Genomic DNA, 57,671 nt, shown 5'->3' on the forward strand with positions numbered 1-57,671 from the left:
CAGTGCAGGGCAGGCCGGCGCCCTGCAGCAGCTGGCGCCAGCGCGCGCTGTCCCAGGCCTGCAGCTGGTTTGCGATATCACGTGCCGCGGCAGCACCGCGCGAATAGCCGAACAGATCCAGCTGCACGCCACGCAGCGGTCGCTGCCAGCGCGCGGACAGCTCGGCCAGTGCCGCCGGCAGCAGCACCTGCAGCGCGCGCTGCACTTTCGCGCGAACGCCACTGGCACCGATGCCGAAGGCCAGTCCGATCAGATCGTCATCGGCATCATCGCGGGTCCCCACGCCCTCGACATAGATCGACAGCGAAGGCGCGGCCATCGCATCGCGGCGGCTGTCCGGATACAGCTGCTGCAGGCGCGCGATGTTGGTCAGGCCGTTGTCGTAGCTGCTGGTCAGCCGGCTCTGGTAGGTCGAATCATCATCCGCGCGCAGCTGCGCCGGGCGTGGCTGCGGAACCTGTGGGCGACCGCGTGCCAGGTTGTGTGCGTTGTTGCGGGTGCCATCGAAGAACAGGCCGATCCGCAGCAAGCCGACATCTTCGTCCGTGTCCTGCGATGGTGCCATGTGCATTCCCCGTCGTGGCTGCGTCACGGTAGCGCGAAAGCGGTGTATTGGCGAAGTGTAGTGACGCTTTTGACCTTACTTAACGCAGATGCGGTCGATCACAGTTCCTGATTTTCATTCCCATCTTCTATTGAATTCACACGACCCGCGCAGGCCAGATGGCCAGACCCGGTAGATCCGGGCGTGCTGCATCAACGCTGTTCACATCATTCAAGGAGCGACGCAATGTTGTCCAGATCGATTGGCAAAGCGGCAGGTGGCCTGGTGTTGGGTTTGTCGGTGGCAGCGGCCGCGCATGCGGCACCGTTGTTCGAGCCGGTGACGGTCATCAGCCGCGCATCGGCAAACAGCGAGCCCGCGCTGGGCAAGCTGCTGGCCACCCCGTCCACCGCGACGGTACAGGAAGTGCGTGTCGACGCTGCTGCCACTGCGCAGCCGCAGCTGGAGTTCGAACTGCTTGGCCAGCGCGTGCAGGCGGTGCGCAGCAAGATGGAAGCCCTGCCCGATGGCGGCAGCATCTGGTACGGCCAGTTGCGCTCGCCGTCCGATCGGCTGACTGCCGCCACTTCGAATGGCCAGGATGATCCTGGTAATTCAGTGATCCTGGTGCGTTCGGGCAACACCCTCACCGGTTCGATCCGCAAGGACGGCAAGTTGTATCGCCTGCGCCCACTGGGCAACCGGCATGTACTGGTGGAAGTGGATGAATCGCGGATGCCGGCCGACCATCCGGCCGACTACAACCAGCTGCCGAAAATCCCGATGGGCAACAATGACCGCATCGGCATCGCGCAGGCCTCGTCCGGTACCCCGGCCACCATCCGCGTGCTGGTGGTGGCAACCAATGCAGCGGTAACGGCCTATGGCGGCAACATGCAGTCGCTGGTGCAGCTGGCGGTGGCCGAATCCAACCAGGGCTACGTCAACAGCAACGTGGGCATCACCCTGCAGCTGGCCGGCTATGAAACCACCAGCTACACCGAATCCGGCAACTTCACCACCGACCTGACCCGCTTCCGCAACACCAGCGACGGCTACATGGACAGCATCCACACCAGCCGCAACAACACTGCGGCCGATGTCGGCGTGCTGCTGATCAACAACACGAGCTACTGCGGGTTGGCCTCGGGCATCGGTTCGACGGCACCGACGGCGTTCGCGGCGGTGTACTGGGATTGCGCGACCGGCTATTACTCCTTCGCGCATGAGATCGGCCACCTGCAGAGTGCGCGGCACGATATCGCCAGTGATCCCAGCACGTCGCCCTATGCCTATGGGCACGGCTATCGCTACGAGCCGTCCTCCGGTTCGCGCTGGCGCACGATCATGGCTTATGACTGCTCGGCCGGCTGCCCGCGCCTGAACTACTGGTCCAACCCGAACATCAACTACAACGGCATCCCGATGGGCAATGCCAGCACCGCCGACAACCAGCGCGTGCTGGTCAATACCAAGGCCACCATCGCGGCCTTCCGCTGAGGCCAACCGCCGACCGAGGCCGGCGTCTACCCGGGTGCGTTCACCTGCCCTGGTAGATGCCAACCTTGGTTGGCACCCCGCGATCCATCATTCGCGCGCGAGCGTATCCAGCGACCAGCCGCCGGCATCCACGCGCAGCACCGATCCCTGTTCGTACCAGTCACCCAGCACGATGCGGTTGCAGGCGCGGCCACCGGCCTGCAGCGTGTGCACCGCCGGGCGATGGGTGTGGCCGTGGATCATGGTGTCCACGCCATGGCGCACGAAGGTGGCATCGACTTCGGCGGGTGACACGTCGGTTACCGACTCGAACTGCGCACGATCATCCTGCTTCATTTCCGACTGGCGGGCCTGGCTGGTTTCCCGGGCCTTCTGCGCGAAGGCGATGCGTGCGGCCAGCGGCTGCGACAGGAACTGCGCTTGGAACACCGGGTCGCGCGTCTGTGCACGGAACTGCTGGTAGGGGATGTCGTCCGTGCACAGCAGGTCGCCGTGCTGCAGCAGCACCGGGCGGCCGTACAGCTCGATCACGCACGGGTCGGGCAGGATGCGCAGGCCGGCACGGCGCGCATAGTCTTCGCCGAGCAGGAAGTCGCGGTTGCCGCGGATGAAGTACACCGGTACGCCGCTGTCGGAAAGTACCTTCAGCGCGTCGGCCACCGCATCGGCAGCAGGCGAGGGCGTGTCGTCGCCGATCCAGGCTTCGAACAGGTCGCCGAGGATGTACAGCGCATCGGCGCCGGGCGCCTGCTCGCGCAGGAAGCGCAGGAACAGGTCGGTGATCTCCGGACGGCTGGGGTCCAGGTGCAGGTCGGAAATGAACAACGTGGTCATGCAGGCATTCTAGGGCATCCACCGCCGGGCATGGCCCGGCGCTACCGAAGGGATCTGACCCCGGGGGCTACACCGGCAGCGGCAACCAAGCCAGGCTGGCCGATGCCAGCAGGATGGCAATGCCGGTGGCGGCCAGTACATCGGACGGGTAGTGCAGGCCCAGCACCACCCGCGACAGCGCGACGCCGAAGGTGAACGGCACCAGCAGCGGCGCCAGCCACGGGTAGTAGGCCAGCGCGACGATGGTGAACGACACTGCGTGCAGGGTGTGCCCGGAGGGGAAGCTGAACTCGTCCAGCGGCGCCACCCAGGCACGGATGCGCAGATCGGCCGCATACGGGCGGGGGCGCCGTGTCCAGCGCTTGAGGCCCTTGTAGAGCAGCAGGGCGGCCAGGCCGGTGGCGGCCATGTGCACCGATGCACGCAGTCCGTCGAAGCCGTCCACCGCCACCAGCGCGCCCATCAGCACGTACCAGAACACGCCATCGCCGAGCCGGCTGATGACCGAGAACAGGCGACGCACGCGGCGACGCCGGCAGTAGTGGTTGGCCCGGCGGCAGAGCCGCGCCTCGCGGCCGGCCAGCAGCTCAAGCGGCGTGGTGCGCATGGCCGCTCCTCCGCGACTGGGCCAGCTCGGCCAGCAGGGCATCGAATTCGGCAACCACCTGCTGTGGATGCAGGCGCTTCATCGCACGCGCGGCGCTGCTGCCGAATTCGCGGCGCCGTGCATCATCGGCGGCCAGCTGCACCGCTGCCTCGATGAACTGCTCATCGTTTTCCACGGCCGCACCGTTCTCGCCATCACGCAGGTATTCGCGGGCCGCACCGTAGTCGAAAGCGACGGTGGCCAGGCCGCTGGCCATGCTTTCCAGGGTCACGTTGCCAAAGGTCTCGCTGCGGCTGGGGAACAGGAACAGGTCACCGCTGGCGAAATGCCGTGCCAGGGCTTCGCCGCGCTGGATGCCGCAGAAAATGAAATCGGGGTTTTCATGTGCCAGTTTTTCGCGGGCCGGACCATCACCCACCCAGACGAAGCGGGCTTTGGGCCGGATCTGCTGCAGGCGGCGGAAGGCTTTCACTGCCAGGCCAAGGTTTTTTTCCGCAGCGATGCGGCCGACATGGATCGCGACCAGGCCGTTGCCGTCCACGCCCCATTCCTCGCGCAGCGCAGGATCGCGCCGGCCCGGATCGAACTGCTGGCTGTCGACCGCCCGTGCCAGCAGGCGTACGCGTTCGAAGCCCTGTTCACCGAGGAACTGCTGCAGCTCGCGGGTGGGCACCAGGGTTGCATCGGCCTGGTTGTGGAAGCGGCGCATCCAGCGCATCGCGGCAGCCTGCAGCCAGGCCACGCCGTAGTCGGGCAGGTACTCGTCGAAGCGGGTATGGAAACCACTGGCGACCGGAATGCCAAGGCGGCGCGCGGTGCGCAGCGCCGACCAGCCCAGCGGGCCTTCGGTGGCGATGTAGACCGCATCGGGACGCTGCTGCTGCCAGTGACGGTTGAGCCGGATCGGTGCAGGCAGGCCGAAGCGCAGGCCGGGGTAGCGCGGCAGTGCGGCGCCCGGCACCAGCAGCGTGCCCGGTGCCGAGTCCAGTGCTTCGCTGGTCTGGCGTGGCCGGATCAGGTCGATGTCATGGCCGGAATTGCGCAGTCCCTGCTCCAGGCCCTGCACGGTGAGGGCAACGCCGTTCACTTCCGGCGGGTAGGTCTCGGTGACGATGGCATAGCGCATGGCGGGCCTCCGGGTTTCCGGCATGCTCGGGCCTGGCGATGTAGCCGATATGACCGCTTTGCGACCACGGGATGACGGTGGTCAGGTCCCTGTACGAAGCCACGGCCCCGAAGGGCCGTGGCGGTCGTGCAGGGGGCGCGGTGGATCAGAAGCGCTGCTGGTATTTCATGTAGATGAAACGACCAATGTCGAAGCCACCGTAGTAGGAGAAGTTGGCGCTCGGCTGGCTGTACATGGCCGGTCCCTGGCGGCCGAACACATTGTTGGCACCGATCGAGACGGTCGCATCCCATGGCAGGTTGTAGCGCGCCTGCACGTCGTGGAAGGTGACCGATCCGCGACGGTTGTAGTCACGGCTGCCACTGAACCACGGCGCGCGCTGGCCCGGGTGCGAGCACTCACCCGGATACGTGGCTGCATCCAGGCAACGCTCCTTGACCGCGGAGAAATAGCGCAGGCCCCAGTTAAGGCCGAGGTTGCCACGCTCCCAGCCCAACGATGCGTTGGAGCGCACACGGAAGCCGATGCCGCCGTTGCTGGCGATGCCATTGCTGGGAATGGGCGGCGCATCCGCCTCGTTGGTGGTCCGTTCTTCCGCGGCGACCACATAGGTGGTCTTCCAGTCGGCGCTCAGCGTGCCCCAGGACGTTTCGATCTTGTGGCCGATCTCCAGGTCATAGCCTTCGGCCTGGCGGAACCCGCTGTTGCGGCTGCCATAGTTGAGCGTGTTGACGATGCCCAGTTCCGGGTCGCGGGTGAAACTGCCGCAGCGCTCGGCGATGCCCAGTTCGTAGCAGTCGCGGAGGATGTCGTTGGGATGGTCGGCGACGATGGTGTTGTCGATGCGGATCTTCCACCAGTCCAACGCAATGTTCAGTCCTTCGGCAAACGTCGGGCTCCAGACCAGCCCCAGCGTGCGGCTGGTCGAGGTTTCCGGCTTCAGGTCGGGATTGGAGCCGTTGGTGAAGGGCAGGGGCGTCTGCCCACTGCTGCCGGTGATCGGCTCGTTGCCCTGGCCGAGCTGGCGGTAGCTGTCCGCGTTGGCGATGTCGGCGGCGCAACGTGCACGTACCTCCGGGCTGCTGGCGGCGGCGCCATAGACCGTATCGCAGGGGTCACGGAAGCCGGTGGTGAAGGTCTGCGAGCCGCCGCCGTACAGATTCGAGATGGTCGGCGCACGGAAACCCTGGGCCCAGGTGCCACGGACCAGCAGCTGGTCGATCGGCTTCCACGAGATGCCGAACTTGCTGTTGAGGGTTCCGCCGAAGGTGGTGTAGTCCGAGTAGCGCGTTGCCATGTCCAGGGTCAGCTGGCGTGCACCGGGGAGGTCGCTCAGCACCGGCACGCTCAGCTCCAGATAGGCCTCGTCGACACGGTAGCCACCGCCGGTGGGGCCCGCCGCCAGGTTGGTGGTGGCGCCGGTCTGGGCCAGCGCGTCGGGAATGAAGCGACCCTCCTCGCGGCGGCTCTCCACACCCAGGGCGAAGCCCAGTTCCCCGGCGGGCAGCGTGGCAAGGCCGCCACTGAGGCTGGCGAACAGGTTGCGGGTGGTGTTGCGGCCACGGGTGAGTTCCTCGGGGAACAGCCAGTCCTGCAGTTCGCCATTGCCGGTCAGGCCGTACGGGTCCTCCTGGCCATACGGCACCAGTGGATTCCAGGGCTTGCAGCCGGCAATCGGTGCATCCGGTGTACCGCATTCCACCTTGCCGGTGGCCGGGTTGTAGAACGAAGGACCGGTGGAATCGGCAACGCGCTGCTTGTGCAGGTCGCCGGTGGCACGCTGCTCCAGCTCGCTGCGGTTGTACTGGTAGCCGGCTTCCCAATCGAAGTCGCGACCGGCGAACTGGAAGCTGCCTTCAAACGCTGCAATACCCTGCCAGGTGGTCAGTTCGCTGGTGCTGATGCGTGGAATCTCCCAGGTGCGGCGGTTCCAGTGCACGTCGCTTGGGCGTTCATAGCCGTGGTGGCGGCCGAACGGATTGAACCAGCTGTCGGCGGACATCGGCGTGATGCCGGCCGCACCGGACTGGAACGGATAGCCGGCAATCTGGCGCGTGGTGGTGCGTCGGTTGTAGGCCAGCTGGGTGTTGAAGCGGATCTGGTCGTTCAGATCCATGCGTGCATCGACGAAGAGCGAATCGCGCTTGATCGGCGTCTGCACGTGCATCTGTTCATTGCTGTTGCTGACATCACCGGTGAACGGTGTGTTGTCACTGAGGTGGAAGCTGTCCGGCCCGCCCGGCTGGCTGCCGCGATCGAGCGAATAGCTGCAGCCACGGGCGCTGCTGCAGCCCGGGCCCTTGAAGCCGACGATGCGCCCCCACTGCCCGACCGTGGTCCAGCCATCGTCCGGATGACGATCGGTATAGGTGTAGGCGCTGAAGCCGCGGTCCTTCGCCCAAACGCCCTTTTCTTCGACATGCTCGGCGGCGACACTGATCGAAGCGCGGTCATTCGACCAGCCGGCAACCACGTCGTACTGGGTGCGGGCACCATCGCCTTCGCTGAACTGCCCGTGGTAGACGTTGGCGGTCACGCCCTGGACGTTGCGCCGGGTGATGATGTTGACCACGCCGGCCATCGCGTCGGAACCGTAGATGGCCGAGGCGCCGTCCTTCAGCACTTCCATGCGTTCCACGGCAGCGGCGGGAATACTGGATATATCCTGGTAACCCGAAGTGGTCATGCCCAGGCGCTTGCCGTTGACCAGCACCAGGGTGCGCTGTGCACCGAGGCCGCGCATGTCCACGTAGCTGCCGCCTGCGGCCTCGCCCGCACTGAGCGGGCTGGCACGGCTCAAGGCCGGGCTGCCGGTTGCGGTCAGGTTCTGCAGGATGTCGGCAACGGAATTGAAGCCCTGCCGCTCGATGTCGGCGCGGCTGATGGTCAGCACCGGCTGCGCGGTTTCCAGGTCGACCTGGCGGATGCGCGAACCGGTGATCTCGATACGGTCCAGCGTGGTGGCTTCCGGTGCGTGCTGGGCGAATGCGGGGGCGGCCAGTGCGGTGGTGGCCGTCATCGCCAGTGCACGACGGATCGCCAACCCGAGCTCGGGAATACGGATGGTCATGGGTCTCTCTCTCAGTCTTCGAAGTCTTCGGAACACAGCCAAGCGGGGCTGCGTCAACTCCACCGCGGCGGTGGATGTTCGAACCTAGTGAAGATGGATGGGGAGACGTATGGGCAAGCGACGAAAGCGCTGCAGACGGCCGTGACGCTTCTGCACAAAGCGGAAGCAAATCAATCGATTGCTCCAACCTGTGGCATCGCGGCGGACGCAGCGCAGAGGACCGTGTCCCTGATTGAACGCATCACGGTCAATGTGGAAAGCGACAGTCTGCGCGGAGGCAGAAAAAAACCACGGCCCCGAAGGGCCGTGGTCGTCGAGCTTCAACAGCGCGGATGGATCAGAAGCGCTGCTGGTACTTCATGTACATGAAACGACCGATGTCGTAGCCACCGTAGTAGGAGAACGACGAGTTCGGCTTGCTGTACATCACCGGCGCTTCCTTGCCGAACACATTGTTCGCGCCCACCGAAACGGTGGCATCCCACGGCAGGTTGTAGCGGAACTGCACGTCGTGGAAGGTCACGGCACCGCGCTCGTTGTACGCGGTCGGCGACTTCAGCCACGGAGCCAGGAAGGTCGGATCGGAGCATTCGTCCGCATAACGCGAGGCGTTGAGGCAGCGCTCCTTCACACCGGAGTAGTAGCGTGCCGTCCAGCTGACGCCGAAGTCACCCACATCCCAGCCCAGCACCAGGTTCGAGCGCACGCGGAACGCAAGGCTGGTGGCGGTGCCGATGGTGTTGGCAACGCCGTTGATCGGCGTGATCGCTTCGCGGACATCGTTGGTGGAGCGGTAGACGTTCTTGCTCACATAGGTGCTGGTCCAGCCTGCGCTCAGCTTGCCGTAGCTGGTGTCGACGCGGTAGCTGACATCCAGGTCGTAACCTTCGGTCTCGGCAAAGCCGGCATTGCGGTTGCCGAACTTCAGGCCGGTGACGATGCCGTTGGACGGGTCACGGCTGAAGCGGCTGCAGCGCGATTCGATGCCCTGCTCGTAGCAGTCCCTCAGGATCTGGTTCGGGCTGTCACCGACGATGGTGTTGTCGATGCGGATCTTCCACCAGTCCAGTGCCACGTTGAGGTTGCTGAGGAAGGTCGGGCTCCACACCAGGCCCAGCGTCTTGCTGGTCGAGGTTTCCGGAACCAGCAGCGGGTTCGAACCGGACACGAACGGCGTTGGGGTCGCATCCTGCGCCGTGGTCACCGGGGTGTTGCCCTGCTTCAGCTGGCGGAAGTTGCCGGCATCGGCGATGTCACGTGCGCATCGCGCGCGGACTTCAGCACTGCCCTTGGCCGAGCCGAACACGGTGTCGCACGGATCGCTGAACTGCGCGAAGGTCTCCGAACCACCACCGTACAGGTCGTTGATGGTCGGGGCGCGGAAGCCTTCTGCCCAGGTACCACGGACCAGCAGCTGGTCGATCGGCTTCCACTTGAAGCCGAACTTGCTGTTGAGCGTGTTGCCGAAGGTGTTGTACTTGGAGTAACGGGTGGCGGCACTGAAGCTCAGCTCACGCGCACCGGGCAGGTCGGCCAGCACCGGCACGCTGAGCTCCAGGTAGGCTTCCTTCACGTTGTAGCTGCCACCGGTCGGGCCTGCGGCCAGGTTGGTGGTGGCGCCGGTCTGGGCCAGGGCATCGGGGGTGTAGCGGCCATCTTCCTTGCGGCTTTCCACGCCGAAAGCGAAGCCCAGGTCGCCGGCCGGCAGGGTCATGATGCTGCCGGACAGGTTGGCGAACGCGTTCTTGGTGGTGGTGCGGCCGGTGGTGCGTTCCGCAGGGAACAGCCAGGCCATCAGTTCTTCATTGCCGGTCAGCCCGTTCGGATCGTTCTTGCCGTAGGGCACCAGCGGGTTCCACGGCGTGCAGCCGCTGATCACCGCGCCCGGACGGCCACACATCACCTTGCCGGTGGCCGGATCCAGGAACGACGGACCCACAGCATCGCGCACGCGCTTCTTGTGCAGGTTGCCGGTGGCGGTAGCGGTCAGCTCGTTGCGGTTGTACTGGTAGCCCACGTCCCAGTCGAAGTAGCGCTGGCCGATCTCGAAGCTGCCATCCAGCGACACTACCGCACGGTAGGTCTTCAGTTCGCTGGTGCTCACACGCGGGATTTCCCAGGTGCGGCGGTTCCAGGCCACGTCGGTAGGCTTGGCATAGCCGTGCTGGTTGCCGAACGGATTGAAGTAGCTGTCCTTGGACATCAGGCCGGTGGCGGTCGGGTCGCCCGAGATGGACACCGAGCTGGACTGCAGGGGGTAGCCTGCAATCTGGCGCTCGGCCGAACGCTTGTTGTAGCCGAATTCGGTGCGCAGGTTGACCTGGTCGGTGATCTTGAAGCGACCGTCGAAGTACACCGAATCACGCTTGAGCGGATACATGACGTGCATCTGTTCGTTGGCGTTGCTGACGTCGCCGGTGAACGGGGTCGCATCGGTCAGGTGGTAGTTGGCCGGGTTGGTCGGGTCAGCACCACGGTTGAGCGAGTAGCCGCAGCCGTCCTTGGTGTTGGTGCAGCCCGGGCCGCCCTTCAGGCCGGTGACCTGGCCCCACTGGCTCAGCGTGGTCCAGTTGGAGGCATCGTTCGGGTGGCGGTCGCTCACGCCGTACTTGCTGAACCAGCGGTCCTTGGCCCAGACGCTCTTTTCTTCGGAGTGTTCCAGTGCCAGGGTCAGCGACACGCGGTCATTGCTCCAGCCACCCACCACGTCGAAGCGGTCGCGCGCGCCGTCACCTTCGCTGTACTGGCCGTGGTAGACGTTGGCGGTCACACCGTTGACGTTGGAACGGGTGATGATGTTGACCACGCCGGCCATCGCATCGGAACCGTAGATGGCCGACGCGCCATCCTTCAGCACTTCGATACGCTCCACCGCCGACACCGGCAGCGAGGACACGTCCTGCAGGCCCGAGGTGCTGATGCCCAGGCGCTTGCCGTTGACCAGCACCAGGGTGCGCTGCGCGCCCAGGTTGCGCATGTCGATGTAGGTGCCGCCGGTGTTTTCGCCCGAGCTCAGTGCGTTTGCACGGCTGATCGCCGGGCTGCCCATGGCGGTCACGTTCTGCAGGATGTCGGCCACCGAGCTGAAGCCCTGGCGCTCGATGTCCAACCGGCTCAGTGCCAGGACCGGCTGAGCGGTCTCCACGTCCACCTGGCGGATGCGCGAGCCAGTGATCTCGATGCGATCCAGGGTGGTCGGCGCGGCGGTGCTGCCACTCTGGGCGAACGCAGGCAGGGCGGCCAGCGTCGCAGTGGTTGCCAGGGCGTAGCGGATGGCCTGCCCCAGGGGGGTGGTACGTGAAGTCATGACGAGCTCTCTCTCTCTCAGGTCGTGCAGGGACGCCAAAAGGGGCGTCGAAGAAATCGGCCGCCCACAAGCGGACCGATGACCCGATAGTAGTCTCGTTGGTTAATGCTCTGTAAAGAGGTCGTGTCGATTTGTACCAGGCTTCATCGTCAGATTTCACGAAAGCTCAACAAAAGCAGTCGCTTAGCTGTAACGCTGAATGCGCTCCCCCGACTTGATCTGCTGCGTCGCAGCAGGTCAACCGGGGGCGCATGCGCGAACCGTAACGGTGTGTGACCTTCTTTCCCTCGCGGGAAAGTGTGAGCCTCAGGCTACGAAGGGCCGGAACTGGATGCCCAGCCCGGCGATGCCGTCGGTCTCGCCGATCAGATCGGCGCGCAGCAGTGGCCGGGCATCAATGAAGGCCTGCGGCACGATCAACGACAGGCGGTTGTCGTCGGCGGTCAGTTCCAACGCCGGCAGTGGATCGTCCTCATGGGCACGATTGAGCAGCACCGCCAGGCGCAGCAGGGCGGCCAGCCGGCGAGCGGTCAGCAGCAGGCGCTCGGGCAGGGCGTCGAAGGCGGCCTTGGTCACGCTGCGGCGATGGCTGCGCACCAGCGCGGCCAGCATCTGCTGTTCCTGCCGCGAGAAGCCGGCGATATCTGAGTGTTCCAGCACGTAGCTGCCATGCACGTGGTAGCCGCTGTGCGCGATCATCAGGCCCAGCTCGTGCAGGCGCGCGGCCCAGCCGAGCATGCGCGCGTCGTCGGCATCGAGCCGCCAGCGTTCCTGCACCTGTTCCAGCAGTGACAGCGCGGTGTCCTGCACACGGTCGGCCTGCACGGTATCGATGCCGTAGCGCTGGCTGAGCGCGGACACCGATTCATCGCGCAGATCGTTCTCGCCAGCGCGGCCGACGATGTCGTAGAGGATGCCTTCGCGCATCGCGGCCTTGCTGACCAGCAGCTTCTGCAGGCCCAGTGCCTGGAAGGCGGCCTCCAGCACCAGGATGCCGCCGGCAATGATCGGGCGGCGGTCGCTGGACAGTCCCGGCAACTGGATGTCGTCGATCTTCTTGGCCTTCAGCAGTTCGTCGCGCAGTTGCGGCAGGGCCTCGGCGGTAATCGCGCCCTTGCTCAGCTTCATCGTCGCGCAGATCTCGCTGATCGCCTTGTGCGTGCCCGAAGAACCCAGCGCTTCCTGCCAGCCCAGCGCGCGGTACTTGCTGGCGAAGGGCTGGAACTCGCGACCGATCTCGGCCAGCGCGTCCTTCCAGCGCTTCTTGCTCAGCTTGCCGCCGGGGAAGAAACGCCGGGTGCTGGCAATGCAGCCGGCCTGCAGGCTTTCGCGCTCCAGGGTCTGCATGCCCATGCCGATGATGAATTCGGTGGAGCCGCCGCCGATGTCGATGACCAGCCGGCGCTGGCCGGGCTTGGGCGGTTGTGCATGGGCCACGCCCAGGTAGATCAGGCGCGCTTCTTCGCGGCCGCTGACCACTTCGATGGCGTGCCCGAGCGCGGTTTCGGCGGGAACCAGGAACGACTGCGGTGAACGCAGCTGGCGCACGGTGTTGGTGGCCAGTGCGCGCACCCGGTGCGGCGGTACATTGCGGATGCGCTGGCCGAAGCGGGCCAGGCATTCCAGCGCGCGCTGCCGGGCAGCGGAGGAGAGTCCCCCTTTGCCATCCAGGCCGTCGGCCATGCGCACCGTCTCGCGCAGGCGGTCGATTACCCGCAGCTGGCCGAGCGTGTAGCGCGCGATGACCATGTGGAAACTATTGGAGCCAAGGTCGATGGCGGCCAGCAGGTCGCCATCCTGCAATGCGGGCGGAGTCGTGGTGGTGTGCGGCATGGACGAATGTTAGCCGAAGGGGCGGTGTGCTCGTCACCGCGCGACCTTCACATTTTGGAAGAGGGGAGTGCGGCTGGGCTGCGCCCTGCACCTGCAGAGGCAACGTCAACGTCAAGAGCTGGCTATCCGTGGGATGGCGGGGTAGGTCCGGTCGAGGGGGACGCTGCAAGTCCCCCTCCGGGGCCCGGCCCAGCCGCTGGCGGCTGGGCGTTCGGGCGCTTGCGAAGCGGTGCTTCGCAAACAAAGCGCCCTCACCCATGTAGCTTCGGTCGCGCCATCCATGGCGCTCACGCCCCCTCAACCGGACCCACCCCGCCTTCGACAGATTTCTGCGATCTGATGGTGGGTGCCGACCGTTGGTCGGCACTGATCCTATCCAGCCCCAAATCGGTGCCTACCGCTCCTGGTAGGTGTCGACCTTGGTCGACACACCGGGTTACAGACCCTGCATCAGTGCCATCTGTGCAGAATGCGGTGCCTCGTCGTGGGCGGGCGCACGCTTGTGGTAGATGCCGTCGGCATCCAGTTCCCAGGCGTTGAGGTTGTCGTCCAGGTAGTTCTGCAGGACCTCGCGGTAGACCCGCTTGGCCAGCTCCGGGTCGAGGATCGGAAAGCAGGTCTCGACCCGGCGCAGCAGGTTGCGTTCCAGCCAGTCGGCGCTGGCGCAGTACATCTCCGGTGCGCCGTCGTTGCCGAACCAGTAGACGCGGCTGTGCTCCAGGAAGCGGCCGACGATCGAGCGCACGCGGATGTTGTCCGAGATGCCCGGCACACCCGGGCGCAGGGTGCAGGCGCCGCGGATGATCAGGTCGATCTGCACGCCGGCCTGCGAGGCGGCGTACAGCGCGCGCACCACCTGCGGTTCGTTCAGGGCGTTCATCTTGGCGATGATCCGCGCCGGGCGGCCGGCGGCGGCGATGCGCGTCTCGCGCTCGATGCGGCCGAGGATGCCGGTGTGCAGGGTGAAGGGCGACTGCAGCAGGCGCTTGAGCTTCATCTTCGAGGCCAGCCCGGACAGCTGCTGGAACAGCAGGTGCACATCGTTGCCGATGTCCGCATCGGCGGTGATCAGGCTGATGTCGGTGTACGCACGGGCGGTACCGCTGTGGTAGTTGCCGGTACCAAGGTGCACATAGCGGCGCAGCTTGCGGCCCTCGCGGCGCACGATCAGCAGCATCTTGGCGTGGGTCTTGTAGCCGACCACGCCATACACCACCTGCACGCCGGCCTCCTGCAGGCGATCAGCCAGGCCGAGGTTGGCTTCCTCGTCGAAGCGGGCGCGCAGTTCGACCACCACGGTCACGTCCTTGCCGTTGCGTGCGGCCTGGATCAGTGCATCGACAATCAGCGAATCCTTGCCGGTGCGGTACAGGGTCTGCTTGATCGCCAGCACGTTGGGATCGACCGCCGCCTGCCGGATCAGGTCCAGCACGGCGGTGAAGGCATCGAACGGGTGATGCAGCAGCAGGTCGTGGCGCGCCACTGTCTCGAAGATGCCGTCGCTGTCGCGCAGCGTGCGCGGGGTCATCGGCGGGTACTTCAGGTCCGGCTGCGCGATCAGGTCGTACAGCTGGATGATGCGGTTGAGGTTGACCGGGCCGTCGATGCGGTACACCGCGTTCTCGGTCAGGCCGAAGTTCTGCAGCAGGGTCCGCACGATGTCGCGCGGCATGTCCTGCGCGATTTCCAGGCGCACTGCCGGCCGGTAGCCGCGGTCGACCAGTTCGTCGCGCAGTGCCAGCGCCAGGTTCTCCACTTCCTCCTCGTCCACCACCAGCTCGGAGTTGCGGGTAACGCGGAACTGGTAGGCACCCTGGACTTCCATGCCGGGGAACAGTTCATCGACGAACGTGGACAGCACCGAGGACAGGAACACGAAGTTCTGCGGACCGCCGAGTTTCTCCGGCAGCTGGATGATGCGCGGCAGCGAGCGCGGCGCACGCACGATGGCCAGGTGGCCGGCGCGGCCGAACGCGTCGGTGCCCTTCAGCACCACCACGATGTTCAGCGACTTGTTGAGGATCTTCGGGAACGGGTGCACCGGGTCCAGGCCCAGCGGCGACAGCACCGGCATGATCTCGTTGCGGAAGTACGCACGCAGCCAGCGCTTCTGGCGATCGGTCCAGGAATGGCGGCCGAGCACGCCGATGCCGGCGTCCATCAGCGCCGGGCGCAGCGTCTCGTTCCAGCAGCGGTACTGCTGGTCCACCAGTTCCGCGGCGCGGTCATGGATGGCGTTGAGGATGGCCTGCGGGCTCATCCCGTCCGGCGCCGGCGGCAGGCCGAATTCCTGCGCGTGGCGTACGGCAGCGGCGCGGATCTCAAAGAACTCGTCGAGGTTGGTGCAGGAGATGCACATGAAGCGCAGGCGCTCCAGCAGCGGCACCTGCGGGTCCATCGCCTGCGCCAGCACGCGGAAGTTGAAATCCAGCTGCGACAGCTCGCGGTTGATGTACAGCGCCGGGTCGCGCAACGGATCGTTGTCCGGGCTCACGGGGAGGGGGAGGGATCCGAGGCTGCTCATGGCGTCATTCTTCGATGGAGGTCAGGGGGGCGGACTCGCGCGGGCGCACGTGGTCGGCATCGAAATGGCAGGAGAACACCGAGCCCTTGCCGACTTCGCTTTCAATCTCCAGCCGTGCGTGGTGCAGGCCGAGGATGTGCTTGACGATGGACAGGCCCAGGCCGGTACCGCCGCTTTCGCGGGAGCGGCTGCTGGAGACACGGTAGAAACGTTCGGTCAGGCGCGGCAGGTGGGAGGCCGGGATGCCATAGCCGGAATCGCGCACCGCCAGCACGGCACCGTCGCCTTCGCGGCGGAACTCCACGGCGATGCGGCCACCGGCCGGCGTATAGCGCACCGCATTGGTGACCAGGTTGGAGAAGGCGCTGTGCAGTTCCTTGGTCGAGCCCTGCAGGTCAACGCCGGCCAGGTCGTCGATGCTGATCTGGTGGCGGCCCTGGCTGTGCGCTTCGGCTTCGCGGCGCAGCGTCGCCAGCATCGGCTGCATGGCCACGGTCTCTTCCTCGCTGTGTTCCTGCGATTCGAGGCGCGACAGGGTCAGCAGGTCTTCCACCAGCTGGGCCATGCGCTGGCTCTGCTTGCGCATTTCTTCCAGCATCGGTCCGGTTCCCGGGAAGTCCTCCGGGTCCATCATGTCCAGGTAGCCGTGCACCACGGTGAGCGGCGTGCGCAGTTCGTGTGAAACGTTGGCCACGAAATCGCGGCGCACCTGTTCCAGGCGCAGCAGCTTGCTGACGTCGCGGGCGATCAGCAGCCAGTAATCCGACGAATAGGGAATCAGGCGCAGGTTCAGGCGGATCGCCGGATCGACCGGCGAAGGCACGTCGAGGATCGGTTCGGCGTTGCGGCCGCCGGCCAGCCAGTGCGCCAGCGGCATCGGCTGCAGGCGTTCAACCAGGGCTTCGCCGAGGTCGCCGGGGTGATGCAGGCCGAGCAGGGCGGTGGCCGCTTCGTTGAACCACTGCACGCGCTGGCTGTTGCGGTCCAGCACCACCACCGCATCGGGAAGTGCGGCGGCCGCAGCGCGATAGCTGCGCAGCATGTCCAGCAGGCGGCGCTTGCGCACGCGCATTTCCACCTGGTTGCGGTACAGCAGGCGGTCCAGCTCGTTCCAGACGCCGGTGCCTTCTTCGGCGGTATCCCATCGCTGGCGCGCGGTCAGCCGCCGCAGCACGCTGCGCAGGCGCCAGTAATGCCATGCCAGCGTGGCCAGCGCGCCCAACGCGATGCACAACCACAGATGGCCCGTGAACCACCCCACCAGTCCGGCGAACAGCAGTACCGCGGCAACGGTGGCCAGGGTCTTCAACCAGGCAGAGCGGATGTGGCGGGGCATTGCGATCTCGTCGTTGAGGTGCGGCGGTTCACTGGGGTGAACCGAGGGTTATAGCAGAGTTGCCGGCGCCGGCACCCGCAGGTGCGCGGTGCCGGCACGACGAGGCTCAGGTAGCAGTGGAGAAGCGGTAGCCGGCGCCGCGCACGGTCTGCACCATGTTTTCGGCGTTGAACGGTTCCAGCGTCTTGCGCAGGCGGCGGATGTGCACGTCGATGGTGCGCTCCTCCACGTACACGCTGCCGCCCCACACATGGTCCAGCAGCTGGGCGCGGGTATAGACGCGCTCCGGGTGGGTCATGAAGAAGTGCAGCAGGCGGTATTCGGTCGGGCCGATCGGCACCGGCTGGTCGTTGGCGAACACGCGATGGGCGGCACCGTCGATGCGGATCGGGCCGACCGCCACGCTGCCGTCCTCGTCGTCCTCGCGGGCGCGGCGCATCACCGCACGGATGCGGGCCAGCAGTTCGCGCGCCGAGAACGGCTTGACCACATAGTCGTCGACGCCGGCTTCAAGGCCACCCACGCGGTCGTTCTCTTCGCCGCGGGCGGTCAGCATGATGATCGGCACTTCGCGGGTCAGGGTTTCCTTGCGCCAGCGCCGGGCCAGGTCCAGGCCGCTGGTGCCGGGCAGCATCCAGTCCAGCAGGATCAGGTCGGGGACGCGGTCGGCGATGGCGGTCTGGGCCTCACGGGCGTCGCCGGCGTGGACCGGTTCGTAATCGCCCTTGCGCAGGGCGAAGGCGACCATTTCACGGATCGCGGGCTCGTCATCGACGATCAGGATGCGTTTCTGCACGAGGACACCGTAGGGCTCGGTTACTGGAGTGGTGCCAGTAGACTACGGTTTGATGACATGTTTGTGACTACCTGGCCGGAACCGGTCGGGATTGCCATCGGCCGGTCATGCAGCGCTCAGCGGCGGTCCAGGTCCGGGTCCTGCACGCCCTGCCGGCGCAGCTCCAGCACGGTGGGGGTGATCGCCTCGATGCGCGCATCCACCCGCGCCCGGCCTACGTAGTCCAGCGCCGGGTTGCGCTTGAGCGCCTGCAGCTGCATCAGCGACTGTTCCGGCCGGCCGCTGAGGAAGGCCGCCTCGGCGTAGGCCTCGCTGGCACGCACGCTGTCGCCGGCCAACTCGCTGGCGCGGGCGTACCGCTGCTGGAAGACCGGATCGTTACCGCTTTGCGACAGCAGGGGCCGCAGCATGGCCTGCGCGCGCTGGCCCGCCTCGCGGCTGCCCTGTTCGTTCAGGATCTCGGCATAGGTCAGCGCCACCGGACGGCTGTTGGGGTGCTGACGCAGCAACTGCTCGAAGCGGCTGTTGGCCTGGGCGGTCTGGCCTGCACGCGATTCGGCCTCGCCCAGCCCCAGAGCCAGCCACAGGTTGTCCGGGCGGGTCTGCAGCAGGCCTGCCAGGGTCTGCCGGGCCTGGGTGGCGCCGGCGCGACCGCTGCGCATCACCGCCAGCGCCTGGCCATAGCGCTGGGCATCGTTGAGGCCGTCCTTCTGACGCTTGGCCAGATCGGCATACTCGCGTTCCAGCTCGGGGGTGGAATCCGCGCTGAGCACGCGCAGGCGCTCGCGGGCCCAGTCGAAGTCGCCACTGGCGCCGCGGCTGAGCTGGCCCATCGGGATGCGCAGCACGCTGCTGGGCAGCAGCGGGTTGGTTCCGCGCAACAGAGGTTCGGCCAGGCTGGGATCGGCCGGGTCCACGCGCTCCCTGCGCTCGCCGCTGGGGGTGCTGGTGGTCAGCAGCACCGTGTCCTTCTTCATCTGGTCGGCGCGGGCCTTCGCCTCGCTGATGCGGGTGATGTTGACCGGATGGGTGCGCAGGAACTCGGGCACGCTGTAGCCACCCTCGTTGCCGCGCATCGCCGATGCCATCCGCTCGAAGAAGCCGGCCATGGCGTCCACGTCGTAACCGCTGCGCGACAGCGTGCGGATGCCGAGGCGATCGGCCTCGGATTCGTTGGAGCGGGTGTAGTTGATCTGGCGCTGCTGCATCAGGCCCATGCCCGAGCTGATCGCGGCCATGGTCGCGTTGCCGGACGACGTGCTGTTGCTGGCCTGTGCGGCCACCACCGCCGCCAGCATGCCGAGCAGGATCGGGATCTGGTCGCGCTGGGCACGCTCGACCCCGCGCAGCACGTGCTGCTGGGTGACGTGCGCGATTTCGTGCGACAGCACCGCCGCGACCTCGTCCTCGCGCTCGGCGGTCAGCACCAGGCCGGCATTGACCCCGATGTAGCCGCCCAGCGTGGCGAAGGCGTTGATCTGGCGGTCCTTCATCACGAAGAACGTGTAGGGCTGGCGAGGCTGGTCGCTGTTGGAGCCGAGCCGGGTACCCATGGTCTGCAGCCAGTCGTTGACCAGCGGGTCATCCAGCAGGTAGCCGTAGTTGCGCAGCTCGCGCAGCATCATCGCGCCGTACTCGGCCTGGCGGGCCGGGGTCAGCAGCTCGCCGGCCGAGGAGCCGATGTCGGGCAGCTTCTCCTGGGCCTGGGCGAGCGGCATGGCCAGGGCCAGGGTGACGGCGGTAGTCAGCAGCAGGGCTCGCAAGCAGTGGGTCCTCGGGCAGGGCGCGCCAAGCGTGGCAGGGTGGGGGGCAACCATTCGTTAATCCACAGTGTTGCGGCCGTGGCGTGGAAATTCCAGCGCACCGGTACCATATGTAGACCGTCGATCCATCGTGGAGTTTCCCGTGACAGCCCAGACCGCCGGCGGTGCCCCCGCCATCACCATCTATTCCACCGCCGTCTGCCCGTACTGCGTGGCCGCCAAGAACTTCCTGAAGAGCAAGGGCCAGCAGTGGACCGAGGTCCGCATCGACCTGGACCCGGTCGAGCGCGAGAAGATGATGGCACTGACCCGCCGTACCAGCGTGCCGCAGATCTTCGTCGGCGACGTCCACGTGGGCGGCTACGACGACATGATGGCCCTGCACCGTGAAGGCAAGCTCGAGCCGCTGCTGGCCGGGCAGGGCCAGGCATGAGCGCGGCCGACGACGGCAGCAAGGACCGCATCGCCGAGTTCACCGACTTCCGCAAGCGCATGAACGAGCGGATCCTGGGCGAGCCGAACCAGGTGGTGCGCCGCTTCTTCGCGCTGGACACGCAGACCTACCAGGCCGGCGCGCTGGATGTGAAGACCAAGGAACTGCTGGGCCTGGTGGCCTCGATGGTGCTGCGCTGCGACGACTGCATCAGCTACCACGTGGCCCAGTGCAAGGACGCCGGGGTGACCCGAGAAGAGTTCTTCGAGACCTTCTCGGTCGGCCTGGTGGTCGGCGGCTCGATCGTGATCCCGCACCTGCGCCGCGCGGTCGACTTCCTCGACCAGCTCGAAGGCGGCGCCGCCGCCCCGGAAGCGCACGCGCACTGAACCTGACGGGCGCCGGGAACCGGGTCCTGTGGCCCTCCCGGTAGTGCCGGCCGCTGGCCGGCATCCCGTGAACCCCACATGGCCGAGGTTGCCGGCCAGCGGCCGGCCCTACCGAGCGCTTCCCCGCGATCCATCAGCCCAGGAGCCCCCTTGTTGTTCAAGGGGGCGCGCCGACAGGTGCGGGGATAAGGTGGGATGCGCGGGCAATTCTGCCTGAGCCGGGCACTGGGACCATGGTCTATTTGGGACCTCGGCCCCGGCTCAGGCATAATTGCCGGTGAAACTTCCTTTGCGCCGGCGTTTCCGGGCACGTCCGGACGGCGTTTTTCCCCCTGTTCGGAACATCGATCAATGACGCAGAAAATTACGGTCATCCGCGGCGACGGCATTGGCCCGGAAATCATGGACGCCACCCTGTTCGTGCTCGACCAGCTCAAGACTGGCCTGGAGTACGAAGACGCCGACGCCGGCCTGGTGGCCCTGGAAAAGCACGGCGACCTGATGCCGGCGGTGACCCTGGAATCGATCGCGCGCAACAAGGTCGCGCTGAAGAGCCCGCTGACCACCCCGGTCGGTGGTGGCTTCACCTCGATCAACGTCAGCCTGCGCCGTCACTTCGACCTGTACGCCAATGTGCGTCCGGCCCACACCTTCCCGAACACCAAGTCGCGTTTCGACAACGTCGACCTGATCACCGTGCGTGAGAATACCGAAGGTGCCTACCTGGCCGAAGGCCAGGAAGTGTCGGCCGACGGCGAGACCGCCTTCTCCGGCACCCGCATCACCCGCAAGGGCTCCGAGCGCATCGTGCGCTACGCCTTCGAGCTGGCCAAGAGCACCGGCCGCAAGAAGGTCACCGCCGTACACAAGGCCAACATCATCAAGTCGACCTCGGGCCTGTTCCTGAATGTCGCCCGTGAAGTGGCTGCGCAGTACCCGGACATCGAATTCCAGGAAATGATCGTCGACAACTGCTGCATGCAGCTGGTGATGCGTCCGGAACAGTTCGACGTGATCGTCACCACCAACCTGTTCGGCGACATCATCTCCGACCTGTGCGCCGGCCTCGTCGGCGGCCTGGGCCTGGCCCCGGGTGCCAACATCGGCAAGGACGCGGCGATCTTCGAAGCCGTGCACGGCACCGCGCCGGACATCGCTGGCCAGGGCAAGGCCAATCCGTGCGCGCTGCTGCTGGCAGCCGCGCAGATGCTGGACCATGTCGGCCAGCCGGAAAATGCCGAGCGCCTGCGCAAGGCCATCGTGGCGACCATGGAAGCCAAGGATTCGCTGACCGGCGACCTGGGCGGCACCGGCACCACCATGAGCTTCGCCCAGGCCATCGCCAGCCGCCTGTAAGCGGCCGGCGATCCGGCTGGAGATCGTCTCGGCGATGTCCAGGCCGGGCCTGCATGCGTTGAAGACGGGCCGTCCTTGTACGGCCCGTCTGCGTTTTCAACTGCGGTTTTTCACCGACAGGATTTTTTCAGATGCCTGAGGCGGCCGTGTGGGTCGTGGCGGCCGTTGCCGTCTATGCTGTCGGCGTGGCGATCTACGCCATCTTCTACTGGCCGTGGTCCCGCGCCCAGCGCGCGCTGCGCCGCCTGCGGACGCAGGGGGCGCCCCTCCGCAGCATGCAGGAGGGCGAGGCGCGCATCCTGCGGTTGATCGAATTTCCGGCAGGATCGCCTGTGTATCTGCTCGAAGGCAGCTGTGCCGAGTTCGTGATCAGGAGCAGGATCTCTCCGGCCCAGCATGTGCAGACCCTGGCCGGCGTCCCAGTGAAGTATCCGGCGGGCCTTGCACGTGCCGTGCGCGCGGGCAGCAATACCGCCGAAGTGGTGCTGGGTCGTGACCACGCGATGATCGTGCGACTCAATGGGGTCAAGCTGGCCCAGTAGAGTCGAGCCATGCTCGACTGCTCCTGCGTAGTCGAGCATGGCTCGACGCTACAAGGACATTCTGTGCGAAATTTGCACAGATCATGTGCTTTTACATGGCTGGTTCGTGCGCCGTCCGCTCCGCATCATGTGCCCACTTTCCACCGCACAGGAGCTTGAACATGAACCTCACCGCCTTTGGTCTGGCCAGCCTGATCGGCATGGCCACCGTTACCCCCGTCACCGCTGCCGAACCGGCCCATCCCACCATCCGCCACATGGCTGGCGCACCCGTTGTGGCTTCGCTGGATGCGGCGAAGACCGCCGTGCTGGTGATCGACTTCCAGAACGAATACTTCGACGGCAGCGCTGCGCCGGGCTTCGCCGGTGGCCGCATGGTCATCCCCGATGGCGTGGCCGCACTGCGGCAGGCGAAGCGGGTGGTCGAGTTCGCCGATGCCCACGGCATCCGCGTGATCCATGTACAGCACGTGTTGCCGGCTGGTGCGCCGCTGTTCGCGCAGGGCAGCGTCAATGCCGCCTTCCATCGCGACCTGCAGCCGCGCAAGGGCGAGACCGTGGTGCAGAAGGACAACGTCAGCGTGTTCGCCGGTGACTCCGCCGCAGTGCTCGACCAGGTGCTGAAGGATGCCGGCATCGACACCCTGATCGTCACCGGCCTGCAGACCCATGCCTGCGTGGCCGGTGCCGCCCGCGATGCCGCAGCGGCACCGCGTGGCTACCGCGTCATCGTGTCGTCCGATGCAACTGCCAGCCGTGATCTGGATCTTGCCGGAGGCCAGCGCATCGGTCATCGCGCGCTGCATGACGCCTCGCTGGCGCAGATTGAGGACACCTTCGGCGATGTCATGGCGACTGACGCGATCCTGGCACTGCCGGTGCGCAAGGCCGGCGACGGCGCTTGATAAGCTGACGGGGCCCGCACGCCGCGGGCCCCGCCACCTGGAGCCGCCCGCCGATGGACCATTTCGCCGCCCTGCGTGCGCTGCGCGCCATCGTCGATGCAGGCAGTTTCACCGCCGCCGCCGAACGACTGGGTACCACCCATTCGGCGATGTCACGGCAACTGCGGCAGCTGGAAGAACATCTGCAGGTTCGACTGCTCGATCGCAACAGCCGCCGGCTGTCACTGACCGAAGCCGGTCGCGATTACTACCGCGAGGCGGCAGCGCTGCTGGATCGCCTGCAGGAGGCGGATGACCGCGCACGCGCAGGGCAGGCACAGCCCAGCGGCACCGTGCGGATCAGCGTGCCGCAGGTGGTCGCCAGCCAGGAGCTGCCGCATTGGTTGCCGTCGTTCCTGCAGCGCTATCCAGAGGTCACGCTGGATCTTTCCGCCGACGACCAGCTGGTTGATGTGGTCGGGGGCGGCTTCGATCTGGCGCTGCGCATCGCGCCTTCCTTGCCGGACAGCCAGCTGGTCGCCCGCGAGCTGGCCAGCTGCCCACGCATCCTGGTCGCCGCACCGGCCTATCTGGCGCGGCACGGTCTGCCCCGGCAGGCTTCGGACCTCGCACAGCACACGCTGCTGGGTTTCAGTCCCACAGCGGCGATGTCGCCCTGGCAGCTGCAGGGGCCACGCGGTGCCGCCGCGAGCATCGAGGCGGGGCAGCGCCTGCGGGTGGATGCGACGCCAGCGTTGTACGCCGCCGCGCTGGCTGGCATGGGCATCAGCCTGTTTACTGCGCTGACCGTGCAGGAGGACCTGCGTGCCGGTCGATTGATCCGCGTGCTGCCCGCCTGGCATGCCGGGCAGCGACGCTACTTCGCGCTGTATCCGCATGCGCGGGCATTGGCGCCGAAGGTGCGTGCGCTGGTCGAGCACCTTGCGGCGCACTACGCTGCACAGGTGGGCGCGGCGGGGTAGTCGCGCGGCAGCAACCGAGGTGGTGATGGAGTCGGTGTATCTGCTGGTCGCGTTGGGCGCGATCGTCGCCGGATTCGTGCAGGGCCTGTCCGGCTTCGCCTTCGGCATGGTGGCGATGTCGTTCTGGGCGTGGGGACTGGAGCCGCGGCTGGCGGCGACGCTTTCGGTGTTTGGTGCGCTGGTCGGGCAGCTGGTCGCAGTGTTCACCGTGCGCCGCGGTTTCAACCTGCGCCTGCTGCTGCCGTTCGTGCTGGGTGGGCTGGCCGGCATTCCGCTGGGCGTGACGGTGCTGCCACGGCTGGACATGGACTGGTTCAAGGCGCTGCTGGGTGGCTTCCTGGCGCTGTGGTGCCCGGTGATGCTGATGGCGCGCTCGTTGCCTCCGGTCCGCGTCGGCGGCCGTATCGGTGATGCGATTGCTGGCATGGCCGGTGGCGTGCTCAGTGGCATCGGCGGCTTTGCCGGGCCGGTGCCGACGTTGTGGAGCACCCTGCGAGGCTTCGGCAAGGACGAGCAGCGCGCGGTCATCCAGAACTTCAACCTGGCGATGCTGGCGGTGACCATGGCCACCTATGTCGGCAGCGGCCTGGTGAGCCGGCAGATGTTGCCGTACTTCGCCATCGTGGCACCGGCCATGCTGGTGCCGACCCTGCTGGGCGCGCGGGTCTACATCGGCATCAGCGAGGCACGCTTCCGGCAGGTCGTGCTGGGCCTGCTGACCGCGTCAGGCATCGCGTTGCTGGCGTCGTCGCTGCCGGTACTGCTGGCGCGCTGAGGGAAGAACAAAAAAGGGCGCCACGAAGGGCGCCCTTTGTCGTCTACGGCATGTTTCGGCTCAGCGCTGCTGGATCTTCGACAGCAGGCGCAGGAATTCAACATACAGCCAGACCAGGGTCACCATCAGGCCGAATGCGCCATACCACTCCATGTACTTCGGTGCACGCTGGGCGACACCGGTTTCGATGAAGTCGAAATCCAGCACCAGGTTCAGCGCGGCCACGACTACCACGAACAGGCTGAAAGCAATGCCCAGCCAGCTGGAGTCGTGGATCACCGGCACGTCGATGTTGAAGAAGCCCAGCACGAACGACGCGAGGTAGAGCAGGGCGATGCCGCCAGTGGCGGCGACCACGCCCATCTTGAAGTTCTCGGTGGCCTTGATCAGGCCGCTGCGGTACGCGAACAGCAGCGCGAACAGGGTGCCAAAGGTCAGCAGCACCGCCTGGAACACGATGCCCGGGAACTTGGCGTTGAACACGGCCGAGATGGCGCCCAGGAACAGGCCTTCCACCAGCGCATACATCGGTGCGGTGACCGGCGACCATTCCTTCTTGAAGACGGTGATGAGCGCCAGCACGAGGCCGCCGATGGCGCCGCCCATGGCATACAGCCTGGCACCGGGCAAGACCTGGCCGTAGTCGCCGATGGTCTGGTTCCAGGCGAAAGCGGCCGTTAATACGGTCAACAGCAGCAGGAAACCGGTCTTGTTGACGGTGCCGTTGAGGGTCATGGCCTGGTCGGGGCTGGTCACCACCGAGCCACTGGCGAGGTCGAGGAAGGTGGACTCGGAAAGAGCCGGGTTGCCGCTGCGCATACGCGTTCTCCGTGCGAATGAGGGTCAGGACGGCCATCCGGCCGATGGGCGTGAGCATAGCCGATGACTGCTTTCGGCGTTGTGGCAGGCGCCGGATCTACGCATCCTGCGTTGACAGTTCCCAATGCGCTTGGCGACAATGACCAGCTCCCCGGGCATGGCCCGAGGGGATTGCAAGACCGGGGTATAGCGCAGTCTGGTAGCGCGCCTGCTTTGGGAGCAGGATGTCGGGGGTTCGAATCCCTCTACCCCGACCAATCCCACATCACGTCGGATTGGACACCGTTCCGGTTCGGGCGCCCGTAGCTCAACTGGATAGAGCACCGGCCTTCTAAGCCGGCGGTTACAGGTTCGATTCCTGTCGGGCGCGCCATTGGAATCAATGGTTTAAGTGCTCACATCCGTGAACATTGGTTCCCATTCGATGGCTGCACGACCCTGGGTGGCGAGCATTCCACCTTCCTCTTTTCCGATGAAAGATGCCCTTTGTATGGGGTGCAGTCGCACGACGTGATGTCATTCCGGTTGCGGTTGACCGGCGTCTGACGTCGATCGGCTCACTCCGCAGGTGCTTGAGCAGCGCCGCCTGGGATGGGGCAATGCACCCGGCAAAGAAAAAAGGCCAGCGCTATGCGCTGGCCTTTTTCAATGTCGCGATGGATGCACTCTGGTCGAGTGCACCCCGGATGGATCACATCTGTTCCAGTTCGCCCACTCGCACCTTGCCGCCACCGCCGCAGTTGCCGTGGCAGCCGCCGCTGATCGGGCCGCTGCCGCCGCCACCACCGCCGCCACCGCCGCCGCCACCACCACCACCGCCGCGGGAGTTGGGCGGGAGGACGGTCGAAATCACTTCGCCGGAGTCGAAACCTGCACCTCGCCACGTGTAGTTGACGCAGGAAATACCGTTGCAGACGGTCAGGACATCGCCGGTCTGGACGCGCGTCTGGGCAGTCCAGACCGTGGTCCGGCCGTCATTGAGCTTCTGGACCTCTTGGGAAAGCTGCTGGTTGGTCACCGGATCGGGATACGGGGTTGTCAGCGTGCATCCGGCGGTGCAGTTGATGACGCCAGGAAGCTTTTTCGCTTGAAGGCTCCCGGCCGCCATGAACAGCAGCACGCCTGCAATGGCGGGAATGGAGTTTCTACCAAGCGAAGGGATAATCCCAATCAGTCTAGCTTTCACAATAGGTCCTTATCGTGGGATGCAACAGTTCTTGAAGATTTCGTTCGATGAAATGCGGGCTTTCTCTTTCTCTTGGCTGCTCAGGTTTTTCTCATGGTTGGCAATGTCATTGGTGGTGGCAAAACGTGGGTCCAGCCGGTTGAGGACGCGGGTGTACGCCAGGGCCGCAACGGGATCCGCAGGAACGATGCCGCCATAGGTGTAGGCCATCGCCATGTCGCTGATGACATTGACGTTCCCTTGTGATTCCAGTTCGCGCAGATATCCGGTGGCGGTGTCCTTCCACGCCTCGAGCGCCGCGGGATCACGGATTGCGTCATCAAGCGAACCGATGACTTTCTCCGGCGATCGCGAGTAGGCGCGCATCGCTTCCTGCGAGCCCATGGCGGCGGCCTTCGAAAGCCAATCGGCGTGATAGATGTCCTGATCCAGAGCCAGCGACTCACACTCTTTGAGGATTCGTTCCGACCGCTCCAGGAACCAGTTGCCGGCCCCGATCGTGGTGGCCGAATCCGCCAGCTTGTCAGCGCGATCCGAGATGAAGGTCTGGCATTGCTCGATGGTTCGATAGATTTCGTAGGTTGCCGTGGCATCTCCGGATTCGGAGCGCAGCATCAGTTGCTTGACGTGGGCAAGCGCGTCACCGGGAGGCCGGAACTCATTGCCTCTTACGATTTCGTAGGCCTTGGGGCCCACGGCCTTGTACGAGCCCGGCGGGATCTTGTTGTCCCGCTCAAGCCTTTGCGCGGCCGCCGCACCTGACGCCGGAAGCTGCCTTCCCTGGTCAGGCCGTTCATCGAGGCTGCCACTCTTCCCGGATTCCTCTGCCGTGGCATCCGCAGTTGCCTGCTGCCGGTAGCCGGACATTGCAACGGCTGCCACTGCCAGCACGGCTGCCAGCGCGACGAATCCGATTAGCCGCTTGCTCATCTATTGATCTCACCTTCATTGCAGGAATCGGCATGGTTGCAAACGCGCGCCCTGCGTTCCATGTCCTGCAGCTAACGTTGTATGAATGGATCTCCCCCATCCCTATTTGAGATTCATTCACGATTTGTTCACTAAGCGTTCATGCTCTCGGGGCGTGCCCGACGACGGGCGGGCTGTTCGCCAGCGCCTGACATCCGGTGCGTGCGGCACGCGCCTTCTCTAGCTCGGGATGGATGCAGATTCGAACGGCGTGGGTGAGGTGAAGCAGGTGCTGATCGAAGTACATCGGCGGCGCAGGCGCCAACGGCGGCTTACCTTCTGCCGCGGTGCTGTCGCCTTGCGGGCGTTTGCTGGCCTGCTGATGGAGGTGACGGCCGAACGCAACACGTCGTTCGATGTGATCGAAACGATGTCGCCGATGGACAGTTGCGACCGATGTTCTGGGCCGACGATGAGCGCTTGCACGCGCAGGGTGTGCAAGCGATTACCCGTCGAGTGCTTCTTGGCAGGACGCAGTCGCGCAACGTGATGCTTCAGTTGCTCGACGGAGCGGGCCAGCCACGCCTGCAGCTGCAGGTCACGCCGAAAGGGGAGGCCACGCTGTCATTCCTGGATGGGCATGCGGACATCGCGCGCGTGACCTCGGCGGAGCAGCATTGATCTCCTGTTCCGGCCCCTGCACATCAATGTGAAGAAGTGCTTGCAATTCCTTCGCGACTCCCGGAAAATGCCGGACTCGCTTCGGGGGACGGACTTCTGGTTCCACCCGCTAGCAAAGCATCAAGGTCCAGCGTCAGCCTCATCGGCGGTGGAGCGAAAGTTTCAGTGGTGGCTGTAGCTCAGTTGGTTAGAGTACCGGATTGTGATTCCGGTGGTCGGGGGTTCGAATCCCCTCAGCCACCCCACTGATTCAACCGCATCGGCGCAGCCGAAACGGTATTGCAATAAACAGAAAGCACGCTACAATGTGCGTCTGAGTTTCACGGGCCGTTAGCTCAGTTGGTAGAGCAGTTGACTCTTAATCAATAGGTCCAAGGTTCGAATCCTTGACGGCCCACCAAGACAGAAGCCACCTGGTATCCCAGGTGGCTTTTTTCTTATAAGTGTGACTCCCATCGTTTCGATGGATCACGGGTTGCAGAGCCCCGCTTGGCCGTGGATCTGCAATGCAGCGGGACCGCAGTGCTGGTTTCAACGATGTTGAAGAAAGTGCTTGCACCCACCGAGCGGATCGGGTCATAATTCGCGCCCCGATTTCGGGCTGTTAGCTCAGTTGGTAGAGCAGTTGACTCTTAATCAATAGGTCCAAGGTTCGAATCCTTGACAGCCCACCAGACGAAAGCCACTTGGTCATCCAAGTGGCTTTTTTCTTGTCTGCACGCCGGGTTGCGCTTCATCCACGCATGGCGTGGATCTGCTGAAACGGCGCATGGCGTGAATCTACTGAAGCGATGCTGAAATCAGGGACATACGCGTCATCAGTGTTTTCAATGCTGTGCGCTGCTTCTCACCGCATCGCGTCCTGTATCGCACCCAATGGATCTTCCGCGCCGATGGCGCATGCACGAAGGAAGATGTTGATGGCTGATATCAATCGATTGCACCGCACGCTGTGGGTTCCCTTCGCGTTGATGGCGCTGGCGGCCTGCGCACCAGCCAATGATCCCGCGAAGACCGTTGAACGCGATGCGGGCACGGAGAGCACTCCGGCGCGCCCGGTGGGTGACGCCATGCCGATGCAGCCGGCTCAGCCTGCGGAAGCGGAGGTCCTGCCTGACGCGGTGGATGTGCAGCGCAATGCGGACGGTTCGGTGGATGTGCGCAAGGCCATGCCGGAGTCGGTGGCTCTGCGGCGCACCGATGACGGGGGCGTGGAGATCCGCAAGGGGGAGGCGCCCGCCGAACATGCCGGCATGGCGCCGGCCCGCGCTGTACCGCAGCAGTAAGCCGCAGTCGTCCTGGCGGGTGGTGCGCCCGCCGGGGCGGCAGCGATGCAGGGGCCGCGCGCATCGCGGCAGATTCAGTTTTGTGCAGGCCTTCCGCTTCCAGCCCCCGCCTGCGACAATGAATGCCTGAGCCGGCCACGCGAAAGTGGCGGAATTGGTAGACGCCCTGGATTTAGGTTCCAGTGCCGCAAGGCGTGGGGGTTCGAGTCCCCCCTTTCGCACCAGTGCCGGCCTGTCCCCGCCCTGATCGGGCCATCTGCGCCCCCTTGACCGGCACGCGCTGGCAGTGCAGGCCGAATTGGGCGAAACTAAAGGGCTGCGGCAAGCAGGCGCGTCCCAGACGTCGTGTCCTTACAACCGTTTCATCCCAATCATCGAGCCGGGGGCGTGGGCCACCGGTGGCAGGAGTCAACATGCAAGCTTCGATCGAATCCACCGGCAACCTGGAACGCCGCCTGAGCTTCTCGCTGCCGGAAGAGCGTCTGCAGAGCCACATCGTCGGCCGCCTGGGCGAAATCGCCCGTACCACCCGCATCAAGGGTTTCCGTCCGGGCAAGGTGCCGGCCAAGGTGATCGAGCAGCGCTTCGGCGCGCAGGTCCGTGGCGAGGCGCTGGACGGCCTGCTGCGCGAAACCTTCGATGCCGCCGTGCGTGAGCACGACCTGCGCATCGTCGGCAGCCCGCGCATCGACAAGGGCGACGAGGGTGAATTCTCCTTCGTGGCCACCGTGGAAGTGGTGCCGGACTTCGGCGACATCGACGTCAGCAAGCTGACCGTCGTGCGCCACAGTGCCGAGATCACCGACGCCGACATCGACCAGATGATCGAGAACCTGCAGAACCAGCGTCGTACCTGGGCCCCGGTCAGCCGTGGCGCGCAGGACGGTGACCTGGTCGCGGTGGAAACCTGGTCGCAGGCCGGCGAAGAGCGCCTGCCGGCCGAGGGCACCGAGAAGGGTTCGATCGTGCTCGGCCAGGGCATGATGTTCGACACCATCGAAAAGGGCCTGGTCGACCTGGCCAAGGGCGAAGAAAAGACCCTGGACGTCGAGTTCCCGGCTGACTGGCGCGTGCCGGTGCTGGCCGGCAAGACCGTGCAGGTGACCGTCAAGGTTGCCGAAGTGTCCGAGCCGGTCGTGCCGGCGGTCGACGAAGCCTTCATCAAGAGCTTCGGCGTGAAGGGCGGCGACGTCGAGCAGTTCCGCAGCGACATCCGCGCCAACCTGGAGCGCGAGCTGAAGGGCGCTCTGATGAACCGCCTGCGCCGCGAAGTGGGCGAGCAGCTGATCGCCGCCTACTCGTCGGTGGAAATGCCGCCGCGCCTGGTCGAGAACGAAGCCCGCGCCATGCTGGCCCAGCAGGTCGAGCAGATCCGCCGCAACGGCCAGAACGTCGGCGAGATCCCGGCCGATGCCCACGAAGGCTTCAAGGAAGCGGCCGCCAAGCGCGTGCTGGTCGGCCTGCTGGTCGGTGAAGTGGCCCGCATCAACGACCTGCGCCTGGAAGCCAAGCGCCTGAACGAAACGATGCGCCTGATCGCTTCGACCTACGAAGAGCCGGAACAGGTCATTGAGATGTACCGCAACGACCCCCAGCTGATGTCTGGCCTGCAGAACCGTGTGATGGAAGAGCAGGTGATCGACTGGATCGCCGAGCGTGCCCAGCACACCGAAGAGAAGCTGTCGTTCCAGGACGCGATCCGCCAGTAAGCCCGGGCGGATCACCGGATGCCCCGCGCCTTTGCCGGCGCGGGGTTGTTGCCCCCCAAGATAGGTACCTCACGTAATGGACAACCGAACCAAAGCCCTGAACCTGGTTCCGATGGTGGTCGAGCAGACCAGCCGCGGCGAGCGTGCCTACGACATCTATTCGCGCCTGTTGAAGGAGCGCCTGATCTTCCTCGTGGGCCCGATCGACGATCACATGGCCAACGTGGTGGTGGCGCAGTTGCTGTTCCTGGAGTCGGAGAACCCGGAAAAGGACATCAACATCTACATCAACTCGCCGGGTGGCGTGGTCACCGCCGGCATGGCGATCTACGACACCATGCAGTACATCAAGCCGAATGTGAGCACCACCTGCATCGGCCAGGCCGCCTCGATGGGCGCCCTGCTGCTGGCCGCGGGCGAAGCTGGCAAGCGCTATGCGCTGCCGAACTCGCGCGTGATGATCCACCAGCCGCTGGGTGGCTACCAGGGCCAGGCCACCGACATCGACATCCACGCGCGTGAGATCCTGACCCTGCGTTCGCGCCTGAACGAGGTGCTGGCCAAGCACACCGGCCAGTCGCTGGAGACGATCGCCCGCGACACCGAGCGCGACAACTTCAAGAGCGCCTTCGAGGCGCAGGCCTATGGTCTGGTCGACCAGGTCCTGGAGCGTCGTCCGGACGAGTCGATCCAGGCCGGCTGACCGGCCATCACGGGGCCATGGAGGCCCCGTTCCTGCAGGGTCGGGCGGGACTGGTGTCCCCTCGGCCCTGTGCTATTCTCGAATCGAACCCCCGTTCAGCGGGTGGGGTAACTGGGTAAGCGAAGCATGAGCGAAGACCGCCAAGGTCGTTCCACGGACACCGGCAAGATCCTCTACTGCTCTTTCTGCGGCAAGAGCCAGCATGAAGTGCGCAAGCTGATTGCGGGTCCGAGCGTATTCATCTGCGATGAGTGCGTGGAGCTGTGCAACGACATCATCCGTGAGGAACTTGAGGAAAAGGCGCAGTCGGCGCGCAGTTCGCTGCCCAAACCGCGCGAGATCCTCGAGGTCCTCGACCAGTACGTGATCGGCCAGAACCGCGCCAAGCGCACGCTGGCCGTGGCCGTGTACAACCACTACAAGCGCATCGAGAGCCGGCAGAAGAACGACGACGTCGAACTGGCGAAGTCGAACATCCTGCTGGTCGGCCCGACCGGTTCGGGCAAGACGCTGCTGGCCGAGACCCTGGCCCGCCTGCTCAACGTGCCGTTCACCATGGCCGACGCTACCACGCTGACCGAAGCCGGTTACGTGGGCGAGGACGTGGAGAACATCATCCAGAAGCTGCTGCAGAAGTGCGACTACGACGTCGAGAAGGCGCAGCAGGGCATCGTCTACATCGATGAAATCGACAAGATCTCGCGCAAGAGCGAGAACCCGTCGATCACCCGCGATGTGTCCGGCGAAGGCGTGCAGCAAGCCCTGCTGAAGCTGATCGAAGGCACCGTGGCCAGCGTTCCGCCGCAGGGCGGCCGCAAGCACCCGCAGCAGGAATTCCTGCAGGTGGACACCAAGAACATCCTGTTCATCTGCGGCGGCGCGTTCGCCGGGCTGGACAAGGTGATCCAGGCCCGTTCCACCGACGTCGGCAGCATCGGCTTCGGCGCCAAGGTGAAGAGCAGCGAGCGCAAGCAGGAAGTGGGCAAGGTGCTGGCCGAAGTCGAGCCGGAAGACCTGATCAAGTTCGGCTTGATCCCCGAGTTCGTCGGCCGCCTGCCGGTGGTGGCGACCCTGGAGGAGCTGGACGAGCCGGCCCTGATCAGGATCCTGACCGAGCCGAAGAACGCCATCACCAAGCAGTTCAAGAAGCTGTTCGAGATGGAGAATGTCGAGCTGGAGTTCCGTCCGGACGCGTTGTCGGCCATCGCCAGGAAGGCGCTCAAGCGCAAGACCGGTGCACGCGGCCTGCGCACCATCGTCGAATCGGTCCTGCTGGACACCATGTACGACCTGCCGTCGCAGGAAAACGTCAGCAAGGTGGTGGTGGACGAGTCGGTGATCGAGCACAAGTCTGAGCCGTACCTGATCTACCAGACCCCTGCGGCCCCTGAACAGAAGGCCGCAGGCGCCGAGTGATCCTTCCAGGTTGTTGATTGGAAAGGATTTTCAAGGAATGCCTTGCATCTGAAAGCCGATGGCCCCATAACGGGGCCATCGGCTTTTTTTGTCTCCGGAAGATGCCCTCCCGGAGGCGGTTTTCCCCTTCCCTGGAGCCCCCATGGCCCGTTCCCCAAGTGAAACCCTCGACCTGCCGGTCCTGCCGCTGCGCGACGTAGTGGTGTTCCCGCACATGGTCATCCCGCTGTTCGTCGGCCGTGACAAGTCCATGCACGCGCTCGAACAGGCAATGGAAGCGGACAAGCGCATCCTGCTGCTGGCGCAGAAGTCGGCCGAGACCGACGACCCGCATGCGGCCGACCTCTACCAGGTCGGTACGCTGGCGCAGGTGCTGCAGCTGCTGAAGCTGCCCGACGGCACCATCAAGGTGCTGGTCGAAGGCCTGTCGCGCGTGCAGGTCACCCACGTCGATGAGCGTAACGGCTCGCTGCACGGCCAGGCCGTGGAGATCGACGCCACCGACGAGCGCGAAGCACGCGAGGTGGAGGCGATCGCCCGCTCGCTGATGTCGCTGTTCGAGCAGTACGTGAAGACCAACCGCAAGCTGCCGCCAGAGCTGCTGCAGACGCTGTCGGGCATCGATGAGCCGGCCCGCCTGGCCGACACCATCGCCGCGCACATCAGCGTGCGCCTGGCCGACAAGCAGCGCCTGCTGGAAACGCTGGCCGTCGGTGACCGCCTGGAGATGCTGGTCGGCCTGGTCGATGGCGAGATCGACGTGCAGCAGATGGAAAAGCGCATCCGCGGCCGCGTGAAGTCGCAGATGGAGAAGAGCCAGCGCGAGTACTACCTCAATGAACAGATGAAGGCCATCCAGAAGGAACTGGGTGACCTGGACGATGCACCGGGCGAGCTGGAAGAGCTGGCCCGCAAGATCGCTGAAGCCGGCATGCCGAAGGCGGTTGAAGCCAAGGCACGCAATGAACTGAACAAGCTCAAGCAGATGTCGCCGATGTCGGCCGAAGCGGCGGTCGTGCGCAACTACCTGGAGTGGCTGCTGGGCGTGCCGTGGAAGAAGCGCAGCAAGGTGCGCAAGGACCTGAAGGCCGCGCAGGACACCCTCGACGCCGACCACTACGGCCTGGAGAAGGTCAAGGAGCGCATCCTTGAATACCTGGCGGTGCAGTCGCGCGTGAAGCAGATGAAGGGCCCGATCCTGTGCCTGGTCGGGCCGCCGGGCGTGGGCAAGACCTCGCTGGGCCAGTCCATCGCCAAGGCTACCAACCGCAAGTTCGTGCGCATGTCGCTGGGCGGCGTTCGCGATGAAGCCGAGATCCGTGGCCACCGTCGTACCTACGTTGGTTCGATGCCGGGCCGCATCGTGCAGAACCTCAACAAGGTCGGCAGCAAGAACCCGCTGTTCGTGCTCGACGAGATCGACAAGATGTCGATGGACTTCCGTGGCGATCCGTCGTCGGCGCTGCTGGAAGTGCTCGACCCGGAGCAGAACAACGCGTTCAACGACCACTACCTGGAAGTGGACCTGGACCTGTCCGAAGTGATGTTCGTGGCCACCTCGAACTCGCTCAATATTCCCGGCCCGCTGCTGGACCGCATGGAAGTGATCCGCATCCCCGGCTACACCGAGGACGAGAAGCTCAACATCGCCACCCGCTACCTGGTGCCGAAGCAGATCAAGGCCAACGGCCTGCAGCCGGAAGAACTGGAGATCGGCAGCGATGCGATCCAGGACATCGTGCGCTACTACACGCGCGAATCGGGCGTGCGCAACCTGGAACGCGAGATCGCCAAGATCTGCCGCAAGGTGGTGAAGGAGATCGCGCTGGCCGGCCCGCAGCCGGTGAAGGCGAAGAAGGGCGCGAAGAAGTCCAAGGCGCTGGTGAGCGTGTCCAGCAAGAACCTGGACAAGTACCTGGGTGTGCGTCGCTTCGATTTCGGCCGCGCCGAGGAAGAGAACGAGATCGGCCTGGTCACCGGCCTGGCGTGGACCGAAGTCGGTGGCGATCTGCTGCAGATCGAATCGACGCTGGTGCCGGGCAAGGGCCAGCTGATCCTGACCGGCCAGCTCGGCAACGTGATGAAGGAATCGGCGTCGGCGGCGTTGTCGGTGGTGCGTTCGCGCGCGGTCGGCTTTGGCATCGACAGCGACTTCCTGCAGAAGCACGACGTGCACCTGCACGTGCCCGATGGCGCCACGCCGAAGGACGGACCGAGTGCCGGTGCGGCAATGGTCACCTCGCTGGTGTCGATGCTGACCAAGGTGCCGGTGCGTGCCGACGTGGCGATGACCGGTGAGATCACCCTGCGTGGTCGTGTCACCGCCATCGGTGGCTTGAAGGAGAAACTGCTGGCCGCACTGCGCGGTGGTATCCGCACGGTCATCATTCCGGAAGAGAACCGCAAGGACCTTGCAGACATTCCGGCCAACGTCACCCGCGATCTGGAGATCGTGCCGGTGAAGTACATCGAAGAAGTCCTGGACCTGGCGCTGGAGCGCCCGCTGGCACCGAAGAAGGCGCGCAAGAGTGCGCAGCGTGTCACGGTGCGCAGCAAGGCCAAACCGAGTGGAAGCGCGCGCGTCAAGCATTGACGCGCGCTGTCCGATGGCCCGAAACCCGCGTCGTTGCTGGCTTTCCAGCTTGCGTGGGGGTAGGGCCACTGGTATAAAAGCAGCACTCGCGAATGAGTGATCGCTGTCAGCGATGACTGAATCGGCGAACCGTTTCCACATGGCGGCCGCATGCAGAAGGCGTGCGGTTGCTTCCCTGTCGAATAAGCGGAACCCACCGCCAAAGGAGTTGTAGAGAATGAACAAGACCGAATTGATCGATGCCGTTGCTGAAGCTGCCGACCTGACCAAGGCCGAGTCCAGCCGCGCTGTCGATGCCGTCGTTGCTGCCGTCACCAAGGCGCTGAAGGACGGCGATGCGGTCACCCTGGTTGGCTTCGGTACCTTCCAGGTCCGCGACCGTGCTGCCCGCACCGGCCGCAACCCGAAGACCGGCGACACCATCAAGATCGCTGCTTCGAAGAATCCGTCGTTCAAGGCTGGTAAGGCCCTGAAGGATGCTGTAAACTAAGCGGCTCGCTGGGGTGCTTAGCTCAGCGGTAGAGCGTCTCCTTTACACGGAGAGGGTCGGGGGTTCGAAACCCTCAGCACCCACCACAGCACCGCGGTAAAAGTTTGAGTGTGGAGCGGTAGTTCAGCTGGTTAGAATGCTGGCCTGTCACGCCGGAGGTCGCGGGTTCGAGTCCCGTCCGCTCCGCCATTCAACGAGGCCTCCGGCCAAAAGCTGGAGGCTTTGTTTTCTCCCTGGTCCAGGCCGGTGGGAAAACAGGAAATAGCAACAATGCGGAGCGGTAGTTCAGCTGGTTAGAATGCTGGCCTGTCACGCCGGAGGTCGCGGGTTCGAGTCCCGTCCGCTCCGCCACTACATCGAGGCCCCCGGCCTAAAGCTGGGGGCCTTGTCTTCTCACCGACAGGTTCGGAAGGAAGGCGAAAAGGTTTTTGCAAGAACGGAGCGGTAGTTCAGCTGGTTAGAATGCTGGCCTGTCACGCCGGAGGTCGCGGGTTCGAGTCCCGTCCGCTCCGCCATTGCAGAATTCTTAAGTCCCTGTGAAAAAACTTTGAAAAAAGTGTTCATCGGGCTGGGTTTCCAGGGAGTCTTCGGATATACTGGGCGCCTGCAAAGTTTCAGCGCGGAGCGGTAGTTCAGCTGGTTAGAATGCTGGCCTGTCACGCCGGAGGTCGCGGGTTCGAGTCCCGTCCGCTCCGCCAACTTTAAAAGCCCTCGGCGCAAGCCGGGGGCTTTTTCTTTGTGCCCTGCGGCAGGCCTGCCGAGGTGCTGACGGCACAGGTCCGCGGAGATCGGCGCAGGCCGCGCCGGCGCTGCTTTTGGTCCCTGCGACGAAGCGGGTTACACTGCCGGGCTCGCCAATCAGGCCTTGTGATTCCTCACCATGCTGCAGAAACTCCGCGACAAGACCTCAGGCTGGATCGTCACCGTGATCCTGGGGCTGCTGATGATTCCGTTCCTGTTCGTGATCGACAACAGCTACCTGGGTGGCGTTGGCGCACAGAACGTGGCCAAGGTTTCCGCGCCTCCGACCTGGTGGCGTTCGGCACCGTCGTGGTGGCCGGTGCGCATGCTGTGGCAGCACCACGAGATCAGCGCGCAGGATTTCCGCACCCGCTTCGAGCAGGAGCGCATGCGTGAGCGCCAGCAGCAGGGCGAGAACTTCGACCCGCGCGCGTTCGAAAGCACTGAAAACAAGATGGCCGTGCTCGATCAGCTGATCGACGAGCAGGTCGTGCGCCTGGTGGGCGAGCAGGCCGGTGTTGTGATCGGCGATGGCGCGGTGCGCGAGTACATCGCCACCATCCCAGCCTTCCTCGATTCGAACGGCAAGTTCAACGAGAACAACTACCGCCTGGCCTTGGCCGGTGGCAATCCGCCGCGTACCCCCACGCAGTTCCAGGAGCTGGTGCGCGAGAGCCTGCAGCAGTCGGTGATCCCGTCGGGCCTGCAGAATTCGGGCTTCGTCACCCAGGCCGAGACCGAGCGCCTGCTGAAGCTGCTGGGTGAGACCCGCGACGTCGAACTGGCCGCGCTGCCGGAGGTTCCGGCCGATACCGCGCCGGTCACCGATGAGCAGATCAAGCAGTGGTACGACAGCCACGGCAAGGATTTCCGCCAGGCCGAAAGCGTGTCGCTGGAATACGTCGAGATCAATGGCGCCAACCTGCCGGCACCGACCGCGGCCGACGAAGCGACCCTGCGCAAGCGCTATGAGGACGAGAAGGCGAAGTTCACTTCGCCGGAACAGCGCCAGGCCGCGCACATCCTGATCACCGGTGACGGTGCCGAAGCCAAGGCGAACAAGATCGCCACCGAAGCCAAGGCGGCGGGTGCCGACTTCGCTGCACTGGCCAAGGCCAATTCGGAAGACCCGGGTTCGAAGGACCAGGGCGGTGATCTGGGCTGGGTCGAGCGTGGCGCGATGGTCAAGCCGTTCGAAGACGCCCTGTTCGCCGCCAAGGCGGGTGACGTGATCGGCCCGGTCAAGACCGACTTCGGCTACCACGTCATCAAGGTCGCCGCGGTGCGTGGCGGCGAAGGCAAGTCGTTCGAGGAAGTGCGTGACACGCTGGCCGCCGAGCAGCTGAAGGCCGACGGCGAGCGCGGCTTCAACGAGCTGGCCGGCCACCTGGTCGATGCCATCAACAAGAGCCCGAGTGATCTGGCTGCTGCGGCCAAGGAAGTAAACCTGCCGCTGCAGACCCTGGGCCCGATCACCCGCGCAACCGCCAGTGGCATCGCCACCGATCCGGCTGTGCTGCGTGCGGCCTTCTCCGAAGTGCTGGTGCAGGATGGTACTGCCAGCGACCCGATCGCCCTGGGCGGTGCCACCAACCACAGCGTGGTCATCCGCGTGGCCGCGCATACCCCGGAGCAGGCGATGCCGCTGGACAAGGCGCGTGAGCAGGTGATCGCCGCGATCCGTGCCGACCGCCAGCGCCAGGCCAGCGACAAGGCCGCCGACGCCGTGCTGGCCAAGCTGAAGGCGGGCGCCACCCTGCAGTCGCTGGCCGCCAGCGAGAAGCTGCAGCTGAGCCCGATGCCGGGCCTGCCGCGCAGCCAGCCGGTGCCGACCCCGGAAATCAACCGCGCGATCTTCAGTGCGCCGGTGCCGGCGGAAGGCAAGCCGAGCTACGGCAAGGTCGACGTCAACGGCCACGCGCTGCTGTTCGCCGTGAACAAGGTCAACCCGGGCGACATCAAGGAAGTGACCGCCGAGCAGCAGAAGCAGCTCAAGGATCAGCTGAGCCAGATCGACGGCATGGCCGCAGCCAAGGCCTACGTCGAGGCGATGCGCAGGAAGTTCGTGATCCAGACCACCGAAGAGAACCTGTAAGCCTCGCGGCGGGGCAGGATCGAAGAAGGCCCGGCAATGCCGGGCCTTTTTTTGTGCTTGCGGCTATGTAGAGTCGAGCCATGCTCGACTGCTTTTTGCGCCGACCATCCCGCGAGCGGAAGTCGAGCATGGCTCGACTCTACAGAGAGCAGATACCGCGGTGTTGGGGGCCGTCAGTCTTCCACGCGCAGCACTGCGCCGGGCTTCAGCACGCTGCTGCCACTCAGGCCGTTCAGCGACAGCAGGGCCTTTACCGGCATGCCGTAGCGGCGGGCGATGGTCCAGGCCGACTCGCCATCACGCACGGTGTGGCGGCGGCTGCGCGGGCGGTCGGCGATCGCGGCCACGGTCTTGGCCACCTGCGGCGTCGGCGTGGTCGTGGCAACCGGTGCAGTGCTGGCCACCAGCGTGGTCGCGGCTTCCGTCACCGTCGCATTAGCGGCCGAGACCGGGGCCAGGACCCGGGTGGTTCCCGAGGCGCGGTTGCCGGCGGCCAGGGCCGGGTTGAGGCGGGCGATCCTGGCGGGGTCCAGGGCGCGCTGTGCGGCCCACTGCTGGACGCTGGTGCCGGCCGGCAGGGTGTGGTCCTTCAACACCGGCACGGTGCGGTCCAGCGAGGCCATTACGCGAGGCTGGTCCTCCACGTCTTCCAGCACGCAGGCCAGGGCATGCAGCTTCTCGACATAGGCATGGGTAACCGGCGACAGCCCCGGCAGGGCTGCCGGCTTGGCATTCTGCGCGTTCATGCCGGCCTTGCGCATGGACTGCAGCACCCGGTACTCGCCGGCGTTGTAGGCCATGGTGGCCAGTCGCCAGTCGCCGCCGAACATGCCGTGCAGGGTCTTCAGGTAGCGCACCGCGGCCTGGGTGGAATCAACCGCCGACAGGCGGCCGTCGTAGCCGTTGGCCATGGGTACGCGGTGGTTGCGCGCCGTGGTGGCGATGAACTGCCACAGGCCGGTCGGGCCGCTGCCATTGCGGGCATTGGGCCGGTAGCCGCTTTCCACGAAGGGAATCAGCGCGAACTCGGTGGGCAGGTCGGCCTTGCGCAGCTCTTCGACCACATAGCCGAACAGCACCAGCGCATCGTCATCCTGGTTGGCCAGGCGCGAGGGGGCGTGGGCGAACTGCTTCTGCCAGCGCGGGCTGGTAGCCTCGGCATCGCAGCTGGGCTCGGCCAGGCCGTCGCGGAAGCTGGTGAAGATCTCCTGACCATTGCGCACCGAGGGCGCAGGCAGCGCGGACGGATCCAGCGGCAGCGCCGCAGCGGCGGTCAGGTTCTGGCTGATGCCGGCGCCCAGCGACTGTGCGCCCGCGGTTCCGGCCAGCCCCAGGGCAAGGCCCAGGGCCAGCGGCAGACTTCGGCGCATCATGCGCGGAAGCCGTCTTTCCAGTGCCGGAGACCGGCCATCACGTCGACGTCGTCCACGACGTCACGGCCCAGGTGTGCCGACACCGACGCACGGATCGGTGCAGCGTGCACACGCAGGAAGGGATTGCAGTCGAATTCGTTGGCCAGGGTTACCGGCAGGGTGGAACGGTCATCGCGGCGCATGGCCAAAGCCTCCTCTTGGCGCTGCCACAAGGCAGCGTTGGCGGGGTCGACATGCCGCGCGAAGACGGCATTTGACACGGTGTACTCATGAGCGCAACAAAGCAGCAGTTGCGCGGGCAGGGCACCCAGCTTGCGCATCGACGCCAGCAGCTGGGACGGCGTACCTTCGAACAGGCGTCCACAGCCCAGGCTGAACAACGAATCTCCGCTGAAAAGATGTTCAGCAGTGTGAAACGCGATGTGGCTGCGGGTATGCCCGGGCACGGATAGTACGTGGAACGTCCGGCCCAGTGCCTGAACGCGTTCACCTTCGCCGACCCGCTCGGTGGCCGTGGGAATGCGTTCCTCGACCGGCGCGATGACCCGTACGCCGGGGAAACGCGCCTGCAATGCCGGCACGCCACCGATGTGGTCGTCGTGGTGATGGGTGAGCAGGATCGTGTCCACGCGCAGGCCCTGATCGGCCAGCGCGAGCACTGGCGCGGCATCGCCGGGGTCGACGACCACGGCAGCGCCCTCGTTGTCGATCAGCGTCCAGATGTAGTTATCCGCAAATGCGGGCAGGGCAGTCAGTCGCATAGAATTGGACCATGCCCGCGCTGCAGAGCACCCGTCAAGCGAGCCAGACCCCGTGGTTCGACAGTGAACCGGCGGAGGCCTTGCGCGTGCTGGAGCGGCAATTGCTGCTGCCGCAGCTGTCGGTGCTGCCGGCGCAGCCCTGGCTGTGGATCGCACCAAGTGCGGCCTGGCTGGACGATGCACAGCTGGGCGGACGCGGTCTGCGCCTGTTCCGGCAGGGGCAGGGCTATGCCGGCGACACCCGTTGTGCGCTGCCGCTGCCGCTGGCCAATGAAAGCGTAAATGCGATCGTGCTGCAGCATGTCACCGCGGCCGATGCCGACCGGCTGCTCGACGAGTGCGAGCGCGTACTGATGCCGGGCGGCCATCTGTGGCTGAGCAGCCTCAATCCGTTCAGTCCGTATCGCACGCGATGGCGCCAGCATGGACTGGTGGTGCGCACGCCACAGCGGATCCGCCTGCTGCTCGGCCGTCATGGGCTGGAATGCGACGATATGCGTTACCTGGGCCCGCTCTGGCGCGGTGCGGGCAGCCGTCGTCCCGGAGGTTGGGCGCCGCTGCGCGCGGCCTGCCTGTTCCATGCGGAAAAACGTACGCTGGCCCTGCCTGGGCCGAAACCGCTGCCGGTGCGCTGGCACGGCACCGTAGCTACCTGATTCTGGAGTTGTATTGAAAACCATCGAAATCCACACCGACGGTTCCTGCCTTGGCAATCCCGGCCCCGGCGGCTGGGCTGCGCTGCTGCGCTACAAGGGCCACGAGCGCGAACTGAGCGGTGGCGAGGCGCACACCACTAACAACCGGATGGAGCTGATGGCGGCCATTTCCGGGCTGGAGTCGCTGACCGAGCCGTGCAACATCGTGCTCTATACCGATTCGCAGTATGTGCGGCAGGGTCTGACCCAGTGGATGCCGGGCTGGATCCGCAAGAACTGGAAGACGGCTGGCGGCGATCCGGTAAAGAACCGCGAGCTGTGGGAGCGCCTGCAGGCGGCCACGCTGCGGCATCAGATCGACTGGCGCTGGGTGAAGGGTCACTCCGGCGACCCGGACAATGAGCGGGTGGATACGCTGGCCCGCAACGCGGCGATCCAGATCCGCGACGCCAGCCCGGTAAACTGAGCCCATGCGTCAGATCATCCTCGATACCGAAACCACCGGCCTGGAGTGGAAGAAGGGCAACCGCATCGTCGAAATCGGCTGCGTGGAGCTGTTCAAGCGCCGCCCGACCGGCAACAACTATCACCAGTACATCAAGCCGGACTGCGAGTTCGAACAGGGCGCGCAGGAAGTCACCGGCCTGACCCTGGAGTTCCTCGATGACAAGCCGGACTTCGCGCAGATCGCCGACGAGTTCCTGGCCTTCATCGATGGCGCCGAGCTGATCATCCACAACGCGGCGTTCGACCTCGGCTTCCTCGACAACGAGTTGTCGCTGCTGGGGCCGCAGTACGGGAAGATCACCGACCGCTGCGCCGTGATCGATACCCTGGTGATGGCGCGTGAGCGCTTCCCGGGCCAGCGCAACTCGCTGGATGCGCTGTGCAAGCGGCTGGGCGTGGACAACTCGCACCGTGCGCTGCACGGCGGCCTGCTCGATGCGCAGATCCTGGGCGACGTCTATATCGCGCTGACCTCGGGCCAGGAAGAAATCGGCTTCGGTCTGGGCGATGACGATGGCGGTGCTGCCGGTGCGGCGCTGCAGGCCTTCGACACCAGCAAGCTGCTGCCGCGCCCGCGCGTGGTGGCCACGCCGTCGGAGCTGGAAGCGCATGCGGCGCGACTGGAGCGGCTGCGCAAGAAGGCTGGCCACGCGCTGTGGGATGGCCCGAAGGTGGAAGAGCCCGCCAGCGCGTAATGCCTGGGATGGGGTAGTGCCGGCCGCTGGCCGGCAGCGCCGCATCCACGCATGGCATGGATCTACCGGTTAGTGGCAGCGCACCAGGATCACGCTGATGTTGTCGCGGCCGCCGCCGTCGAGCGCGGCGGCGACCAGCGTGTCCACGCATTCCTGTGCGCTGGCATCCTCGAAGGCGAGGGTGCGGGCAATGCTGCGGTCGTCCACTTCCTCGGTCAGGCCGTCACTGCACAGCAGCAGCTGCATGCCCGGGCGCAGTTCGCCGCTGGTGGTGGCCACGTTCAGATGCGCCGGATCGGTCACGCCCAGCGCCTGGGTGACCACGTTGCGGTGCGGATGCGCACGCGCCTGTTCGGCGGTCAGGTTGCCCTGAGCGACCAGCTCCTGCACCACGCTGTGGTCCTGGCTGAGCTGGGCCAGCTGTCCGTCGCGCCACAGGTAGGCACGGCTGTCGCCAACCCACGCCACTTCATAGCGGTTGCCCTGTACCCGTGCGGCGACCACGGTGGTGCCCATCGGCAACGTGTCGTTGCGCCGGCGCGAGGCGCGGATGATCTCTTCGTCGGCGGTGCGGATGGCCTGCGCCAGCGGTGCGCCGCGGCGGATCTCGCGCACGATGGTCTCGCGCGCCAGCGCGCTGGCCACTTCACCGCAGGCGTGCCCGCCCATGCCGTCGGCCACCAGCCACAGGGCCAGCTCACTGTCACCGTAGTAGGTGTCCTCGTTGAGCTCGCGGCGCATGCCGGGGTGGGTGAGGTGTCCGAATTCGATCATGGGCGCTGGGGCGGGGTGTTGCTGGGGAGACAGGCATCATCGGGTGGCTGCGCGCATCCGGCAAGGCATGCGCTCAGGAAATTTTCACTTCGTTGGCCGGAATGACTTGTCGTCGGCCTCACTTCCTCGTATGATGCGCGTCCCCGGTCCGCCGGGGACCACCCGGAGAGGTGGCAGAGTGGTTGAATGTACCTGACTCGAAATCAGGCAGGCGTTTATAGCGCCTCGGGGGTTCGAATCCCCCCTCTCCGCCAGATTAAAGAAAAAGGGCTGCCGAAAGGCAGCCCTTTTTCTTTAATCTGGCGCGGGACGCGCCGCGCTCTGCGCGTCGCCCCACACGTTGCTGCGCAACCTGTGGGCCCCTCCCTTTGCCGGCCTCTCCCCGCCCCTGTCGGGGCAGGTGCATCAGTAGATCCACGCCATGCGTGGATGCTGTTCCTGCTGGCAGGCTCATCCACGCATGCCGTGGATCTACCCATTCCATCGCGAGCTGCGGGTTAAACTGCCTGCATCACCTGCTGGAGCTTTCCCCATGACTGCTGAAATCCTCGTCCCCGTTTCTTTCGGCGAGCTGCTGGACAAGATCTCGATCCTGCAGATCAAGTCCGAGCGCATCAGTGACGAGGGCAAGCTGGCCAACGTGCGCAAAGAACTGTCGGCGCTGGAGCAGACCTGGATGGCACACCCGGCGGCGGTGAAGGACATCGCCAAGCTGCGTGCCGAGCTGAAGGCGGTCAACGAGCAGCTGTGGGACATCGAGGACGACATCCGCCTGAAAGAGAAGGCGCAGGCGTTCGACCAGGGTTTCATCGACCTGGCGCGCAGCGTCTACCTGCGCAATGACGAACGCGCGCGCATCAAGAAGGCGATCAACCTGGCGCTGGGTTCGGCGTACGTGGAAGAGAAGTCCTACCAGGATTACGCGCAGCGCGCGTAATCCGGGGCAGCCTGCTGCTCACCCCAGGTGGTCGGCGACGTAGCGTTCGAACGCAGCGATACCGTCTTCCACGGTGATCAGTTCCATCACATCGTCGAACTCGATCTTGGTGCCCCACTTCAGATCGGTGGCCTGCTTGGCCAGGTACTTGCGTGCGGCATCGTCGTAGCGGTCCACGCAGTAGCGGCGGTCGGAATAGGGACCGCTGCGGTTCGGGTTGCTGGCCGCGTGCAGGCCCAGTACCTTGGCGCCCATCGCGTTGGCGATGTGCATCGGGCCCGAGTCCGGGGTCATCACCAGATTGGCGCGGGCCAGCAGCGCCGGCAGCTGCTTCAAGGTGTCCTTGCCGACCAGGTCAAGCGCCGGTGTGTGCAGCTGCGCCTGGATGGCATCGGCCATGCTGCGCTCCAGTTCGCTGCGGCCTCCGCACAGCACCACCTGCCAACCGCGCTGTGCGGCGTGGTTGGCCACGGCGGCGTAGCGGTCTGCATACCAGTTGCGGCGCACGTGGCTGGAACAGGGCGAGATCATCAACACCGGGCGGCCATCGTCCTGCCATTGCGCGGCAGCCCACTCATACGCGGACTGTGGCACCGCCAGGTCCCAGCTGACCTCGGTCTGGCGCAGGCCAAGGGGTTCACAGAAACTGCCGATGGCATCCAGCACATGGATGCCGGGGCGGTCGGGGATGCGTTCGTTGATGAAGAGACCATGCAGGTCCTTCGAGCGGCTGCGGTCATAGCCGATGCGACGCTCTGCGGGAATGAAGGCCGACAGCAGGTTGGCGCGGAACGCCACCTGCATCTGCAACAGCGCTTCGAAGCGCCCCGGCGGCAGCTGCCTGCGCAGTTCCTTGACCCCGGCCATGCCGCTCTTCTTGTCGTAGGCATGGAAGGTGACACCGGGCAGGCCGTCGAGCAGCTTGTGGCCGGCCTTGTCGATGATCCAGTGGATCGGCGTATCCGGGCGCGCAGCCTGCAGGGTGCGCACCAGGGGCACCACGTGGGTGACATCGCCAAGTGCGGACAGGCGCAGGAGGCACAAGGAGGAGGACGCTGATGCCATGTGTTGTTAGACTCAATGAAATGGTCGCATTCGACGCCAATGAAGCGCTGACGCCATGCCGCGAGGGTCGCGGCATCGGGGCCATTCTGTTCGACCGCGAGCGGCTGCGGCAAGCCGAGATCGGCCTGTTCTCGCCCCAGCACTGGGGCAGCAGGGCTCGGCCGGTGGGCGAGGGCGGTCGTGGCAGCGCCTGGTTCGTCGATGCGCCGTTCGGCGCCAGCGTGCTGCGCCACTACCTGCGCGGTGGCCTGGCGGCGAAGATCAGCCATGACCAGTACCTCTGGCGCGGCGCGGACCGGACGCGCAGCTTCGCCGAATTCCGGCTGATGCGCGCGCTGCGCGAGAAAAAGCTGCCGGTGCCCCGGCCACTGGCGGCGTTCTACATGCGTGAGGGCCTGCGCTACCGGGCTGCGATCCTGATGGAGCGGATCGAGGGTGTCCGTTCGCTGGCCGACCGCGCGCTGGTCGCGGGCCGGGGCGCACCGTGGGAGGAGACCGGGCGGCTGATCGCCCGCTTCCATCGTGCCGGCCTGGACCATGCCGACCTCAATGCGCACAACATCCTGTTCGACGGCAACGGCCACGGCTGGTTGATCGACTTCGACCGCGGGGTGATCCGCATCCCGGCGACCGCCTGGCGCGAACGCAATCTCAAGCGCCTGCTGCGCTCGCTGATCAAGCTGCGCGGCGAGCGCAGCATGGAAGACGTGCAGAAGGATTACGCGCGGCTGCGCCGCGCCTATGACATGGCCTGGAACCGGGGCACCTGATGGACTGGTCGTTGCGTTTCCTCGGCGTCGGCAATGCGTCGGCGGTCGAGCTGGGGTCGCCGATGTCGGTGATCGAACGGGACGGTCGGCCGTGGTTGACCATCGACTGTGGCGGCGAAGGCCTGACCGCGTTCAAGGCGCACTACGGGCACATGCCGCAGGCGCTGTTCGTCACCCATGTGCACCTGGACCACGTAGCGGGCTTCGAGCGGCTGTTCGTCGATACCTTCTTCAACGCGCACCGGTGCGGCAAGGTGCGCCTGTACGTGCCCGCCACGGTGGTGCCGCTGCTGCACAAGCGCATCGGTGATTATCCGAATGTGCTGGCCGAGGGCGGTGCCAACTTCTGGGATGCGTTCCAGCTGGTCGTGGTGGGCGAGGCGTTCTGGCACGAGGGCGTGCGCCTGGAAGTGTTCCCGGTGCGCCACCACTGGCCGGAGACGGCCTATGGCCTGCGCCTGCAGGGCGCGCTGACCTGGAGCGGCGATACCCGGCCGATTCCGGAGATGCTGGCCCGCTTCGCCAACGACAATGAACTGATCGCGCACGACTGCGGCCTGCATGGCAACCCGTCGCACACCGGCGTGGACGACCTGGAGCGCGAGTACAGCGCCGAACTGCAGGCGCGGATGATGCTCTACCACTATGCGAGCGCGGCCGACGGCCAGGCGCTGGCCGCGCGGGGGCACCGTGTGGCGCAGCCGGGGCAGTGCGTGCCGCTGGCCAACCCCACTGCACCGCACGTGCTGGTGCAGGATCCGCCGTGAGCGGTGCTGGCCAGCCCGCCGACGCGGCGCTGGCTGCCGAGCTGGAGGCGCTGGAACGCGCGCTGCATGCGCCGCAGGTGCGGGCCGATCGCGAGCAACTGGCGGCACTTCTGGACGAGGATTTCAGCGAGATCGGCAGTTCCGGGCAATGCTACGGCCGTGATGCGGCGTTGCAGGAGATCCCGCTGGAGCGCGCGCAGGTGCTGATCGAATCGGAACAGTACGCGGTGTGGCTGTTGGCCGAGGATCTGGCCCAGGTGCGCTACCGCAGCCGCTATCACGTTGATGGCCAGGCCCAGGGCTGGGTGTTGCGCAGTTCGCTGTGGCGACGGCATGCGCAGGAATGGAGGGTGGTGTTTCACCAGGGCACGCCCGCGGCGGGGTAGTGGTGGGCGATGCCCGGTGAAGGGCGCCAGCCAAGGCTGGCATCTACCAGAGGCGGGGCGTCGCCGGAAAAGGCGGTGGCCCCGCCGGCTGACCTCGGCGCCCGCGTCGATCGATACCGTTGCTGCCTTCCGGCCCTGGCGGGATTTTCGACCTAGCGTCGCGAGGGGCCGACGGGGCCACCATAGAGACGTTGGCCGCCCAGTGGGCGGCCGGTTCACGGATCAGGGGAAGCAGCGCGCGATGCGCCGGAGACCACAGCCGGACTGCACATCGGCTGGCCGATGGCAGACGGCAACTATAGCGCAGGCAGGTACATCGACGCCAGCTTCGTGCACTGAATCGGCTGTAACCCGCGTCTGCCGGCAACGCCCCGCGCCGACCGGCGTTGCTAGAATGCCGGCCAGGAGGAACGACCTCCCCCGCATCGGGAATCAATGACCAGGACGGCCTGGCCCTACCAAGAGGAGGGCTGTCATGGCCTGGATCTATCTGTTGTTCGCCGGCCTGCTGGAAATCGTCTGGGCCGTGTCCATGAAGCAGTCCGAAGGCTTCACCAAGCTCACCCCTACCGTGGTCACCATCATCGGCATGATCGCCAGCTTCTGGCTGCTGGCGGTGGCCATGCGCAGCCTGCCGCTGGGCACCGCCTACACGATCTGGACCGGCATCGGCGCGGTCGGTGCGTTCGTGGTCGGCATCGTCTTCCTCGGTGAGCAGGTCAGCCCGATGCGGATCGGTGCGGCGGTGCTGATCGTTTCCGGCCTGGTGCTGATGAAACTCTCGAGTAGCTGAATGCATTTAGTTGGGCGGAGAAAGGAATCTCCGCCTGCTGCAGGTATATGCATTTTCGGCAAAACCATTTTGTCCGCCCGTTTTATTTGACGTGCGTCATGAAAATAACGAGCGTGATTCACATGCCGCTGGCGCCATCGGCCGCACAGTGCCGCCATTCGTCATGCGAAATCGGGGAGTTTTCGCCTTGACGGACACGTTGACCTGCCTTTTCCAGGTGCGGTCGCGTGAAGATGTGAAGATTTTCAGAAGTTAATGAATCCAGGCCTTGTTCCCGTGTCGGGAGCCGGGGTGGGCCGCATTGTCTTCAAAAAAAGCCTGCCTGCAGTGCCATCCGGTCTTTTCATGGAGATTTACCGATGAACCGCATTTACCGTCTGGTTTTCAATCGCGCCCTCGGCGTAATGCAGGTTGCTTCGGAGGTCACCCAGAATCCCGGCGGAAGCGCGGTCTGCGCAGGGCGGGTGCCGCGATTGCGGGCGCACCAGTTGGCGGTGGCATTGGCTGCCACGCTGGCCAGTGGTTCGGCCTTCGCAGCGTGCACTGGCACCACGACCGTCAACTGCGACAGCTCCACCAACATCAACAACTACGTCAACCCGACCAGCGGCCTGACGTTGAACATCGCCAATGGCGCGGTGTTCAGCGTGCCTCTGCTGTTGGGCGGCAATGCGGTGACGTTGAGCGGCAGCAACACCACGGTCAACAACGCCGGCACGATCGATCCGTTCCTGACCGGTGGTCTCAGCCTGGCCGCGGCCGGCCTGGTGGTCGGCAACAACACCGCCGGTGGCAGCGCGATCACGGTCAACAACCAGACTGGCGGCCAGATCAAGGGCATCTTCAACATCGGCACTTTGCTGGGTTTCGGCGGCCAGGCGGTCACCGCGCAGAATGCCGCAGGTGGGACCACCACGCTGGTCAATGATGGTTCGATTGGAATGTCGCTGCTGGGGATAGGGCAGCTTGCGGATGCGACGTCGGTGGTGACCTATGGCGGAGCACAGGCCAACGTGACCAACCGTGGCAGCATCACCGGTCGTGTCGGCCTGGGCGCTTCGACAGGCAATACGTTCACCAATTCGGGCACGATCTCGGGCAGTGTGCATCTGGGTGATTCCACCGGCGGCAATACTTTCACTGCCGTGGCAGGGTCCACCGTGGTTACCGGTGGCGGTAGCGCACCTGCAGGCCTGCTCGCCGGCGTAACCGGGGTCAAGGTCGCAGCGGCGGGCACGGTTGATGCAGGCATCGGCACCGGTGCCGCCAACAACACCCTGGTGCTGCAGGACAACGCCAGTAACAACGGGCCTGCGTCGAGCATCGGCTGGACCAACTACATCGGCTTCCAGAAGCTCACCGTCAACAGCGGCACCTGGAACCTGCAGGGGCCGTGGTCGGGCACGGGCGCGATCACCCTCGGTGGCGGCGTGGTGAACTTCAACAACAACGCCGCATTCGGTTCCGGCCTGTTTACCGTCACTGGCGGCTCGATCGCGGCCAGTGGTGCAGGCCTGTCGCTGGGCAACAATTTCACCCTCAATGGCGGGTTGAACCTGGGCGGTGCCCAAGGCTTCGGTTTGAGTGGCGTGCTATCCGGTACCGGTGGGCTGACGGTCAACAACACCGGCATCGTCACCCTGGGCGGTGCGAACCTGTTCAGCGGTGGCGTCAACCTCAATGCTGGCGGCCTGGTGCTCGGCAATGCCGGTGCGCTCGGCAGCGGCAGTCTGACCGTCGGTGGCAACGCTTCGCTGGATACCTCGGCCAACTTCAATCTGGGCAACAACCTCGTCATCAACGGTGGCGGCACGCTCAACCTGCTGGGCAGCAACGCGCTGGGCCTGAATGGTTCGATCTCCGGCGCTGGCGACCTGGTCAAGGCGGGTCCGGGTACCCTCACCTTGAATGGTGCCAACCTGCTTACGGGCTCCTTCGCGGTCACCGGTGGTGCGCTGGCATTGGGCGCCGGTGGCAGCCTGTCACCGACAAGTGCGATCTCGCTGAGCGCAGGTACCAACCTCGATCTCTCGGTTGCGGCCAGCCAGACCATCGGCTCACTCGCCGGATCCGGTGCGCTCAACCTTGGCGCGCGCAGCCTCACGTTGGGTGGCCTGAACACCAGCACCAGCTTCTCCGGCGTCATCGGCGGTGTCGGCGGCGCGCTGGTCAAGGTCGGTACGGGTACCCAGACCCTGTCGGGCGCCAATACCTTCACAGGTGGCGTCACGCTCAACGGCGGTGGCCTGCTGCTGGGCAATGCAGGCGCGCTGGGTACTGGAACACTTAGTGTTGGCGGCAACGTGTCTCTCGATGGCACCGGGGCGCTCGCTCTCACCAACGCGGTCAATCTGGGCGCGGGCAGCATCCTCAATCTGTCCGGGAACCAGGCATTGACCTTCAACGGCGTGATCGGTGGCTCCGGCAGCCTGGTCAAGAACGGCGCGGCCACCCTGACCCTCAACAACGCCAACACGTTTGGTGGAGGGCTGTCGCTCACGGCTGGAGGACTGGTGCTCGGCAACGGCGGTGCGCTGGGAACCGGCGCATTGAATGTCGGTGGCGCGGTGACGCTTGATGCCAGCTCGGCACTGACCGTGGGCAACGGCATCAACCTGGGGGTGGGTGGTTCGCTCAACGTGCTGGGCTCCAACGCGCTGACGCTGGGCGGCGTGATCGGTGGTACCGGCAGCCTGGTCAAGAACGGCGCCTCCACGCTCACGCTGGGTGGGGCCAACGCATTCACCGGCGGTCTGAACGTAAACGCAGGAAAGGTGGCACTGGCCAGTGGCGGCAGTCTGGCGGCCACCGGGGCGGTGAGCTTGGCGGGGGCCGGCGCCGAACTGGACATCTCGCTCGGCGGCAACCAGACCATCGGTGCGCTGTCCGGTTCGGCAGGCAGCATCCTCTCGCTGGGCGGAAGCACGCTCACCTTCGGTGATGCCACCAACCAGACATTCGGCGGCGTGATCGGCGGTACCGGTGGCCTGGTCAAGCAGGGAACGGGCACGCAGACGCTCAGCGGCGCCAATACCTTCAGTGGTGGCCTGAACCTGGCGGCCGGTGGCCTGTTGCTGGGCAACGGCAGTGCACTCGGTACCGGCGCATTGACGGTCAGCGGCAATGGCTCGCTCGACGCAACCGCAGCACTGAATCTGGGCAATGCCATCAACCTTGGCGCGGTGCTGACGCTGCCGGGCAGCCAGAACCTCACCCTGGGCGGCAACATCACCGGCACCGGCAGCCTGACCAAGAACGGTGCCTCGCTGCTGACCTTGAACGGTACCAATGCATTCAGCGGCGGCCTGAACCTCAATGCCGGCAGCCTGCTGCTGGGCAACAGCGGTGCACTCGGGACGGGCGCATTGAGCGTGGGTGGCAATGCATCGCTCGATGGCAGCACGGCGTTGAACCTGGTCAACAATGTCACTCTGGGTAGTGGGGCTGCGCTGTCGCTGCCGGGTTCGCAGGCGATCACGCTTGGCGGGGTGGTTTCCGGAGCCGGTGGCCTGGTCAAGAACGGTGCCAGCACGCTCACGCTCAACGGCGCCAACAACTTCGCCGGTGGGCTGACGCTCAACGGCGGTGGCCTGATGCTGGGCAACGCTGGCGCACTGGGAACCGGGCTGCTTGCCGTGGGCGCGAACGCGACCCTGGGCAGTACGGTGGCATTGAACCTGGGCAATGCCATCGATCTCGATGCCGGTGCGCAGCTGAGCCTGACCAGCAATGAGAATGTTGCTCTGGGCGGACTGATCACCGGCACCGGTGGCCTGATCAAGACCGGCACTGGCGTGCTGTCGTTGAACAACAGCAACACCTTCAGTGGTGGTCTGACGCTGAATGCGGGCGGTCTGTCGGTCGGCGCCAACGGTGCGTTGGGTACCGGTGCACTGAACATCGGCGGCAATGTTTCTCTGGATGCGAGCGCCCCGGTTTCGCTGGTCAATGCAGTGAACCTGGGCGCCAATACGCTGACCCTGCCGGGCAGCAGCAATCTCACTCTGAGCGGTGTGGTGAGTGGTGCCGGTGGCCTGATCAAGGACGGCGCCTCGACGCTGACCTTGTCCGGTGCCAATACCTTCCTCGGTGGCGCCACGGTCAACGCAGGTACGCTGGCACTCGGCGCGGGTGGCAGTCTTGCCGCCATCGGTGCGGTGGACCTCGCCGGTGCCGGCGCGACGCTGGACATCTCCGCAGCGGGTGCCGGGCAGACCATTGGCGCGTTGAACGGCGTGGCAGGCAGCCATGTGGCATTGGGCACGCAGACCCTTACTTTCGGTGGCGCCAGCAATGGCAGCTTTGCCGGTGTCATCGATGGCAGCGGTGGGCTGATCAAGGTCGGTGCTGGCGTGCAGACGCTGTCCGGTGCCAATACCTTCAGTGGCGGTGTCGCGCTTGATGCCGGTGGCCTGATCCTCGGGAATTCGGGGGCGCTGGGCACGGGCACACTGGGCATCGGCGGCAACGTCAGCCTGGACGGAACGACGGCACTGAACCTGGCCAACGCCGTGAACTTCGGTGGGGGTACGCAGCTGACGCTGGGCGGCAGCAGCGATCTCACCCTTGCAGGCGTGGTGGCCGGCAGCGGCAGCCTGATCAAGAACGGTGCAGGCCTGCTGACGCTCAACAACACCAATACCTTCGGTGGCGGCCTGACCTTGAACGGTGGTGGCCTGGTGGTCGGCGCGAACGGCGCACTCGGTTCCGGCACGCTGGCGGTGAATGCCAGCACCACGCTGGATGCGGGTGCTGCAGCGACGCTCGGCAATGCGGTCACGCTGGGCTCGGGTGTTGCACTGACATTGCCGGGCAGCAATGCGCTGACGCTGTCGGGTGTGATCGATGGCAACGGCAGCCTGATCAAGAACGGTGCCACCACGCTGACGCTGTCCGGTGCCAACACCTATACCGGCGGTACCACCATCAACGCCGGTACGCTGGCACTGGGAACAGGTGGCAGCCTTGCCGTGGCGGGTGATGTCACGCTGGGCGCAGGCGCTGGCTTCGATATCTCCGGTGCCGGCAGCAGCCAGACCATCGGCGCGCTCAACGGTGCGGGCGGAAGCACGCTGGCGCTGGGCGGTAATTCGTTGACCTTCGGCACGGCCGGCAATGCCGCCTTCGACGGCGTGATCAGTGGTGGTGGCGGTCTGGTCAAGGTGGGCGCGGGCGTGCAGACGCTGTCCGGCGCCAACACGTTTGGCGGCGGCGTGACGCTCAACGCTGGCGGGCTGGTGCTCGGCAATGACGCGGCGCTGGGCACGGGTGCATTGACCGTCGGCGGTGCCGCCACGCTGGACACCACCGGCCTGGCAGCACTGACCAACAACATCGCGCTCAACGCAGGCCTGACCGTACTGGGCACCAATGCGCTGACGCTCAACGGGGTGATTTCCGGTACCGGCAGCCTGACCAAGGATGGTGGCGCAACGCTGACCTTGAACGGTATCAACTCCTATACCGGTGGTACCAACATCAACGCCGGCACACTGGCGCTGGGTGCCGGTGCCAGCCTGGCGGCGAGCGGTACCGTGAACCTCGCCACCGGCGCGACGCTGGATCTGTCGGCCGGCAGTGGCACGCAGGTGTTCGGCACCCTGGTCGGCAACGGTACGGTCAACCTGGGCGCCAATTCGATCGAAGTCGGCGGGGCGACCAATGGCACCTTCAGTGGCTCTATCGCAGGTACGGGTGGCCTGACCAAGGTCGGTGCGGGCATCGAGACGTTGACCGGTGCCAACACCTACACCGGCGGAACCTTCATCAATGCCGGCACACTGGCGATCGGTCCGGGCGGCAGCCTGGCGGCCACCGGTGCAGTGACACTTACCGCAGCGGGAACCGGCTTCGACATCTCGACGTCCGGTGCCAGCCAGACCATTGGTTCGTTGGCCGGGGTGACTGGCTCCACGGTCACTCTGGGCGCGCAGTCGCTGATCCTCGGCGGCAACGGCAACAGCGTGTTCGACGGCGCGATTTCCGGCACCGGTGGCCTGGTCAAGAACGGCACCGGCATCCTCACGCTGGGCGGCGCCAACCTGTTCAGTGGCGGCCTGGCGCTCAATGGCGGCGGCCTGGTGGTCGGCAACAACGCCGCGCTCGGCAGCGGTGCGCTGACGGTGGGCGGCAACGCGACGCTGGATGCATCGACAGGCGTCAACCTGGCCAACAACATCGGGCTTGCAGCGGGCGCCAACCTCGACCTGCTCGGCAGCCAGGCGCTGACACTGGGCGGTGTGATTTCCGGTACCGGTGGGCTGATCAAGAACGGTGCGGCCACCGTGACCCTGACCGGTGCGAATACCTACACCGGAGGCACCACCATCAACAGCGGCACGCTGGCGATCGGCGCCGGCGGCAGCCTGGCGTCGACCGGCGCGGTGAACCTGGCCGGTACCGGTACCCTCGATATCTCTGCGGGCAACCAGAGCATCGGTTCGCTTGCCGGTGTGGCCGGCAGCACCGTGGCGCTGGGGGGCAGTGCGCTGACCCTGGGCGGCACGGTAGACAGCACGTTCAACGGTGCGATCACCGGCAATGGTGGCCTCGTCAAGAACGGCGCAGGCGTGCAGACCCTCAACGGCGCCAGCACCTTCAGTGGCGGTGTAACGCTCAATGCAGGCGGCCTGGTGGTCGGCAACGATGCCGCTCTCGGCACCGGGGCGGTAACGGTGGGTGGCAACGGTACGCTCGATTCGAACACTGCGGTGACGTTGGCCAACAACTTCGTCCTCAATGCCGGGCTGACCGTGCTCGGCAGCAACAACCTCACCCTCAACGGCAACCTGAGTGGCACCGGGGCGCTGACCAAGGAGGGCGCAGCAACGCTGACCTTGAACGGTGCCAATACCTATACCGGTGGCACCTTCATCAATGCCGGTACGTTGGCATTGGGCGCCGGCGCGAGCTTGAATGCCAGTGGCATCGTCAACCTGGCCAGTGGTGCGACCTTCGATCTGTCGGCGGGCAGCGGCACGCAGCAGTTCGGTACCCTGATCGGCAACGGCACGGTGAACCTGGGCGGCAACACCTTGACCATTGGTGGTCCCGTCAATGGCACGTTCAGTGGTTCGGTGGGGGGTACCGGTGGGCTGATCAAGGAAGGCACCGGCACCCAGACCCTGACCGGTGCCAATACCTTCACTGGTGGCACCACCATCAATGCGGGCACGCTGGCGATTGGCGCCGGAGGAAGCTTGGCAGCGAATGGCGCGGTGACACTGGCCAACGCCGGAACAGCGTTCGATATTTCTGCCGGTGGCGCGCAGAGCATCGGATCACTGGCGGGTGTTACCGGCAGTACGGTCGCGCTCGGCGGCAGCACGCTGACCCTCAATGGCGTAGGAAACACGACCTTCGCTGGTGACATTACCGGTACCGGTGGCCTGGTGAAGAATGGTGCAGGCATCCAGGGCCTGACCGGCAGCAATACCTTCAGCGGTGGCGTGGCACTCAACGCCGGTGGCCTTGCCTTGGGTAACAACAATGCACTGGGAACCGGCACGCTGACCGTGGGCGGCAATGCCAGCCTGGACGGCACCAGCGCGCTGACGCTGGCCAATACCGTGCAGCTGGCCAGTGGCACGCTGACCCTTGCCGGCAGCAACGCGCTGACCTTGAACGGCCCGATCAGCGGCGCTGGCGGCCTGCTCAAGGATGGCGCAGCAACGGTCACCCTCGGCGGTGCCAGCACCTACACCGGTAACACCACCATCAACAGCGGCACGCTGGCGGTGGCGGCCGGTGGCACCCTGTCGGGTGCGAGCACGGTCAATCTGACCGGTGCCGGTACGCTGGACATCAGTGCCGGTGGCAACCAGAGCATCGGAGGCCTGGCCGGCGTAACCGGATCCAGCGTGGTGCTGGGCGGTGCGACCCTGACCACCGGCGGCAACAACGGCAGCACCACCTTCGGCGGTGTGCTCAGTGGCACCGGTGGCCTGGTGCAGAGCGGCACCGGCACGCTGACCCTGAGCGGCGACAACGTCTATACCGGTGGCACCACCATCAACGGTGGCAGCACGCTGCAGCTCGGCAACGGTGGCAGCTCCGGTTCGGTGCTGGGCGACATCACCAACAACGGCAGCCTGGTCTACAACCTGGGCAGCACCGCAACCGTGGGCGGTGTGGTCAGCGGTAGCGGTGGCCTGACCCAGGCCGGCAGCGGCACGCTGGTGCTGACCGGCAACAACACCTATACCGGCGGTACCACCATCAATGCCGGCGGCACGTTGCAGGTGGGCAACGGTGGTGCGACCGGCGCGATCGTCGGCGACATCACCAACAACGGCGCGCTGGTGTCCAACGTGGCGGGCAACACCACGCTGGGCGGCACCATCAGCGGCAGTGGTGGCCTGACCCAGGCCGGCGCTGGCACGCTGGTGCTGACCGGCAACAACACCTATACCGGCGGCACCACCATCAATGCCGGTGGCACGCTGCAGGTCGGCAATGGCGGTGCGACCGGTGCGATCACCGGCAACGTCGCCAACAACGGCAGCCTGGTGTTCGACGTGGCGGGCAACACTACGGTTGGCGGCGCGATCAGTGGCAGCGGTGGCCTGACCCAGGCCGGTGCCGGCGTACTGACCCTGGTCGGCAACAACACCTACACCGGCGGCACCATCATCAATACCGGTGGCACGCTGCAGGTGGGCAATGGTGGAGCGACCGGTTCGATCGCTGGCGACATCACCAACAATGGTTCGCTGATCTCCAACGTCGCGGGCAACACCCTGCTGGGCGGCACCATCAGTGGTACGGGTGGCCTGACCCAGGCGGGCAGTGGCTCGCTGGTGCTGACCGGCACCAACACCTACACCGGCGGTACCACCATCAATGCCGGCGGCACGCTGCAGCTGGGCAATGGTGGTGCGACCGGCTCGATCGTCGGCGACATCACCAACAACGGCACGCTTGTGTCCAACGTCGCGGGCAACACCACGCTGGGCGGC

General features: G+C 65.6%; 42 protein-coding genes, 12 tRNA genes, 1 other RNA gene and 1 pseudogene (2 of these 56 cut by a window edge). 37 read left to right on the forward strand and 19 right to left on the reverse strand.

Annotation, left to right across the window (positions count from 1 at the left end; genetic code table 11):
- A protein-coding gene (locus ACZK13_RS04105) for a DUF2235 domain-containing protein (RefSeq protein ID WP_182267321.1) crosses the window boundary here: on the reverse strand, window positions 1-565 show its 5' end (the start). The gene continues 893 nt to the left of window position 1, outside the view; the window shows 565 of its 1,458 coding nt (coding positions 1-565); its start codon is at window positions 563-565; the stop codon falls past the left edge of the window.
- Window positions 566-790: 225 nt separating this feature from the next.
- Between ACZK13_RS04105 and ACZK13_RS04110 the strand changes: the two genes are divergently transcribed.
- Window positions 791-2,044: a zinc-dependent metalloprotease gene (locus ACZK13_RS04110; RefSeq protein ID WP_478482280.1), complete on the forward strand. Its 1,254-nt coding sequence runs from the start codon at window positions 791-793 to the stop codon at window positions 2,042-2,044.
- 87 nt (window positions 2,045-2,131) lie between these two features.
- Here the strand turns inward: ACZK13_RS04110 and lpxH are convergent, their stop codons facing one another.
- The 10 genes from lpxH to ACZK13_RS04160 form a co-directional block, all read right to left on the reverse strand.
- Entirely contained in the window at window positions 2,132-2,878 is a 747-nt protein-coding gene (lpxH, locus tag ACZK13_RS04115; RefSeq protein ID WP_253143531.1) for a UDP-2,3-diacylglucosamine diphosphatase, read from the reverse strand.
- 67 nt (window positions 2,879-2,945) lie between these two features.
- On the reverse strand, window positions 2,946-3,485 hold the full coding sequence (locus tag ACZK13_RS04120; protein ID WP_180838314.1) for a phosphatase PAP2 family protein: 540 nt from the start codon (window positions 3,483-3,485) through the stop codon (window positions 2,946-2,948).
- Window positions 3,466-4,611: a glycosyltransferase family 4 protein gene (locus tag ACZK13_RS04125; protein WP_032129074.1), complete on the reverse strand. Its 1,146-nt coding sequence runs from the start codon at window positions 4,609-4,611 to the stop codon at window positions 3,466-3,468. The genes ACZK13_RS04120 and ACZK13_RS04125 overlap by 20 nt, the downstream gene beginning before the upstream one ends.
- Window positions 4,612-4,756: 145 nt before the next feature.
- On the reverse strand, window positions 4,757-7,681 hold the full coding sequence (locus ACZK13_RS04130) for a TonB-dependent receptor domain-containing protein (protein WP_125895361.1): 2,925 nt from the start codon (window positions 7,679-7,681) through the stop codon (window positions 4,757-4,759).
- 337 nt (window positions 7,682-8,018) lie between these two features.
- Window positions 8,019-10,988, reverse strand: coding sequence for a TonB-dependent receptor domain-containing protein (locus tag ACZK13_RS04135; RefSeq protein ID WP_032129076.1), 2,970 nt, complete (start codon window positions 10,986-10,988; stop codon window positions 8,019-8,021).
- 306 nt (window positions 10,989-11,294) lie between these two features.
- Window positions 11,295-12,821, reverse strand: coding sequence for an exopolyphosphatase (ppx, locus tag ACZK13_RS04140; protein ID WP_180838316.1), 1,527 nt, complete (start codon window positions 12,819-12,821; stop codon window positions 11,295-11,297).
- A gap of 436 nt (window positions 12,822-13,257) precedes the next feature.
- Window positions 13,258-15,345: a polyphosphate kinase 1 gene (gene ppk1 / locus ACZK13_RS04145; RefSeq protein WP_032129077.1), complete on the reverse strand. Its 2,088-nt coding sequence runs from the start codon at window positions 15,343-15,345 to the stop codon at window positions 13,258-13,260.
- Window positions 15,346-15,349: 4 nt separating this feature from the next.
- Entirely contained in the window at window positions 15,350-16,681 is a 1,332-nt protein-coding gene (phoR, locus tag ACZK13_RS04150) for a phosphate regulon sensor histidine kinase PhoR (protein ID WP_032129078.1), read from the reverse strand.
- A 106-nt stretch (window positions 16,682-16,787) separates the two neighbouring features.
- Window positions 16,788-17,477, reverse strand: a complete 690-nt coding sequence (gene phoB / locus ACZK13_RS04155) for a phosphate regulon transcriptional regulator PhoB (RefSeq protein WP_005408258.1) — start codon at window positions 17,475-17,477, stop codon at window positions 16,788-16,790.
- A 116-nt stretch (window positions 17,478-17,593) separates the two neighbouring features.
- A complete protein-coding gene (locus ACZK13_RS04160; RefSeq protein WP_032129079.1) occupies window positions 17,594-19,240 on the reverse strand; it encodes a M48 family metalloprotease in 1,647 nt (548 codons plus the stop codon).
- Between the two features lie 142 nt (window positions 19,241-19,382).
- Between ACZK13_RS04160 and grxC the strand changes: the two genes are divergently transcribed.
- The 7 genes from grxC (at window position 19,383) to ACZK13_RS04195 (ending at window position 24,602) form a co-directional block, all read left to right on the forward strand.
- The gene (grxC, locus tag ACZK13_RS04165; protein ID WP_049400919.1) at window positions 19,383-19,673 is read left to right on the forward strand and encodes a glutaredoxin 3; all 291 of its coding nucleotides are present in this window, start codon (window positions 19,383-19,385) and stop codon (window positions 19,671-19,673) included.
- Window positions 19,670-20,062 carry a carboxymuconolactone decarboxylase family protein gene (locus ACZK13_RS04170; protein WP_004146041.1) on the forward strand — a complete coding sequence of 131 codons (393 nt, stop codon included), beginning with the start codon at window positions 19,670-19,672 and terminating at the stop codon, window positions 20,060-20,062. Before grxC ends, ACZK13_RS04170 begins: the two co-directional genes overlap by 4 nt.
- A gap of 351 nt (window positions 20,063-20,413) precedes the next feature.
- Entirely contained in the window at window positions 20,414-21,418 is a 1,005-nt protein-coding gene (locus ACZK13_RS04175; RefSeq protein ID WP_032129081.1) for an isocitrate dehydrogenase, read from the forward strand.
- A gap of 131 nt (window positions 21,419-21,549) precedes the next feature.
- Complete coding sequence (locus tag ACZK13_RS04180; protein ID WP_125895358.1) at window positions 21,550-21,960, forward strand: hypothetical protein; 411 nt, start codon at window positions 21,550-21,552, stop codon at window positions 21,958-21,960.
- Between the two features lie 161 nt (window positions 21,961-22,121).
- A complete protein-coding gene (locus ACZK13_RS04185; protein ID WP_049400917.1) occupies window positions 22,122-22,865 on the forward strand; it encodes a cysteine hydrolase family protein in 744 nt (247 codons plus the stop codon).
- Window positions 22,866-22,918: 53 nt separating this feature from the next.
- Entirely contained in the window at window positions 22,919-23,827 is a 909-nt protein-coding gene (locus tag ACZK13_RS04190) for a LysR family transcriptional regulator (protein WP_032129084.1), read from the forward strand.
- A gap of 25 nt (window positions 23,828-23,852) precedes the next feature.
- Window positions 23,853-24,602: a sulfite exporter TauE/SafE family protein gene (locus ACZK13_RS04195; RefSeq protein WP_032129085.1), complete on the forward strand. Its 750-nt coding sequence runs from the start codon at window positions 23,853-23,855 to the stop codon at window positions 24,600-24,602.
- A 60-nt stretch (window positions 24,603-24,662) separates the two neighbouring features.
- Here ACZK13_RS04195 and ACZK13_RS04200 read toward each other — a convergent pair whose 3' ends face one another.
- Window positions 24,663-25,421 carry a Bax inhibitor-1/YccA family protein gene (locus tag ACZK13_RS04200; protein WP_010483901.1) on the reverse strand — a complete coding sequence of 253 codons (759 nt, stop codon included), beginning with the start codon at window positions 25,419-25,421 and terminating at the stop codon, window positions 24,663-24,665.
- Window positions 25,422-25,601: 180 nt separating this feature from the next.
- Between ACZK13_RS04200 and ACZK13_RS04205 the strand changes: the two genes are divergently transcribed.
- Together ACZK13_RS04205 and ACZK13_RS04210 are read left to right on the forward strand one after the other, a co-directional pair.
- A tRNA-Pro gene (locus ACZK13_RS04205) sits at window positions 25,602-25,678 on the forward strand.
- Window positions 25,679-25,717: 39 nt separating this feature from the next.
- A tRNA-Arg gene (locus ACZK13_RS04210) sits at window positions 25,718-25,794 on the forward strand.
- 318 nt (window positions 25,795-26,112) lie between these two features.
- Here the strand turns inward: ACZK13_RS04210 and ACZK13_RS04215 are convergent.
- Window positions 26,113-26,541, reverse strand: a complete 429-nt coding sequence (locus ACZK13_RS04215; RefSeq protein ID WP_180838322.1) for a hypothetical protein — start codon at window positions 26,539-26,541, stop codon at window positions 26,113-26,115.
- 75 nt (window positions 26,542-26,616) lie between these two features.
- Window positions 26,617-27,537, reverse strand: coding sequence for a hypothetical protein (locus ACZK13_RS04220; protein ID WP_478482281.1), 921 nt, complete (start codon window positions 27,535-27,537; stop codon window positions 26,617-26,619).
- 435 nt (window positions 27,538-27,972) lie between these two features.
- On the opposite strand from ACZK13_RS04220, the gene ACZK13_RS04225 reads away from it, so the two are divergent.
- The 17 genes from ACZK13_RS04225 to ACZK13_RS04305 all read left to right on the forward strand — a co-directional run bounded on the left by ACZK13_RS04225 (window position 27,973) and on the right by ACZK13_RS04305 (window position 39,230).
- Window positions 27,973-28,197 carry a hypothetical protein gene (locus ACZK13_RS04225; protein WP_149908921.1) on the forward strand — a complete coding sequence of 75 codons (225 nt, stop codon included), beginning with the start codon at window positions 27,973-27,975 and terminating at the stop codon, window positions 28,195-28,197.
- A gap of 168 nt (window positions 28,198-28,365) precedes the next feature.
- Window positions 28,366-28,442, forward strand: a tRNA-His gene (locus ACZK13_RS04230).
- Window positions 28,443-28,521: 79 nt separating this feature from the next.
- Window positions 28,522-28,597: transfer RNA gene (locus ACZK13_RS04235), tRNA-Lys, on the forward strand.
- A 198-nt stretch (window positions 28,598-28,795) separates the two neighbouring features.
- A tRNA-Lys gene (locus tag ACZK13_RS04240) sits at window positions 28,796-28,871 on the forward strand.
- 219 nt (window positions 28,872-29,090) lie between these two features.
- Window positions 29,091-29,483 carry a hypothetical protein gene (locus ACZK13_RS04245; protein ID WP_478482282.1) on the forward strand — a complete coding sequence of 131 codons (393 nt, stop codon included), beginning with the start codon at window positions 29,091-29,093 and terminating at the stop codon, window positions 29,481-29,483.
- A 139-nt stretch (window positions 29,484-29,622) separates the two neighbouring features.
- Window positions 29,623-29,707 (forward strand) — tRNA-Leu (locus ACZK13_RS04250).
- 189 nt (window positions 29,708-29,896) lie between these two features.
- Window positions 29,897-31,192: a trigger factor gene (gene tig / locus ACZK13_RS04255; protein WP_478482283.1), complete on the forward strand. Its 1,296-nt coding sequence runs from the start codon at window positions 29,897-29,899 to the stop codon at window positions 31,190-31,192.
- A 76-nt stretch (window positions 31,193-31,268) separates the two neighbouring features.
- Entirely contained in the window at window positions 31,269-31,895 is a 627-nt protein-coding gene (gene clpP, locus ACZK13_RS04260) for an ATP-dependent Clp endopeptidase proteolytic subunit ClpP (protein WP_004146318.1), read from the forward strand.
- 126 nt (window positions 31,896-32,021) lie between these two features.
- Window positions 32,022-33,311 carry an ATP-dependent Clp protease ATP-binding subunit ClpX gene (clpX, locus tag ACZK13_RS04265; protein ID WP_032129320.1) on the forward strand — a complete coding sequence of 430 codons (1,290 nt, stop codon included), beginning with the start codon at window positions 32,022-32,024 and terminating at the stop codon, window positions 33,309-33,311.
- 142 nt (window positions 33,312-33,453) lie between these two features.
- Window positions 33,454-35,904, forward strand: coding sequence for an endopeptidase La (gene lon, locus ACZK13_RS04270; protein ID WP_049422624.1), 2,451 nt, complete (start codon window positions 33,454-33,456; stop codon window positions 35,902-35,904).
- 217 nt (window positions 35,905-36,121) lie between these two features.
- Window positions 36,122-36,394: an HU family DNA-binding protein gene (locus ACZK13_RS04275; protein WP_004146343.1), complete on the forward strand. Its 273-nt coding sequence runs from the start codon at window positions 36,122-36,124 to the stop codon at window positions 36,392-36,394.
- Window positions 36,395-36,405: 11 nt separating this feature from the next.
- A tRNA-Val gene (locus ACZK13_RS04280) sits at window positions 36,406-36,480 on the forward strand.
- Between the two features lie 26 nt (window positions 36,481-36,506).
- Window positions 36,507-36,583, forward strand: a tRNA-Asp gene (locus ACZK13_RS04285).
- Window positions 36,584-36,668: 85 nt separating this feature from the next.
- Window positions 36,669-36,745, forward strand: a tRNA-Asp gene (locus ACZK13_RS04290).
- An 87-nt stretch (window positions 36,746-36,832) separates the two neighbouring features.
- A tRNA-Asp gene (locus ACZK13_RS04295) sits at window positions 36,833-36,909 on the forward strand.
- 106 nt (window positions 36,910-37,015) lie between these two features.
- Window positions 37,016-37,092 (forward strand) — tRNA-Asp (locus tag ACZK13_RS04300).
- 182 nt (window positions 37,093-37,274) lie between these two features.
- Window positions 37,275-39,230, forward strand: a complete 1,956-nt coding sequence (locus ACZK13_RS04305) for a peptidyl-prolyl cis-trans isomerase (RefSeq protein WP_346486014.1) — start codon at window positions 37,275-37,277, stop codon at window positions 39,228-39,230.
- A gap of 173 nt (window positions 39,231-39,403) precedes the next feature.
- On the opposite strand, the gene ACZK13_RS04310 is transcribed toward ACZK13_RS04305, so the two are convergent.
- Entirely contained in the window at window positions 39,404-40,603 is a 1,200-nt protein-coding gene (locus ACZK13_RS04310) for a lytic transglycosylase domain-containing protein (protein ID WP_253143535.1), read from the reverse strand.
- Window positions 40,600-41,364 (reverse strand): hydroxyacylglutathione hydrolase, encoded by a 765-nt coding sequence (gene gloB, locus ACZK13_RS04315; protein ID WP_032129324.1) that lies wholly within the window; start codon window positions 41,362-41,364, stop codon window positions 40,600-40,602. The genes ACZK13_RS04310 and gloB overlap by 4 nt, the downstream gene beginning before the upstream one ends.
- An 11-nt stretch (window positions 41,365-41,375) precedes the next feature.
- On the opposite strand from gloB, the gene ACZK13_RS04320 reads away from it, so the two are divergent.
- Genes ACZK13_RS04320 through dnaQ form a run of 3 tightly spaced genes read left to right on the forward strand, consistent with a single transcriptional unit; the run spans window position 41,376 to window position 43,222 of the window.
- Window positions 41,376-42,020, forward strand: coding sequence for a methyltransferase domain-containing protein (locus tag ACZK13_RS04320; RefSeq protein WP_049400387.1), 645 nt, complete (start codon window positions 41,376-41,378; stop codon window positions 42,018-42,020).
- Between the two features lie 13 nt (window positions 42,021-42,033).
- Window positions 42,034-42,486 carry a ribonuclease HI gene (gene rnhA, locus ACZK13_RS04325; RefSeq protein WP_032129326.1) on the forward strand — a complete coding sequence of 151 codons (453 nt, stop codon included), beginning with the start codon at window positions 42,034-42,036 and terminating at the stop codon, window positions 42,484-42,486.
- Between the two features lie 4 nt (window positions 42,487-42,490).
- Window positions 42,491-43,222, forward strand: a complete 732-nt coding sequence (gene dnaQ, locus ACZK13_RS04330) for a DNA polymerase III subunit epsilon (protein ID WP_049420978.1) — start codon at window positions 42,491-42,493, stop codon at window positions 43,220-43,222.
- 69 nt (window positions 43,223-43,291) lie between these two features.
- Here the strand turns inward: dnaQ and ACZK13_RS04335 are convergent, their stop codons facing one another.
- A complete protein-coding gene (locus ACZK13_RS04335; protein WP_032129328.1) occupies window positions 43,292-43,996 on the reverse strand; it encodes a PP2C family protein-serine/threonine phosphatase in 705 nt (234 codons plus the stop codon).
- 164 nt (window positions 43,997-44,160) lie between these two features.
- Here ACZK13_RS04335 and ACZK13_RS04340 point away from each other — a divergent pair.
- Together ACZK13_RS04340 and ACZK13_RS04345 are read left to right on the forward strand one after the other, a co-directional pair.
- Window positions 44,161-44,250, forward strand: a tRNA-Ser gene (locus ACZK13_RS04340).
- 278 nt (window positions 44,251-44,528) lie between these two features.
- Window positions 44,529-44,933: a DUF6165 family protein gene (locus ACZK13_RS04345; protein ID WP_046982834.1), complete on the forward strand. Its 405-nt coding sequence runs from the start codon at window positions 44,529-44,531 to the stop codon at window positions 44,931-44,933.
- An 18-nt stretch (window positions 44,934-44,951) separates the two neighbouring features.
- Here the strand turns inward: ACZK13_RS04345 and ACZK13_RS04350 are convergent, their stop codons facing one another.
- The gene (locus ACZK13_RS04350) at window positions 44,952-45,998 is read right to left on the reverse strand and encodes a glycosyltransferase family 9 protein (RefSeq protein WP_049421589.1); all 1,047 of its coding nucleotides are present in this window, start codon (window positions 45,996-45,998) and stop codon (window positions 44,952-44,954) included.
- Between the two features lie 20 nt (window positions 45,999-46,018).
- On the opposite strand from ACZK13_RS04350, the gene ACZK13_RS04355 reads away from it, so the two are divergent.
- The 3 genes from ACZK13_RS04355 to ACZK13_RS04365 are packed head-to-tail and all read left to right on the forward strand — an operon-like array spanning window position 46,019 to window position 47,921.
- Window positions 46,019-46,768: a 3-deoxy-D-manno-octulosonic acid kinase gene (locus ACZK13_RS04355; RefSeq protein ID WP_049400634.1), complete on the forward strand. Its 750-nt coding sequence runs from the start codon at window positions 46,019-46,021 to the stop codon at window positions 46,766-46,768.
- Window positions 46,768-47,535, forward strand: a complete 768-nt coding sequence (locus tag ACZK13_RS04360; protein ID WP_049421588.1) for an MBL fold metallo-hydrolase — start codon at window positions 46,768-46,770, stop codon at window positions 47,533-47,535. The genes ACZK13_RS04355 and ACZK13_RS04360 overlap by 1 nt, the downstream gene beginning before the upstream one ends.
- Window positions 47,532-47,921: a nuclear transport factor 2 family protein gene (locus ACZK13_RS04365; RefSeq protein ID WP_253143536.1), complete on the forward strand. Its 390-nt coding sequence runs from the start codon at window positions 47,532-47,534 to the stop codon at window positions 47,919-47,921. The genes ACZK13_RS04360 and ACZK13_RS04365 overlap by 4 nt, the downstream gene beginning before the upstream one ends.
- Window positions 47,922-47,999: 78 nt before the next feature.
- Here ACZK13_RS04365 and ffs read toward each other — a convergent pair.
- An RNA gene (gene ffs / locus ACZK13_RS04370) (signal recognition particle sRNA small type) lies at window positions 48,000-48,096 on the reverse strand.
- 300 nt (window positions 48,097-48,396) lie between these two features.
- Between ffs and ACZK13_RS04375 the strand changes: the two genes are divergently transcribed.
- Window positions 48,397-48,714 (forward strand): DMT family transporter, encoded by a 318-nt coding sequence (locus tag ACZK13_RS04375; protein ID WP_010483859.1) that lies wholly within the window; start codon window positions 48,397-48,399, stop codon window positions 48,712-48,714.
- 359 nt (window positions 48,715-49,073) lie between these two features.
- Window positions 49,074-57,671: pseudogene (locus ACZK13_RS04380) on the forward strand (autotransporter-associated beta strand repeat-containing protein); it runs 2,282 nt beyond the window's last position.

It is taken from the genome of Stenotrophomonas sp. 99219_Sma (assembly GCF_056480785.1).

Coding starts and splice junctions, on each gene's coding strand:
- ACZK13_RS04110 (WP_478482280.1), top strand. CDS start 791: ATGTTGTCCAGATCGATTGGCAAAGCGGCAGGTGGCCTGGTGTTGGGT.
- lpxH (WP_253143531.1), bottom strand. CDS start 2,878: ATGACCACGTTGTTCATTTCCGACCTGCACCTGGACCCCAGCCGTCCG.
- ACZK13_RS04120 (WP_180838314.1), bottom strand. CDS start 3,485: ATGCGCACCACGCCGCTTGAGCTGCTGGCCGGCCGCGAGGCGCGGCTC.
- ACZK13_RS04125 (WP_032129074.1), bottom strand. CDS start 4,611: ATGCGCTATGCCATCGTCACCGAGACCTACCCGCCGGAAGTGAACGGC.
- ACZK13_RS04130 (WP_125895361.1), bottom strand. CDS start 7,681: ATGACCATCCGTATTCCCGAGCTCGGGTTGGCGATCCGTCGTGCACTG.
- ACZK13_RS04135 (WP_032129076.1), bottom strand. CDS start 10,988: ATGACTTCACGTACCACCCCCCTGGGGCAGGCCATCCGCTACGCCCTG.
- ppx (WP_180838316.1), bottom strand. CDS start 12,821: ATGCCGCACACCACCACGACTCCGCCCGCATTGCAGGATGGCGACCTG.
- ppk1 (WP_032129077.1), bottom strand. CDS start 15,345: ATGAGCAGCCTCGGATCCCTCCCCCTCCCCGTGAGCCCGGACAACGAT.
- phoR (WP_032129078.1), bottom strand. CDS start 16,681: ATGCCCCGCCACATCCGCTCTGCCTGGTTGAAGACCCTGGCCACCGTT.
- ACZK13_RS04170 (WP_004146041.1), top strand. CDS start 19,670: ATGAGCGCGGCCGACGACGGCAGCAAGGACCGCATCGCCGAGTTCACC.
- ACZK13_RS04175 (WP_032129081.1), top strand. CDS start 20,414: ATGACGCAGAAAATTACGGTCATCCGCGGCGACGGCATTGGCCCGGAA.
- ACZK13_RS04180 (WP_125895358.1), top strand. CDS start 21,550: ATGCCTGAGGCGGCCGTGTGGGTCGTGGCGGCCGTTGCCGTCTATGCT.
- ACZK13_RS04185 (WP_049400917.1), top strand. CDS start 22,122: ATGAACCTCACCGCCTTTGGTCTGGCCAGCCTGATCGGCATGGCCACC.
- ACZK13_RS04190 (WP_032129084.1), top strand. CDS start 22,919: ATGGACCATTTCGCCGCCCTGCGTGCGCTGCGCGCCATCGTCGATGCA.
- ACZK13_RS04195 (WP_032129085.1), top strand. CDS start 23,853: ATGGAGTCGGTGTATCTGCTGGTCGCGTTGGGCGCGATCGTCGCCGGA.
- ACZK13_RS04200 (WP_010483901.1), bottom strand. CDS start 25,421: ATGCGCAGCGGCAACCCGGCTCTTTCCGAGTCCACCTTCCTCGACCTC.
- ACZK13_RS04220 (WP_478482281.1), bottom strand. CDS start 27,537: ATGAGCAAGCGGCTAATCGGATTCGTCGCGCTGGCAGCCGTGCTGGCA.
- ACZK13_RS04225 (WP_149908921.1), top strand. CDS start 27,973: ATGTTCTGGGCCGACGATGAGCGCTTGCACGCGCAGGGTGTGCAAGCG.
- ACZK13_RS04245 (WP_478482282.1), top strand. CDS start 29,091: ATGGCGCATGCACGAAGGAAGATGTTGATGGCTGATATCAATCGATTG.
- tig (WP_478482283.1), top strand. CDS start 29,897: ATGCAAGCTTCGATCGAATCCACCGGCAACCTGGAACGCCGCCTGAGC.
- clpP (WP_004146318.1), top strand. CDS start 31,269: ATGGACAACCGAACCAAAGCCCTGAACCTGGTTCCGATGGTGGTCGAG.
- clpX (WP_032129320.1), top strand. CDS start 32,022: ATGAGCGAAGACCGCCAAGGTCGTTCCACGGACACCGGCAAGATCCTC.
- lon (WP_049422624.1), top strand. CDS start 33,454: ATGGCCCGTTCCCCAAGTGAAACCCTCGACCTGCCGGTCCTGCCGCTG.
- ACZK13_RS04275 (WP_004146343.1), top strand. CDS start 36,122: ATGAACAAGACCGAATTGATCGATGCCGTTGCTGAAGCTGCCGACCTG.
- ACZK13_RS04305 (WP_346486014.1), top strand. CDS start 37,275: ATGCTGCAGAAACTCCGCGACAAGACCTCAGGCTGGATCGTCACCGTG.
- ACZK13_RS04310 (WP_253143535.1), bottom strand. CDS start 40,603: ATGATGCGCCGAAGTCTGCCGCTGGCCCTGGGCCTTGCCCTGGGGCTG.
- gloB (WP_032129324.1), bottom strand. CDS start 41,364: ATGCGACTGACTGCCCTGCCCGCATTTGCGGATAACTACATCTGGACG.
- ACZK13_RS04320 (WP_049400387.1), top strand. CDS start 41,376: ATGCCCGCGCTGCAGAGCACCCGTCAAGCGAGCCAGACCCCGTGGTTC.
- dnaQ (WP_049420978.1), top strand. CDS start 42,491: ATGCGTCAGATCATCCTCGATACCGAAACCACCGGCCTGGAGTGGAAG.
- ACZK13_RS04335 (WP_032129328.1), bottom strand. CDS start 43,996: ATGATCGAATTCGGACACCTCACCCACCCCGGCATGCGCCGCGAGCTC.
- ACZK13_RS04345 (WP_046982834.1), top strand. CDS start 44,529: ATGACTGCTGAAATCCTCGTCCCCGTTTCTTTCGGCGAGCTGCTGGAC.
- ACZK13_RS04350 (WP_049421589.1), bottom strand. CDS start 45,998: ATGGCATCAGCGTCCTCCTCCTTGTGCCTCCTGCGCCTGTCCGCACTT.
- ACZK13_RS04355 (WP_049400634.1), top strand. CDS start 46,019: ATGGTCGCATTCGACGCCAATGAAGCGCTGACGCCATGCCGCGAGGGT.
- ACZK13_RS04360 (WP_049421588.1), top strand. CDS start 46,768: ATGGACTGGTCGTTGCGTTTCCTCGGCGTCGGCAATGCGTCGGCGGTC.
- ACZK13_RS04375 (WP_010483859.1), top strand. CDS start 48,397: ATGGCCTGGATCTATCTGTTGTTCGCCGGCCTGCTGGAAATCGTCTGG.